Source organism: Amycolatopsis sp. NPDC031561 (genome assembly GCF_055580625.1).
This window is the reverse complement of sequence record NZ_JBVILA010000005.1, coordinates 111,211-165,312: the sequence shown is the minus strand read 5'-3', so window position 1 is coordinate 165,312 and position 54,102 is coordinate 111,211. Positions and strand designations below refer to the sequence as shown.

The window sequence follows — 54,102 nt, the reverse complement described above, 5'->3', positions numbered from 1 at the left end:
GGTCGCGCTGACCCAGCCCGAGTTCCTCCACGTCGGCCAGCCGGGCAAATCTCCGTGGCTCGGCGGGCTCGACATCGACGACTTCGGCGGCAGCCCGATCCGCGCGGTGAAGTCGTTCGGCGCGAGCGCGCTCTCGCCGGTGCACGGCAACCCGCAGGGCGGCAAGGTCGGCGATCCCGACTACCGGCCGTTCACGACGAAGGCGCTGGTCAGCGAGGCGCATCGCGCCGGGATCAAGGTCGTGCCCTGGACGATCGACGATCCGGCCACCATGCACAAGCTCATCGACGACGGTGTCGACGGCATCATCACCGACTATCCGGACCGGCTGCGGCAGGTCGCGGCCGACCGTGGCTTCAAGCTGCCGAGGGCGTATCCGGCTCGCTAGCCGAATCTAGCCCTCTCTAGTTCCAGAGAAATATTCGAAGATACTCCGTTAGCGCGGTTCGGCGCCCCGGCGGACGGGAAGTCTGGGGATAGATTTGCTTTCCTCAGGGTTCGGATCAAGAAAGGCAACGACCGTGATTCTCCGTCGCGTCGCACGTCCGCTCCTCGCCGCGATCTTCATCTCCGGCGGGATCGGCGCACTGAGGGACACCCAGGGGCACGCCAAGGCCGCGGAGCCGTTCCTCACCGAGTCCTTCGACAAGCTGGAGGGTGTGGTGCCGGAATCGGTGCCGCGCGACCCCGCCACCCTCGTCCGGATCGACGCCGCGGTGAAGGTCGGCGCCGGGCTCGCGCTCGCGGCGGGCAAGGCACCGCGGCTGGCTTCGCTGCTGCTGCTCGGCAGCCTCGTCCCGACCACGCTGGCCGCGCACCGGTTCTGGGAGATCAAGGAACCGGCCGAGCGTCAGCAGCAGCAGATCCAGTTCATCAAGAACGCCGGTCTCGCCGGTGGCCTGCTGCTCGCCGCCGCCGACACCGCCGGCAAGCCTTCGCTGGGCTGGCGCGCCAAGCGCGCCGCGTCCAAGACGGAGAAGCGCGCCGAGAAGCTGGCGAAGAAGGCTGAAAAGGCCATCACCAAGTAAGACGACCCGCGTTTAGTCCTCTGGATGCGTTCTTGGCGCATCTAGAGGACTAAACGCGTGGGGTCACGAGGTGAAGGCCTCGATGTCCTCCGCCTCGACGACCGTCCGGACCTCGACCTCGATCTCGTCGAACAGGGCCGCGTAGGTCTCGGCGAAGGCGACGGCCTCGGCCAGGTCCTTGGCGTTGATCAGCGCGAATCCGCCGATGACCTCTTTGGCCTCGGTGAACGGGCCGTCGGTCGCGGTGATCTTGCCGCCGCGCACCTTGCGGACCTTCGCGCCCCGCTCGGACGGGTGCACGCCCTCCGCCGTGATCAGGATGCCCTTCTTGAACGAGTCCTCGATGAAGGCGCCCATCTGCTCGATGAACTCCTTGCTCGGGTTCCACGCCTCCGGGGCGCTCTCGTCCAGCCGGTGCATCATCAGAAACCGCATCGCTGCTCCTCAGTGTCTTGGCGGGGCTTTGTCCGCTCCGCCCTCACCAGCGCGTCGACCGGTCCGACGACGGTTCGACATTTTGGACGAAGAAATTTCTAGCGGCTCGCGACCTTCTTGTACTGGGCCGTCGCCAGCGGCGCGAAGATCGCGATGATGGCGATGCAGCACAGGATCGCGTACAGCGACGCGTTCTCGGCGGGCCAGCCCGTCGGGGGTGCGCCGAAGCGGTTGCCGAACAGGTCACGCGCGGAGTTGATCACCGCGGTGAACGGGTTCCAGTCGGCGATCGCCTTCAGCACGCCCGGCAGCTTGTCCGCCGGGACGAACGCCGTCGAGATGAAGCTCAGCGGGAACATCCACATCAGACCGGCGCTCTGCGCCACCTCGACGCTGCGCGCGACGAGCCCGATCCACGCGCCGACCCAGGACAGCGCCCAGGCGAACATCAGCATCACCAGGTAACCGAGCACCGCGTCGAGGAAGCTGCCGCGGATCCGCCAGCCGACGAGCAGCCCGCACAGCGACATGACGATCAGCGCGACCACGCTGATCACCAGATCCGACGTCGTCCGGCCGAAGATCACCGCGAGGCGGGAGATCGGCAGCGACCGGAACCTGTCGATGATGCCCTTCTGCAGGTCGTTCGCGAACCCGATCACGGTGAACGCCGAGTTGAACGCGACCGTCTGCGCGAAGATGCCGGCGATCAGGAACTCGCGGTACGCGAGCCCGCCCGCTTCCCCGCCGATCGCGTCGCCGAAGACGTACGCGAACAGCAGCACGAACATGATCGGCTGAAGCGTCGCCGCCATCAGCCAGTCCGGGTTGCGCTGGACGTTCTTCAGGTTCCGCCAGGTGATCACTCCACCGTCGGAAAAGGCCTTCGCGACCGCGCTCACTTCTTCTCCCCCTCGTCCGTGGCGTGCCCTGTCAGCGAAAGGAACACGTCGTCGAGCGTCGGCCGGTGCAGCGCGACGTCCTGGACGGCGACGCCCTGCGCGTCCAGCCGCCGCAGCGCCTCGATCAGCGCCTTCGGCCCGCCCTCGACGAGGACGTCGACCTTGCGGGTGTGCTCGTCGATCGACGGCGTGCCCGAGCCGACCTCGGCGAGGACCTGGGTGGTCGCCGCGAGGTCGTCGGCGGACGCGACGACCAGTTCGAGCCGCTCGCCGCCGATCTCCTGCTTGAGCTCGTCGGCCGTGCCGCGCGCGATGACCTTCCCCTTGTCGATCACCACGATCGAGTCGGCCAGCTGATCGGCCTCCTCCAGGTACTGCGTGGTCAGCAGGACCGTGGTGCCGTCGGCGACCAGTTCCTTGATGACCTCCCACGTCTCGATCCGGCCGCGCGGGTCGAGCCCGGTGGTCGGTTCGTCGAGGATCACCACCGTCGGCTCGGCGACCAGCGCCCCCGCGAGGTCGAGCCGTCGCCGCATACCGCCGGAGTACGTCTTGGCGGGGCGGTCCGCGGCGTCCTCCAGCCGGAACCGCGCGAGCAGCTCGCGCGCTCGGGCCTTCGCCGCGGCCTTCTTGCTCCCGTACAACCTGCCGACCATGTACAGGTTCTCGAACCCGGTGAGGTTCTCGTCCACGGCGGCGTACTGCCCGGACAACCCGATCGAGCGCCGGACGGCGTCGGGCTGGGCCAGCACGTCATACCCGGCCACCTCCGCTTCGCCCGAATCCGGGCGAAGCAGCGTGGTCAGGATGCGGACCGTCGTCGTCTTTCCGGCGCCGTTCGGCCCCAGCAGGCCCAGCACCTTGCCCGTCGGGATCGACAGATCGACCCCGTCGAGTGCCCGGGTGGACCCGTAGGTTTTGACCAGCGCTTTCGCCTGTACTGCGAACATGCGGACAAACTAGACCCCGGCACCGACAAAGGCACCGGGGTTTTTCCCGGATCCGCTCAGAGCGGACGGGCTACTTTTCGAGGATCGCGGTGACGCCCTGGCCGCCCGCGGCGCAGATCGAGATGAGTCCGCGGCCGGATCCCTTCTCGTTCAACAGCTTCGCGAGGGTGGCGACGATGCGGCCGCCGGTCGCGGCGAACGGGTGCCCGGCCGCCAGCGACGAGCCGTTGACGTTCAGCTTCGCCCGATCGATGGAGCCGAGCGGCTCGTCGAGGCCCAGCTTCCCCTTGGCGAACGCCGGGTCCTCCCAAGCCTTGAGGGTGGCGAGCACCTGCGACGCGAAGGCCTCGTGGATCTCGTAGAAGTCGAAGTCCTGCAAGGTGAGCCCGGCGCGCGTGAGCATCTGCGGGACGGCGTATGCGGGCGCCATCAGCAGGCCTTCGTCGCCGTGGACGTAGTCGACGGCCGCGGTCTGCGAGAAGGTCAGGTACGCCAGCACGGGAAGCTTCCGTGCCTTGGCCCACTGCTCGGTCGCGAGCAGGACCGTCGACGCGCCGTCGGACAGCGGCGTCGAGTTGCCCGCGGTCATCGTGCCCTCGGGACCGCCGAAAGCGGGCTTCAGCTTCGCGAGCTTCTCGACGCTGGACTCCGGCCGCAGGTTCTGATCGCGGGCCAGCTTGAGGTACGGCGTCACCAGGTCGTCGAAGAAGCCCTTGTCGTACGCGGCGCCGAGACGCTGGTGGCTGGTCGCGGCGAGTTCGTCCTGCGCCTCACGCGTGATCTCCCAGACCTTCGCGGTCAGCGCGGCGTGCTCGCCCATGGACAGGCCGGTGCGCGGCTCGGAGTTGCGCGGGATCTCGGGGACGATGTGGCCGGGACGCAGCTTCGCGGCGAGTTTCAGCCTTTCGGGGAGCGTCTTCGCGGCGTTGAGCTGTACGAGGATCTGGCGCAGGTCGTCGTTGACCGCCAGCGGGGCGTCGGAGGTGGTGTCGACGCCACCCGCGATGGCCGAGTCGATCTGGCCGAGGGCGATCTTGTTGGCGACGTTGACGATCGCCTGCAGACCGGTGCCGCAGGCCATCTGCACGTCGGAGGCCGGAGTGGCGGGGTTCAGCCTGCTGCCGAGGACGCTTTCGCGGGCCAGGTTGAAGTCGCGGGCGTGCTTGAGCACCGCGCCGGCGGCGACCTCGCCGATCACCTCGTCCTGCAGGGAGAAGCGGCTGACCAGGCCGTCGAGGGCGGCCGTGAACATGTCCTGGTTCGACGCCTTCGAGTACGGACCGTTCGAACGGGCGAAGGGGATCCGGTTGCCGCCGATGATCGCTACCTTGCGCACGGGTGCCGTCCTTTTCGTGGCCATTTTTTCCACTCCTCCGTAGGCTCTCTCACACTGTAACCTACTCACGGGTAGGTTAGACTGCGACGTGATGCAAACGGCACGGGAGGCACGTAATGGCTGACAGGTACCAGCAGTTCACGAAATCCCCGGTGGGGAAGTTCGTGGTGCCGAAGCTCGGCCTGCCGAACCCCGCGACGCTTCGCCGGTACAAGCCCGGCCAACCCGCCCTCGAGGGTCCCGCACTTCTCGGCGCCGCGCCGGGCGGTCGCCTCGAAAAGGTGATCGAGGGGCAGCTGCACCGCGCGGGCATCGACGTCATTTCGACGGCGGCCGACAAGCACGCCGCGCTCGTCTTCGACGCGACAGGCGTGAAGGACCCGAAGCAGCTTCGCGAGGTCTACAACTTCTTCCACCCGGTGATCCGCAGCGTCGGTTCGTCGGGCCGCGTCGTCATCCTCGGAACGCCACCGGAGCTGGCCGAGGGGCACGAGCGAATCGCCCAGCGCGCGCTCGAAGGCTTCGTGCGCTCCGTCGGTAAAGAACTGAAGCGCGGCGCGACCGCTCAGCTCGTGTACGTCGCCGAAGGGGCCGAAGAGGCCACTGAATCCACGCTCCGTTTCCTGCTGTCGTCGAAGTCCGCCTTCGTCGACGCCCAGGTCATCCGCGTCGGGACCGAGACCAAGACCGCCTCCGCCCCGGCCGACTGGGCGAAGCCCCTCGACGGCAAGGTCGCGCTGGTCACCGGCGCCTCCCGCGGTATCGGCGCCGCCATCGCCGAGGTGCTGGGCCGCGACGGCGCCCACGTCGTCGCGCTCGACATCCCCGCGCAGGGCGCGGACCTGTCCAAGGTGGCCAACAAGGTCGGCGGCTCCGCGCTGCAGCTGGACATCACCGCCGCCGACGCGCCGGAGAAGCTCGCCGAGTACCTGACCACGCGTCACGGCGGTGTCGACATCGTCGTGCACAACGCGGGCATCACTCGGGACAAGACGCTGGGCAACATGACCGAAGGCGGCTGGGACTCGGTCATCTCGGTCAACCTCGCGTCGCAGCTCGCGGTGAACGAGAAACTGCTGTCCGGCAAGGTGCTCCACGAGAACGGCCGGATCATCGGCGTCTCCTCGATCGCGGGCATCGCGGGTAACGTCGGCCAGACCAACTACGCCACCAGCAAGGCGGGCGTCATCGGCATGGTGAACGTCGGCGCGCCGACGCTCGCCGAATACGGCGGCACGATCAACGCCGTCGCGCCCGGCTTCATCGAGACCAAGATGACCGCCGCCGTCCCGCTGTTCATCCGCGAGGCAGGACGGCGGCTGTCCAGCCTCGGCCAGGGCGGGCTCCCGGTCGACGTCGCCGAGACGATCGCCTGGTACGCGAACCCGGCTTCGGCCGCGGTCAACGGCAACGTGGTCCGCGTCTGCGGCCAGGCATTGCTGGGGGCGTGATCATGGCGGTCAAGGAACTTCGCGAGTCGCCGAGCCTGTCTTCGTTGTACCCCAAGGCGTTGCTCGGGTCGCTGCGCAAGAGCGGCGGGAGCACGCTGCCGTCGACCGAGTTCGTCCGCGAGGGCGTCGTCGTCGATCCCGCGCATCTCGCCGCGTACAACCAGGTGTGCGGATTCCGGCTGGACGACGTACTTCCGGCGACGTATCCGCATATTCTCGCGTTCCCGCTGCAGATGGCGCTGATGACCGAGGACGACTTCCCGTTCCCGTTGCTGGGCATGGTGCACGTCAACAACCGGATCACCCAGCACCGGCCGCTGCGGCTCGACGAGTCGTTCACCCTGCGCGTGCGCGCCGAGGATCTGCGCCCGCACGAGAAGGGCAAGCAGTTCGACGTGGTCAGCGAGCTGCTCGTCGGTGACAGTCCTGTGTGGACGGACGTCAGCACGTACCTGCGCCGCGGTGGCGGCAGTGGCGAGAAGACCTCGCGCGGTCAGCTCTCGCAGCCCTCGCCCACCGCGATCTGGCAGGTGCCCGGCGACATCGGCCGCCGCTACGCCGAGGTCTCCGGCGACCGCAACCCGATCCACCTGCACTCGATCACCGCGAAGGCGTTCGGGTTCCCGGCCGCGATCGCGCACGGCATGTGGACGAAGGCGCACGCGCTCGCGGCGTTCGAAGGCAGGCTGCCGGAGGCGTTCACCGTCGACGTCAAGTTCAAGCAGCCAGTGCTGTTGCCGGCGAAGGCGGCGTTCACCACGTGGAGTGAAGGCAGGGGCTGGGCCTTCGAACTCTGGAACGCGCGCAAGCCGAAGCCGCACTTGGAAGGGTCAGTCGTCGCTCTCTGACGGCTTCCAGATCTCGCCCTCGACGAGGTCGTTGAACCCGAGCCAGACGAGGTTCATCAGCCACGAGGCGAGTACGCCGTCGGAGACATCGGGGTGGTCGAGCGCCCAGTCGGCCAGCGACTCGGCCGCCCCGACCAGCGCGGCGGACAGCCCGGCACCGGAGAACTCGGCCTGCTCGCCGAGGCCCTTGCGGGTGCCGGCGGACACGACCAGCGCGGCGACCAGCTCGATCGCGCGGGTGCGCATGTCGGTGATCTCCGCGGCGAAGGCGCCGCCGACGGTCATCGCCTGGCGGTGCAGCACCGTCCAGGACTCGCGGTAGTCGGCGACGAACCGGTAGAACGCGCGGAGACCGTGCCAAAGCTGCATGTCAGGCGGCAGGTCGGGCTTGATCCCGTCCTGCACCGCCTCCAGCAGACGGGTGGCCTCGCGGCGGATGCACGCGCCGAAAAGGTCTTCCTTGGACCCGAGGTAGGTGTAGATCATCGGCTTGGACACGCCGGCGACCTCGGAGATCTCGTCCATCGACGCGGAGTGATAGCCGTAGCGCGAGAACACCGAGACCGCTGCGTCCAGGATCTGGCGTTCCCGCACCGCTCTCGGCAGCCTTTTGGCGCGTTCGGCGGGACGCGGTACTTCCTCGGACACTCAGGACCTCCCCTTAGTTCGCGTAAGACGCTACCGGGCTACCTCCGGCGGGGGTGATTTCGGCACGCTTGCCCGCCTACCTACTGGCGGGTAGCCTTACGCCTGGGTAGGCGAGCTGGAGGGAAAAATGACCGAGATCGTGGGGCTGACCGGCCGCGCGCTGGTCGACGCGCTGGAACGGATCGAGCCGGATTCGGCCGAGGCGCACTCTCTCGACGTCAACGAGGTCGCGGGCGCCATCGACCCGAAGGACCTCGGGAAGGACGACGTCCGGCGGCTGCTGGCCTCGCTCGGACGGCTCGCCGAGTCCGCGCCCGCGTTCGACCTCCGCAAGGTCGACCCGGCCCGGTTCGCGAACCTCGTCGCCCGCGCCTCGCGCACGCAACTCGAGAGCGTCGTCGCCGAGCGGCCGCTCCGGGAGCGCGTGCTGGCCGAGATCTTCGACCGCATGGGCGCCCACATCCGGCAGGACCGGGCGAAGTCGCTGCACGCCGTCGTCCACTGGCGGCTGTCCGGCGGCGTCGGCGATGGCGGGTACGACCGCTACGAGACTGTGATCTCGCACGGTGAATGCACGGTCAGCCGGGACATGAAGGAGAAGCCGAGGGTGACGATCACGATCGCGCCCGTCGACTTCTTCCGGCTCATCACCCATCAGGCGACCCCCGCTGTGCTATTCGTCACCGGAAAGATCAAAGTAAAAGGTGACCTGGCCTTCGCGGCGGGCCTGATCGGTTTCTTCGACCTTCCGAAACCGTCCTGAACCCGGCCGAGCAGATACACTTCCGTGCCGTGCCCCGAAATTCTCCGAACCGGCGCTGGCGGGACAAGGTGCGCCTTTCCCGTCCGTTGAGGCTGCACAAGACGCGCACCGGCGGCGAGCACGTCGTCAACGCCTTCGCGGAGAAGCTCGAGCTCGCCAAACTGAGCCCCGAGCAGTTCGTGCAGGTGCTGGAAACCCTGCACATGCTGGGGGAAACCGGCGCGGGTATCGAGTTGAGCTCCCTGGAGACCGAGGTGCTCGTCGACATCGTGCAGCGGGCGTCGCGGGAGCAGCTCAAAGCGATCTCCGATCACCCGGAACTGCGTTCGGCCTTCCTCGACGAGATTTTCCGCAGAATGTCGGACCATTTCGCTCCCGAACGCGCACGGCATGTCGACTTCGTCGTCGCATGGCGTTTTACCGACGGTAACGGAGAAGACGGTTTCGATCGCTTTCAAACGGTCATCGAAGACGGCGTCTGCGTTTCGAGCACCGATCTCGCGCGCACTCCGGACACCACCATCACGCTGTCCGTCGACGACTTCATCCGGATGGCCACCGGCAACGCGGCCGTGGCGGCGATGTTCGTGACCGGCAAGGTGAAGGTGAAGGGCGAATACGCGCCTGCGGTCCGGTTCAGCGGGTACTTCGACATCCCGAAGCCGAGCGGAAGCTAGCCACCTGGCTCGTCGAGAGTTCGCTGGGACGTGCGGCGATAACGGACGTTGGGGCTCCGCAGGTTTCGCTCCGTTGCTTCGATCAACCCCTGCCGGAGCAGGACGGTCAACCATCGCGTCATCGTGCGGTCGTGCAGTCCGGTCGCCGCCACCAGATCGGCGCGTGTCGCCTCGTCGTCACCCAGTGCGTCAAGGATTTCTTCGCGCCGGTCGGCGCGGCGTTTCGGAGGTGCCGGACTGTCCGTCGAAGCGGGGGCCACGTCCTCGGCGACGGTGTAGTGCGCGTACCGGCGACCGCCGGCCGGGACCAGGAGCCCCCGGGCGACAAGATCACCGAGCTCTTCGGTCGCCACCCTCGAATCGAGGTTGTTGGCGTTTCGATAAGCCTGATTGTTGAGTGGCTCCCCGTGGAACAGCATCGCGAGGCCGTGGCATTGGCTGTCGGTGAGGCCGTGCTCGTCCAGTGAAGCGATCCAGCGAACCGCGTCATCGCCCATCAACGTGTGGTTCGGGAAGGTCGCCGTGAAGGTGGAAATGTCATCGGCGAACCGAGGCGGGCTGAGCTTGGCGTCGCGCATGGCGGCCAGCATCGCCGGGATCCCGGAGCCGCGGTTTTCACAGATCGGACGATCCGACCCGGGCAACGGGGTGTCTTCGAGGATCTTCAGCAGCGTCGCGTTGCGAGCCGAAGACGTCCCTTCGACGCCGAGGTTCTCTTCGCGGACTGACCCGTAAAGGCCGCCGGGGTTACGGATGAGCAGACGGTCGGGGTACATCTCGACCTGCACCTGTGTCCCGTGGGAAGAGCCCGAGTAGTCGCGGTGCACCAGCGCGTTCACCACTGCTTCCCGTAGCGCGGTCTCGGGGTACTCGTACGTCTCGGCCCGCCCGGCGCCGCGAACGGTGGATCGTCGTTTCATGTTGCGACGGAGAGCGATGAGCGCTTCGTCCACCATCACCGGAATCGGTCCCTCGGCCGCGACGTTGTCGATGAACCGCGTCCCGTTTCGTGGATCAGGCCCGGATTTCGTCGGGTAGTGCACGAAGGTCAGCATGAGTTGCGGGAAGAACTCCTGAGGGTATTCCCCCAGCGCCAGCAGTCCCGCGAGGGAAAGTTCAGTGCCGACGAGAACTTTCGCGCGGCGCAACGCCGCGGTCGTGTCCAAGTTCGCGAAGGCCCTGCTGCGGTGCCGCCGGAGCCGGCTCAGAAAGGTGTCGACCAGGGCGTTGTCGAGATTCGCGACGGTCGTACCTGCGACGGGCTTCTCGTCGTCCCGAGGTTGACCTCGGTTCGCCATCATCAGTTGTACTTCGTACGGGGTCAGCCTGCGATCTCCATCGGCGACCCTGACGAAGCTCATACCGGTGCCGCGGCTGTACGAGGGCTTGCTGCCCGGCGGCAGTTCGGGGATCTCCGCGACCACCAGGGCCGCGCCCTCGAAACGGTGAGTCCCGATGAGCGGGCGTATCGGCGGCTCCAGGTTTTCCGAGCACAACGCCGCCAGATCGGCTTCCATCTTTGCCGGGTCGCGGACCCCGGTCGCCTCGAAACCCTGGGTTTCGTCGAGGCCGAGGATCAGGACGCCCCCGCTGGTATTGGCGAACGCGGAAAGTGTTTCGCGGACGCTCTTCGGCAGCTTGGTTTCAGCCCGTTTGGCCTCGACACAGGCGTGGTCGCCGCCGAGATCGCGAAGAACCGCGATGATCTCGGCGAGTTCGTCGTAGAGCATGCCGCCGTCCTAGCTTAGACATTAGCTTAGACATTAGCTTAGACACTGGAGTCCAGTGGCGAAGCTAGTGTCTAAGCTGGCGACACTCAGCCCTCGACGATGCGCCCCTCGATCACCGGCGGCTGCTTCTTGGCGGCCTCGGCGGGCGACGTGTCCATGACGACCTCGCTGTCCACGACCATCACCGGGCCGCGGGTGCGGTTGGCGAACTTGACCGCCCGGCGGGCCATCCGCTTCTGCCAGACCTTGCGCGCGACACTCCGTGTCGGCGGCAGGATCAGCAGCAGGCCGAAGACGTCGCTGACGAAACCGGGCAGCAGGATCAGCAGACCGCCAAAGCCGATCAGCATCCCGTCGGTGAGTTCCTTCTCCGCGTCGGCCGGTCGGCCGAGCCGCGCGGACTCGGCGAACGCCCGGAAGGCGCGGCCGCCTTCGCGGCGTGCGAGCCAAGACCCGATGAACGCACCGGCGAAGAGCAGCGCGATCGTGCCGAGCACGCCAACGGCCGAGCCCACCGCCCACACGGCGGCGATCTCGGCGACGACATAGAGCAAGAACGCGACAGCCATACTTGGACAACGTACGGCTTGCCCGTTTTGCTCCCAACCCCCGATACGGTGACCGAGGTCGCCGTATCGGGGGTTGGGTCAGCTGACGGCCTCGTCGAGATAAGCGGCGGCCTGCAGGGTGAAGAGGTCCGCATAGCCGGCCTTCGCCGCCATCAGCTCGTCATGCGTGCCGTATTCCGCGACCTTCCCGTGCTCCAGCAACAGAATCCGTTCCGCCTGCCGGACGGTGGAGAACCGGTGCGAGATGTACAGCGTCGTGCGTCCCTCCGAAAGCTCGCGCAGCCGCGAGAAGAGGTCGTGCTCGGCCTGGGCGTCCAGCGCGGAGGTCGGTTCGTCGAGGATCAGGATCGGCGCCTCCCGCAGGAATGCCCTGGCCAGCGCGATCTTCTGCCATTCGCCACCGGAAAGGCTGACGCCCTGATCGAACCAGCGGCCGAGCGGGCTGTCGTACCCGCTGGGCAGGCGCTCGATCCGCTCGTCGGCACCGGCTCGCTTCGCCGACTCCTCGATCCGCTCTCGATCGACGAGGTGCGTCAGATCGCCGAGCCCGATGTTCTCGGACGCCGTGCCCTGGTAGGTCACGTAGTCCTGGAACATCGCGCTGATCCGCTGCCGCAGTTCCACCGGGTCGTATTCGCGGATGTCGATGCCGTCGAGCAGGATTCGCCCGTCGGTCGGGTCGTACAGGCGGCACAGCAGTTTGAACAGCGTCGACTTCCCGGCGCCGTTGCGGCCGACGACGGCGACCGTCTCGCCCGGCCGGATCTCGAAGCTCACGTTGTCGAGCGCGGGTTCGACTACCCCGGGATAGGTGAAGGAAACTTCCTCGAACTCGATGTGTCCATCCACAGTGGACGGAAGGGGGCGCGGTTCCGGCGGCGCGACGATCTCCGGTTTCGTGCCGAGGAAGCGGTACAGCGTGTCGAGATAGAGATTGTTCTCGTACATTCCGGAAAACGCGGTGAACAGACCTTGGACCGACGTCTGCACCGACGCCGCGGCGGCCGTGTACAGCGCGAGATCGCCGAGGGTGAGCTTGCCGCCGACGGCCTCCAGCGCGATGTACAGCGCGATCGCGGATCCGGCGGCGGTACTCAGCAGACCCCACGACGTCGCGCTGACGCTGCGCTTGCGGGTCAGCGTCCGCTGGCGGTCGTAGAAGACCTGGCCCAGCCGCTGGAACCGGTCGACGAAGTACGGGCCGAGGCCGAAGAGCTTGGTCTCCTTGGCATACGTGTCCGTGGTGACCAAAGAGGACAGATAGTCCATCCGCCGTTTCAGCGGCGACATCATCAGTGTCAGCCAGAAGGCGCGGGCGCCGTATTTCGACTGCGAGATGAAGGCGGGGATCGGTGCCACGAGGGCGACGAGCGCCAGCAGCGGACTGACCGAGACGAGAAGCGCGATCATGCTGCCGAAGGTGATCGCCGTCCGGATCAGGCCCAGCGCCGAGTTCATCATCGACAGCGGCCGGGTCGGCGCTTCCTGCGCGGCCTGGCGCAGCATGTCGTAGGACGCTGAACCCTCGAAGTACGACAGATGCAGCTTGCTCGCGTGGTCCATCACCTGGTGGCGGATGGTCAGCGTCATCCGTTCCTGCAGCAGGGATTGGCCGTAGGTGGTCAGCGCCTGCGAGAGCGCGGTCAGCACGAGGACGCCGAACTGGAACAGCGCGACACCGACGATCGCGCTCTTGGTGCCGTGGCCCTGGATCGCCGCGACCACCGAGTCGATCAGCAGTTTCGCGATGTACGCGGTCGCCGTGGGCAGCAGACCGGAAAGCAGCGTCACGAGGGTGATCGTGATGGTCAGCAGCGGGCTCGCCTGCCAGGTCAGCTTCGCGACCTTGGGCAGGCCGCGGACCGTGCCCGAGACGTTGATCCACATGCGGCTGAGCCGCGATTTCAGGTCTTTCGGGACGGCTTCGGGTTCGGGCTCCGGGATGTCGACCGGACCGGTCAGCCCGCTGTCGGGCACCGTCGACGGCGGACGGCGTCGCCTGCCGCCCCGCGCCAGCAGCATCTCGATGCCGCCACCCCCACCGGGCGGGCCGATCACTCGGCCCCCAAGGCGCCGTGGAGGAACACGTCGACGAGTTCCATCGTGGTGGGTTCGTCGCCGGTCTCGCTGAACCGCATCCGGCCGTTGAACAGCAGCGACAGGAAGAGCGCCGCCAGTTGCGTCGCCGGCAGCCTGAGCCGTTTCTGTTCCGGTTCGAACAGCTCGGCCATGGCGTCACACATCGCGCTCATCGATTCCCGCCGCCGGTCCCTGCCGCCATGCTCGCGGTGTGCCGGCCGCTTGCCGGAACCGTGCATCGCGGCCATCAGCGCACCCATCCGCTGGAGGTGCGCGCTGAGCGCGTCGGCCGCCTCGACGAGCCTGTCGTCGAGAGGCTGTTCGAGGTCGATGACCGCGATGGCGTCGAGTACCTGGTCGGGCTTCAGCGCTTCGGCGAAGCAGGTGGCGAAGAGTTCGTCCTTGTCCTTGAAGACGCGGAAGACGGTGCCTTCGCCGATCCCGGCCGCGCGGGCGATCTGGCTGGTGGTGACCCCGGCGCCGTGCTCCACCATCAGTGGAAGCACGGACTGGACGATCATCCGGCGCCGCTCCTCCGGGCTCATTCCCGGCGCTCTCCGTCGGGTGGTGTCGGGGCTTGTCATGCGTCCAGTGTGCGGAGTGAGTGCTCACTCCGTCAAGCGATTAAGAATCACGGTACCTTCGATCCATGGAGCTGATCGTGTTCGCCATCTCCATCCCCGGCCTCTTCATCTTCCTCGCCGTGCTGATGGTGCTGGAGATCGCCGGCGGCAAGAAGCTGCCTTGGCGGCGCAAGAAGTCCGACGTCGAGAACCGCATGGCGACCGCGCTCGGCATGGAGGAACTCTTCGCGTTCTACTACGCGAGCAAGCGCACTGAGATGGAGCAGAAGCGCGTCGAGATCATGATGCGCGACGAAGACGCCGACGGTGCTCCGCCGCGCGGCCGCGTCGACCTCGACGCCGGGGTCGCGCGCATCCAGCTGCCACCCAAAGCCTAGAAGTACATGAAGGCCCCCTTCCTCGCGTCAGGCGCAAGGAAGGGGGCCTTCCTGTACTCGGGTCAGTAGGTGATCGCGACCGCGGGGTCGGCCAGCAGCGCGCCGACGTCGGCCAGGAACTCCGAACCCTGCTGCCCGTCGACCACACGGTGGTCGAAGCTCAGCGAAAGCTGGAGCACCTTGCGCACCTTGATCTCGCCGTCGACCACCCACGGGGTGTCCTTGATCGCGCCGAGGCACAGGATCGCGGACTCGCCGGGGTTGATGATCGGCGTACCGGTGTCGACGCCGAAGACACCGACGTTGGTGATGGTGATCGTGCCGCCGAGCATGGCCGCCGGAGTGGTCTTGCCCTCGCGGGCGACGTCGGTCAGCTCGGTGAGCGCGATCGCGAGTTCCTTGAGGGACATCGAATCCGCGTCACGGACCTTGGGCACGACGAGCCCGCGCGGGGTGGCCGCGGCGATCCCGAGGTGCACGTAGTCCTTGAAGACGATCTCCTGCGCCGCCTCGTCCCACACCGCGTTGACGTCCGGAGTGCGCTTGGCCGCCAGGCAGACGGCCTTCGCCGCGAAGGTCAGCGGGGTGACCTTGACCCCCGCGAACTCGCGCGACTTCTTGAGCTTCTCCCGGAATTCCATCATCGGCGTGACGTCGATGGTGAGGAACTCCGTGACGTGCGGGGCGGTGTACGCGCTCTGCACCATCGCGGCCGCGGTGGCCTTGCGGACACCCTTGATCGGCACCCGGCGTTCCCGGGTCGCGGGGTCGTAACCACTGTCCACAACGGACTGGAGCGAGGCGGCCGGAGCCGAACCGTTGGCGGCGGCGTGCACGTCGTCCCTGGTGATGACGCCGCCGTCGGCGGTGCCGGTGAGCGCGTGCAGATCGACGCCGAGGTCCTTGGCGAGTTTGCGCACCGGCGGCTTCGCCAGCGGTACGTATCCGCCCTTCGGCTTGGCGGGCGCCGCCGGAGCGACGGCCACCGCGGCGACAGGAGCGGCGACAGGAGCGGCGACAGGAGCGGCGACGGGAGCAGGAGCGGCCGGTGCCGCGCCCTTCCGAGCCCGGCGTGAAGTGACGACCGCCTTGGAGCCGTAGCCGACCAGCGGCTTCATCTCCTCCTCGGCAGGCTCCTCTTCCTTCGCGGCAGCGGGTGCCGGGGCGGAAGGGGCGGCCTTGCCGCCGGGGTCGACGTCGATGGTGAGGATCGGCGCGCCGACCTCCACGGTCTGCCCCGGTTCGACGAGCAGTTCGGTGACCACGCCCGCCCATGGGATGGGCAGTTCGACGGCGGCCTTCGCGGTCTCGACCTCGACCACGATCTGGTTCACCGTCACGGTGTCACCCGGCTTGACCTGCCAGGCGATGATGTCGGCTTCGGTCAGCCCTTCCGCCGTGTCGGCGAGGGGAAACTGTTTGTACTCGGGCATTTCAGGAATTTCCCCCTTACCAGGCGAGTGAACGGTCGACGGTGTGCAGCACCCGGTCCAGGTCGGGGAGGTAGTGCTCCTCGAGCTTGGCAGGCGGGTACGGCGTGTCGAATCCGGTCACCCGAAGCACGGGGGCTTCCAGCGAGTAGAAGCATTCTTGCTGCACGCGCGCGGCGATCTCCGAGGTCAGCGACGACTCCGACGGGGCCTCGCTCAGCGCGATCAGCCGTCCGGTCTTGCGCACCGACTCGAACACCGGCTCCAGGTCGAGCGGGGACAGCGTCCGCAGGTCGATGACCTCCAGCGACTTGCCCTCGTCCTCGGCGGCGGCCGCCGCGTCGAGCGCGACCTTCACCGACGGGCCGTACGCGACGACGGTGGCCGTCGTGCCTTCGCGGACGACGCGGGACTTGAACAGCTGGTCCGGCGTGCCGTCGACGTCGATTTCGGCCTTCAGCGCGCCGGAGTGGTACAGCTTCTTCGGCTCGAAGAACAGGATCGGGTCGTCGGCCTTGATGGCCTGCTGGATGCCCCAGTAGGCGTCGACGGCGTTCGAAACCGACACGACCTTGAGGCCGGGGACGTGCGCGAACAGCGATTCCGGCGACTCCGAGTGGTGCTCGACCGCGCCGATGCCACCGCCGAACGGCACCCGGATCACGATGGGCATCTTGATCCTGCCCTGTGTCCGGTAGTGCAGCTTCGCCACCTGGCTCACGATCTGGTCGAAGCCGGGGAAGATGAAGCCCTCGAACTGGATCTCGCACACCGGGCGGAAACCGCGGACGGCCAGGCCGACCGCGGTGCCGATAATGCCGGATTCGGCCAGCGGCGTGTCCAGGACGCGCTGCTCGCCGAAGTCCTTCTGCAGGCCGTCGGTGATGCGGAAGACGCCGCCGAGCTTGCCGACGTCTTCACCCATGATCAGGACCTTGGGGTCCTCTTCCATGGCGCGCCGGAGGCCGAGGTTGATCGCCTTGCCGATGGTGAGTTTCTGGAGGTCGGCCATTTCAGTGCTCACCCGCCCCGACGAAACCGTCCAGGTAGGACAGGAACTCTTCGCGCTGCGCGTCCAGCATCGGCGTGGACTCCGCGTACACGTTGGAGAAGATCCGCTCGGGTGGCGGTTCGGGCATGTTGAAGCAGTACTCGCGCAGCTCGGCCGCGAAGGCGTCCGAATCGGCCTGCACCTGGTCGAAGAACGCCTGGTCGGCGCCGCCACCGCGGGCGAGGTACGCCCGGACGCGCTCGATCGGGTCCTTCAGCTTCCACTCCTCCAGCTCGTCGGAGAGCCGGTAGCGGGTGGGGTCGTCGGTGGTGGTGTGCGCGTCCATCCGGTAGGTGAACGCCTCGATCAGCACCGGGCCGTTGCCGTGACGGCATTCCTCCAGCGCCCAGCGGGAGACCGCGAGGCAGGCGAGGACGTCGTTGCCGTCGACACGGATGCCGGGGAAGCCGTAACCGCGGGCGCGCTGGTAGAGCGGCAGGCGCGACTGGCGTTCGGTGGGCTCCGAGATCGCCCACTGGTTGTTCTGGCAGAAGAACACGAGCGGCGCGTCGTAGACGGCGGCCCAGACGAAGCCTTCGTGCACGTCACCCTGCGAAGTCGCGCCGTCACCGAAGTAACAGATGGTCGCTTCGCTGTCGTCGTCGCCGACCTTGCCTTCGAACTTCTGGCCCATCGCGTACCCGGCGGCGTTGAGCACCTGGTTGCCGATCACGATGGTGTACGGGTGGAAGCCGTGCTCCTTGTAGTCCCAGCCGCTGTGGTCGGTGCAGCGGAAGATGCCGAGCACCTCTTTGAGGTCGACGCCGCGGGCGTACGCGACACCGTGTTCGCGGTAGCTGGGGAACGCCATGTCCCGCTTCTGCAGCGCACGGCCGGAGCCGATCTGCGCGGCCTCCTGGCCGAGTAGCGGGACCCAGATGCCGAGCTGGCCCTGGCGCTGCATCGCGTTGGCCTCGCGGTCCGCGCGGCGGACCAAGACCATGTCGCGGTACAGGCCCTTGAGGGCTTCGGCATCGACGTCGTCGACATACCGGTCGAATTGCGGCGAGGAGACCCGTTCGCCTTCGGGGGTGAGCAGCTGAGTCAGCTCAGCGCCACCTTCGCTCGTTGCTCGCAAACCGGCGATCACCTGTTCGGGGGACGGTTGCGCCGCTACCGCGGCGGGGCCATCTCCAGGTTCCGGGTGCGTCCAGTGTTCGGACGGCATGCGCTGCTCTCCTTGATGTCGGCGCCTCTGGCGGCCACTTGTGGCGGCCACAGTGACTGCGCCGGCGGGGACCAGCACATCGGATCTGAAGCGCTGGGTCACCATCGGCGTTGACGGTTCGTGCGCACATCCTGGCATGCCGGACGCCGTTTTGGTCAGTGGCGGATGCTGATTTGTTGCTGAGAAAGGGTGCCTGAACAGGGCAAATGCTAGGACGCCCGAGTGTGGGGCCGCCGAAAGTAGGGGTTTCACTCGCGGGCCGACCAGCGGACGGTTCGTCCGGACGGGTGCCGTGTCCGGCTTGATCGATGACGATCCGTGCCCGCTGTTGTGACCCATCACACGTGCCGGAGCCCGTGGCAGGATGGCGGACGTGGAGCACAAATCCGTACGCGAAACAGTGGTTTCGAACTGGACGAACGATGTCCTTCCCAGCCTGTCCGGCCTGGTGGCGATCCCCGCCTTGTCGCCGGCGTTCGACGCGGAGTGGGCGAAGACCGGTCATCTGGCCGCCGCCGTCGAGCACGTCCGTTCCTGGATCGCCGCCCGGGAGATCCCCGGCGCGACGCTCGAGGTCGTGGAACTCGAAGGCCGCAGCCCGCTGCTGGTCGTCGACATCCCGGCGACGTCCGACGAGGCCGACAAGGGCACCGTGCTGATGTACGGGCACCTCGACAAGCAGCCCCCGGTCGGCGGCTGGTCCGAGGGGCTGGACCCGTGGACGCCGGTGATCCGCGACGGGCGGCTTTACGGCCGCGGCGCCGTCGACGACGGCTACTCCGGCTACGCGGCGACGACGGCGATCGAAGCCGTGCGCGCCGCCGGTGGCGAGCACTCCCGTGCGGTCGTACTGCTCGAGACCGGTGAGGAGTCCGGCAGCCCGGACCTGCCCGCCTACGTCGAGCACCTGAAGGAGAAGCTCGGCGCGGTCTCGCTGGTCGTCTGCCTCGACGCGGGCGGTACCGACTACAACCGACTGTGGCTGACCACCAGCCTGCGCGGGATGCTGCACGTCAACGTCACCGTGAAGGTGCTCGAATCGGCACAGCACTCCGGTATGGCCAGCGGCATCGTGGCGAGCTCGTTCCGCGTGCTGCGCGCGCTGATCGACCGGATCGAGAATGTCGAGACCGGCGAGATCAAGCTCGCCGAGCTGAGCGTCGACATCCCGGAGAACCGTGTCGACGAGGCACGCGGCGTCGTCGAGATCGCGCCCGGCGCGGCGAAGACGCTGTTCCCGGTGGTCGGCCGCCCGGTGTCGGACGACGACCTCGAACTGCTGCTCAACAACTCGTGGCGGCCGACGCTGTCGGTGATCGGCGCGGAGGGCTTCCCCCTCCCGGCCGACGCGGGCAACGTGCTGCGTGACAGCACCACCCTCACGCTGAGCTTCCGGCTGCCGCCGACCGCCAACGCGCAGGTCGCGATGGAGGCGGTCCGCCGCGTGCTCACCACCGACGTGCCTTACGACGCTTCGGTCGAGCTGAGCGATTTCCAGGCTGAGAACGGCTGGAACGCGCCGGCCACCGCGCCGTGGCTCGACGACGTCCTGCACCACGTGAGCGGCGAGGTCTTCGGGGCGCCGCACAAGAGCTACGGCATGGGCGGGTCGATCCCGTTCATGGGGCTGCTCGGCGAGAAGTACCCGGAGGCGCAGTTCGTGGTCACCGGGGCCTGCGGGCCGGACTCGAACATCCACGTGCCGGACGAGTGGCTGAACATCGACTTCGCGCAGCGGGTCACCGAAGCGGTCGCGCACATCCTGGACGCGCACTCACGGAGCTAGACACTGCAATGAAAGTCCCCTTCATTGCAAAATTCGCAATAAAGGGGACTTTCATTGCACTCTCTGGAGGATCATGTTCGAGGGATTCACGCTCGAAAACGTCGACGTCGGCGAAGCGACCCTGAGGGTCCGTCACGGCGGCTCAGGCCCGCCTCTCGTTCTCCTGCACGGACATCCCCGCACCCACACCACCTGGTACGACGTCGCGCCCCGGCTCACGGACGCGTTCACCGTCGTCTGCCCGGATCTCCCCGGCTACGGTCAGTCCTCGAAACCCGAGTCCACCGAGGACCACTCCGCCCACTCGAAGCGCGCCATGGCTCGGCACATCGTCGCGCTCATGCGGCACCTCGGCCACGAACGGTTCGCCGTCGCGGGGCACGATCGCGGCAGTTATGTCGCGCACCGGCTGGCGATGGATCATCCCGAGGCCGTCACCAGGCTGGTCGTCCTCGACGGCGTGCCGATCGGCGAGGCGCTCGCTCGCGCCGACGCGAACTTCGCCCGGAAATGGTGGCACTGGTTTTTCTTCGGCCAGCTCGCGAAACCGGCTGAGCGTGTGATCAACGCGGATCCGGAAGCCTGGTACGGCGGCGATCCCGAAGCGATGGGCGCGGAGAACCACGCCGATTTCCTGCGCGCGATCCACGATCCCGAGACCGTCCACGCGATGCTCGAGGATTATCGCGCGGGCCTCGGGCCCGACCGCGAAGCCGACGACGCCGACAAAGCGGCCGGGCGGAAACTGGCCTGTCCCCTGCTCATGCTGTGGTCCAGCCGCGACGACATGGCCGACCTCTACGGCGACCCGATCGCGGTGTGGCGCGAATGGGCCGAGGACGTCCGCGGCTTCGCGATCGAGTCCGGCCACCACCTGGCCGAGGACAACCCGGCCGACCTCGCGGCGGCGCTGCGGGAGTTCCTGGGCTAGGCGAACTTGTTCAGCGCCGCGGTGAGTTACCTCGGCCGGCGCCTGCTGGAGTCCTCACTGCTCCCGGCCGGTGTCGTCGCGGCGGCCCTCGGCGGTGCGTACTTGCTTTGGCTGTTGCTGCGCCGCCGGGCTTGACGGCTCATGTCAGCCGGGTCAGCTGCACCGAGACGTCCAAAGTGGACTGGCCGCCGCCGGTGAAGATGCCCTTGAGCGGCGCGACGTCGGCGTAGTCCCGCCCGTACGCGACCCAGACGTGCCTGGTCCCGACCGGGATCGCGTTCGTCGGGTCGTAGGCCCACCAGCCGCCGGTCCAGACGTCGACCCAGGCGTGGCTTTCGCCCTCGACGGTCTCGCCGAGCTTCGCCTCCGGTTTCGTGTGGAGGTACCCGGAGACGTATCGCGCGGGGACGCCGATCGCGCGCAGCATCACCAGCGTCACGTGTGCGAAGTCCTGGCAAACCCCTTCTCGCGCACGCCAGGCGTCGGTCGCCGTGCTGTGCACGCCGGTCGTCCCCGGCTGGTACTTGAGCTGCTCGTTGACCCATTCGCAGATCGCGAGCACGGACTCCGCCGGGTCGAGCCCCTTCCGCAGTTCGCGCGCGACCTTCGTCAGGTCCGGATCGCGTGGCGTGTACGCCGTCGGGGTCAGGTATTCGGTGCGGTGGTCGACCACGGTGTCGCTGCGCAGGTCCTTCCACGACGCCGAACGGATCGGCTCGCCTTCGTCGGCGGTCTCGACCACCGACGTCGCGAGCACGGTGAACTCGGTGTGCGGCGCGTGAAGGTCGAACGAGGTCACGACGGTGCCCCAGTAATCCGTGTACCGGTAAGCACGGGTCGCGGGCGTCGTCTCGACACGGTTCACGACGGTGGTCTGCCGCCGGTCGGATCGCGGAGTCAGCCGCGCCTCGTTGTACGACTGCGTGGCCGGTGTCGCGTACCGGTATCCCGTCCGGTGGGCCACCCGAAGCTGCCAGGTCACAGCGAAACCTCCGCACCGCTCCAGGCCACCCAAGGCGACGAATGGAAGTACTGCACCGAAACCGCGTCGCCGATGTCCTTGATCGAAGTCTGCAGCGCGCCGAGCCGTTTCGGCAGGTCGTCCAGCAGATCGGACTGTCGCAGGAACTCGAGCTCGCTGCGCGCGCGGCCGAGTTGTCGCAGCGCCTCGGACTTCTCGTTGGCACGCGAGTTGACGCCGGGGTCCAGCCGCTCCAGGCATTCCTCGGCCTGGCGCAGCGCGTGGAACACCGACCGCGGGAACAGCGTGTCCCGCATCAGGAACTGCACGACCCTGGCGGCGTCGAGCGCGCCGCGATAGGTCCGCAGGTAGGTGTCCTGCGCGCCGGCCGAGCGGAGCACGGTGATCCAGCCGGGTGAGGACGCGCTGTCCTGGACCCGCGAAAGCAGCAGCCGCACCACCATGTCCGCGCGTTCGATCGAACGGCCGAGCACCATGAACAGCCAGCCGTCGTCACGGCTCATCGTCGAATCCGCGAGCCCGGCGAACATCGCCGCGCGTTCCTCCACGAAGGAAAGGAAAGCGTGCGGCCCGGCGCGGCGCGCGTACCGCTGTCTGTCCGGCACCGCGTTCCACGTCGCGTTCAGGCATTCCCACAGTTCGGTCGAGACGACCTCTCGGGCACCGCGCGTGTTCTCTCGGGCGGAGTTGATCGAGCCGACGATCGACGCCGGATTGTCCTTGGCGTAGGCGACCAGTTCGGTCAGCTTCCACACGTCGAGCGAGTCCATGCCCTCCGGCGAGATGCCGAGGACGGCGAGCAGCTGACGGCTCGCGTGGTCCGGGTCGACGCTCGCGTCTTCGAGCAGCTGGTGCACGGAGACGTTGAGGATTCGGGAGGTGTCATCGGCGCGTTCGACGTACCGGCCGATCCAGTAGAGCGATTCCGCGTTTCGGGCTAGCACGACTACCTCCCTATGCCTGTTGCTGCTGCTGTTGCTGGGTGGTGGTCAGCTCGGGGCCCTGTTCGGCGACCAGGCCGTCCACTTGGGACAGTGCGCCGAGCGCGGGCTGATCCAGCTCCCGCTCCGCCGTGGAGGACCGCGGCGCCAAAACCCAGGTGTCCTTGGAACCACCGCCCTGCGACGAGTTGACCACCAGGCTGCCTTCGGGAAGCGCGACCCTGGTCAGCCCACCGGGCAGGACGAAGATCTCCTTGCCGTCGTTGACCGCGAACGGGCGGAGGTCGACGTGCCTCGGCGCCAGTCGTTCGTCCACTTTGGACGGGACGGTGGACAGCTGGACCACCGGCTGGGCGATCCAGCCGCGTTTGTGCGCCCGGACCTTCCGCTTCAGCGCGGCCAGCTCGGCAGGCGTCGCCTCGGGACCGAACACGATGCCGTACCCGCCGGAGCCTTCGACCGGTTTGACCACCAGCTCTTCCATATGCTGCATGACGTAGTCGAACTCGTCCGGCAGCCAGCACCGGAAGGTGTCCACATTGGGCAGCAGCGGCTTCTCGTTGAGGTAGTACCTCACCATCTCGGGCACGTAGGTGTAGACGAGCTTGTCGTCCCCGACACCGTTGCCGACCGCGTTCGCGACCACCACGTTGCCCGCGCGGGCCGCGTTGAGGATCCCGGCGACGCCGAGCACCGAATCCGGCCGGTAGTGCACCGGGTCGAGGAATTCGTCGTCGATCCGCCGGTAGATGACGTCGACCTGCTGTTCACCCTCGGTGGTGCGCAGGTAGACGACGTTGTCGCGGCAGAACATGTCGCGGCCCTCGACCAGCTCGACCCCCATCAGCCGGGCCAGCAGCGAATGCTCGAAGTAGGCGGAGTTGTGCACGCCGGGCGTGAGCACGACGACCATCGGATCGGCGACGTTCGCCGCGGCCGCCGCCCGCAGCGCGCGCAGCAGATGCGAGGTGTAGTCGCCGACGGGGCGGACCCGGTGCTGCGCGAACAGGTCCGGGAACACGCGCGCCATCGTGCGGCGGTTCTCCATCACGTACGACACCCCGGAGGGGTTGCGGAGGTTGTCCTCCAGAACACGGAACGTGCCCTCCTCGTCACGCACCAGGTCCACACCGGACACGTGGATGCGGACGCCGTTGGGCGGGTTGATCCCGAACGCTTCGCGCTGGAAATGCTCACACGAGGTGATCAGCCGTCGCGGCAGAACACCTTCGCGCAGGATCTGCCGGTCGCCGTAGATGTCGGCGAGGAAGGCTTCGAGCGCGCGGACCCGTTGCGCCACACCGCGTTCGAGTTTGCTCCATTCGGCGGAGGTGATCACCCTCGGTACCAGGTCGAGCGGGAACGGCCGTTCCTGGCCGGACAGCGAGAACGTGATGCCCTGGTCCACCATGGCCCGGTCGATCGCCGCTGAGCGGGACGAAAGATCCGTGGAGGTCAGCGCGGAAATCGATTCGTACAGCGCCCGGTACGGCTGGCGGACCGTGCCGTCCGCGGTGAACATCTCGTCGTACGCGTCCGCGTGCGGCCGTATCGGCGAGAGATAGCCGTCGAACTGCGCTCCAGGCTTCGCCGCCCGCCTCGCCGACGTCGTCGCACGAGGGCGGCGGCCTGCCGGTGGAAGGCGCGGCGCCGAGTTGTTGTTCATGGAGGCCATCGTGACCCATGGACCCCGTCCGGCGCGAGATGTCCGGGTTGGCTTGTTGGAATGATCAGCCTGATGCTAGCCTCGGCGGGCGTATTCAAACCTGACTGGGGAAGGTTGGATTCTGTTCGGCGTTTCGCCATGTATAAAACTCGATAACTTGCGCATTACCTGCTGGATAAGCAGGCTCTGAATTCTGGATGCAATTTTCAAGGGGAATTGTGAAGAATCTTGTGAAGGCGTTCGTCGTGGCCGGTGCCGCAGTGGCGGCGTTGGCTGTTCCGGGTGTCGCTGTGGCTGCTCAGGACGGTGCCGCGACGCAGTCGGCCAGTGTCGGCGTAGCGGATGTCAAGAGTCGTTGGTGCGGCCATAACTACAATAGCTGTGTCCGTGAGCGGAGCGACTTCGCCCGATATTACAACGTTGGGCCGCTCCAGTACTTTCCTGTCGACCCCAATTGTGCGGGTATCTGCTACAACGGTTACAAGTTCGATTATTGGAACAAGTAGTAAGGCGGCGGTGGGGCGCTTCGGCGCCCCACCGTGTTTCACGTGCCGGGCCGGTTGAGCCCCTGTCGTAACCCATCGGGACCGAGGTCGGCTCGATCCCGTCCTCGGGACGAGTGACGGCCGAAACGGCGCTGTAACGTCGTAGTGCTGTGATTGCCGCCGGATGAGTGGCAATATGCGTGCTCTCGACACATGGGAACTACAAGGAGTGACGACGTGGCCCGATTCAAAGCGCTCGCCCTGATCCCGGCGCTCGCCCTAACCGCGGGCGCGCTGTCCGCGTGCGGCGAGGAAGGCGGAACCGCGGCCGGCGGCGTCCAGCTCGTCGCTTCCGGCAAGATCACCACCTGCACGCACCTGCCCTACCAGCCGTTCCAGGTCAAGCAGGGCGACAAGATCGTGGGCTTCGACGTCGACCTGGTCGACCTGGTCGGCAAGAAGCTGGGTGTCGAGCAGAGCATCGTCGACATCGCGTTCGAGAACATCGAGTCCGGCGAAGCGATGAACAGCGGACAGTGTGACGTCGCCGCCGCGGGCATGACGATCACCGACAAGCGCAAGGAGAAGTTCGACTTCTCCGACGCGTACTTCGAGGCGACCCAGGCGCTGCTGGTCAAGACCGGTTCGCCGATCAAGGACCTGTCCAACGTCACGGGCAAGAAGATCGGCGTCCAGTCGGCCACCACCGGCGCCGACTACGCCAAGGCCGAGGCCAAGGGCGCCGAGATCGTCACCTTCGACGACCTCGCGCTGCTGGAGCAGGCCGTGAAGAACGGCACCGTCGACGCGGGCGTCAACGACAACGGCGTGCTCTACGACTTCGCGAAGACGAACCCGGACACGACGGTCGTCACCGAGTTCAAGACGAACGAGTTCTACGGCATCGGTGTGAAGAAGGGCAGCACCGCCCTGCTCGGCCAGATCAACGAGGTCCTCAAGGCATCCGCGGCGGACGGCTCGTACGCGCAGATCTACCAGAAGTGGTTCGGCAAGGCGCCGACCTGGCAGCCGGGCGGCCCGACCGCCAGCTGATAATCCGTCCCGGTGGCCGGTGCCCAGTGCACCGGCCACAGGTTTGTCGCCACCTGTTTTGAGGAGAGAAATGGCTTTGAGCCGCCGCCAGCGACGTTCGGCGTTCCGGACCGGGCAATACGTCCTGCTGCTGGTGATCGTCATCGTGCTCGCACTGCTGGCCGACTGGAGCAGAATCGGCAAGGCGTTCTTCGATCTCGACGTCGCCGCCAAGCAGTTCCCGGACGTGATCACGGTCGCGCTGAAGAACACCGTCGTCTTCACCGCGCTCGGTTTCGTGCTCGGTCTGGGGCTGGGCCTCCTGCTCGCCCTGATGAGACTTTCCTCGGTCGGCCCGTACCGCTGGTTCGCGCGCGGGTACATCGAGTTCTTCCGCGGCCTGCCCGCGCTGCTGATCTTCCTCGCCGTCGGTATCGGTGTGCCCACGGCGTTCAACACGCAGGTACCGCGCAACGTCGCGATCATGCTGGCGCTGGGCATCGTGTCCTCGGCCTACATGGCGGAGACCATCCGTGCCGGGATCCAGGCGGTTCCGCGCGGACAGGTCGAAGCCGCGCGTTCGCTCGGCATGTCGCCCGCGCGCACGATGATCACCGTCGTGATCCCGCAGGCGTTCCGGATCATCCTGCCGCCGCTGGCCAACGAGCTGATCATGCTGACGAAGGACTCTTCGCTGGCGTTCCTGCTCGGCACCACGCCCGCGCAGCAGGAATTGGCGCAGTTCAGCCGTCAAGCGCTGCTGGAGGCCAAAGGCCTGACGCCGATCGTCGTCGCCGGTCTGTGTTATCTGGTCATCACCATCCCGCTGTCGATCCTGCAGCAGCGGCTAGAGAAGAAATACGGAGCCGGAGTGCCCGGCGGAGGAACGGTATGAGCACCCAGACGATCGTCGAAGTTTCGGGACTGCACAAGGCGTTCGGCGAACTCGAGGTACTCAAGGGCATCGACCTGCGGGTCGAGCGGGGCCAGGTCGTCTGCATCATCGGCCCGTCCGGGTCGGGCAAGTCGACGTTGTTGCGCTGCGTCAACCTCCTCGAGGAACCGCAGCAGGGCAAGATCGTGGTCAACGGCAGCGAGATCACCGATCCGGACGTCGACATCGACGGCGCCCGCACGAAGATCGGCATGGTCTTCCAGTCGTTCAACCTGTTCTCGCACCTGAGCGTGCTCGAAAACCTCACTGTCGCGCAGCGCAAGGTTTTGAAGCGGGGCAAGGAAGAGTCGGAGCGCATCGCGCGGGACAACCTCGCGAAGGTCGGACTGGCGGAGAAGGAATCTTCGCTGCCGACGCAGCTTTCCGGCGGGCAGCAGCAGCGTGTCGCGATCGCCAGGGCGCTGTCGATGGACCCTGACGTCATGCTGTTCGACGAACCGACGTCGGCGCTGGACCCCGAACTGGTCGGCGACGTCCTCGCGGTCATGCGGCAGCTCGCGCAGGAGGGCATGACGATGCTCGTCGTCACGCACGAGATGCAGTTCGCCCGCGAGGTGGCCGACATCGTGCTGTTCATGGACGGCGGCGTCGTCGTCGAACAGGGCGCGCCGGACCAGGTCATCGGCGACCCGCAGGAGGAACGCACGAAGACGTTCCTCTCGCGGGTCTTGAACCCCAACCACCAGGACTAACGGCCCCGGAGCTGCGACTCCAGCTGGACCACCTTCGCGGCGATTTCGTGCGGCCCGGCACCCATGAGGCTCACCCAGCCCTTGGTGTCCGGGCCGAACACGACGCGGCCCTGCTCGGTGTCCATCCAGCCCGGTGGTTTCTCCACGCGTTTCCGGTTGCCGCCACCGTCACGGATGGCGACGTACAGCCTTCCGAAGAAGGTGTGCGGCGACCGGATCCACTGGAGGATCTTCTTGGCGTCGCGAATGCTCGGACCGCCGCCGGTCAGCATTTCGCCCTTCATCAGGACTTGCAGATCGGCTTCCGAACAGTTCAGTGACGGCGTGCGTGCCGCAGGAGCGTCGGGAAGCAGTCCGGTGAAGTCCTGCGCGAGGCTGTCCGGCCGGGTCGGCTTCAGGTAGACGACCTTGTCGACCAGGACGACGGTGAGTGCTTCCCGGCCACTGCCCGCGGCGCGAACGGTCCGCTCACGCCCCTCGGACTTCACCCACGAGTAGTACTCGACCGCCGGCCGCTGCAGGAAACGCAGCGTGTCGAGGAACTCGGCGTCGATCCGGCCGCGCGTGAGCAGTCCTTGTCTGTCCAATTCGGACTGTGCGGTCGCGGCCAGCGCACGGCGTTCCTCGGGCAGGTACCACTGCGCACCGCGGACGAGCGTCGGGTGGATGTCGCCGAGATTGTTCTGGTCCAGCAGGGTTTCGTAGGTCTGGAGCGTCAGCTCGACGGGTTTCCGGAGCACGTTATGCGCCGATCACCGGGGGAACCGGCTTGTCCCCGTCGTAACCGCCGAAGAGGGAGTCTCCGTCCTCTTCCTGCAGCGTGATCTTGCGCTGGTGCTCCTCGTCTTCGCCGCCCTTGCCACCTTTACCCGCTCCACCCATGCCGCCACCCATCCCGGGCGCGCCGGGACGTCCCGCAGCCGGGCCTCCCGCCGGCGTTCCGGCCGGTCCGCGCATCGCGCCTTCGCCGGGCATGCCCGCGCCGACCCCGCGCCCGGGCCCCATGCTCCCCGGCCCGCCCGTCGACCCGCCCGGCCCGAACCCGCCACCGGGCCCGAATCCGCCGCTGAACCCGCCCGAACCCGGGCCGAATCCACCGCCGCCTCCAGGGCCTCCGCTGCCGGGCCCGAGGTTCGGCGGGCGGTGCTCGCCTGGACGCATCTGCGGCCCGCGACCTGTCCTGGACAGGTCGGTCTGGTCGTTCGGCCGCAGAGACGGCATCGGCGTCGGCCGCGGTTGCGGCATCTGTGGCATTCGCGGTGGCTGCGGGACCTGCGGCGGCCTCGGTGCCTGATACCCCTCGGCCCCCGGAGGCGCGCTGTACGAACTCGGACCGCCGGTGTATCCGCCGCCGGGGCCACCGTGCCTTCCCGAGTCCCCGCCACTGAAGCCGCTGACCTTGGTCTGCCCGGGATCCACCGGGTCCGGCGTGATCGGCCCGGCGGAGACGTTCGGATCGTGCGCGGCCGGATAGGCCGGCGCGAGCGTCAGCTGGCGCGGCTGGGTGCTCTGGTAGTACGGCTCGTAGACCTCGACGTTGTGCTTGGTGTCCGCGTCGAACTTCGCGGCCGCGATCTCGTCGTCACTCGCGCCGATGGACACGATGTCCTCAGGGCCGCTGTCCCCGGCGCGCTCCTTCTCCACCGGGCGGACGTTGCCGCGCGTGTAGTGGAAGGAGGCGTTCTGGTCGAACATCGACTGACGAGCGCGGTCCATGTTCTCGCCCGCGATCTTGGAGGTCGCGATGAGCGGGGCCAGTCCTGCTGCTCCGCTGTCGGCGGCCTTGCCCTTCCAGAAGGAACTCAGCGCCGTCTGGCTGGTTTCCATCGCCGTGCTCATGTTGTGATGGATGTCCATCAGCTTGTGCGAGGCGACCTGTGCCTTGTCCAGGGTCTCTGTCGTTCCCGGGAAGGCGTTGAGCTTGGTGAAGATCTCCCAGCCGCTGTAGGTCATCGCCTACGCCCCCTTGAGATTCTTGATCGCCGCCTCCGCGACCTTGACCGCCATTCCGCACGGGTCCGAGAAGGAAGGGTGGCCACTGCTCAGGCGCGGAATGACGTTGTAGACGAGGTCATTGCGAACACCGATGGCGAGAGTGCAGTTTCCCTTGCCTTCGCCGCCGTTGGCGTAGATGACCGCTGGGTACCCGTTGACCGGATCGACCGGTTTGAAGGTGGTGAGGCCGCCAGTCGCGTGCTGGGCATACAGGGCGCTAAGACCGTCTTTGTTCCCGGTGACGAGGCCGGCGCTGACGGTGTTCGGCGATTCTTGGAAGACCCAGGCGCAGGCGTTACCCATGGTCAACTGTTCCAGTTCGGAGCGCTTGACCTTGCCGCCGATGGACTCGATCTCCGGGTTGGAGATCGCGCTGCACGGGTCTGCCTCGGCTGCCGCGGTGTTGGCGATCGGGTCAGTCACCGTCGGAGCTCCATCAGTGGGGAGTCCCGTAGAGGAGGGTGCGCTCGTCGGTGTGGGGGTGCCGGTTTTCTGATCGCTGCAGCCACCGAGCAAGGCAACCGAGGCCAGCGCTGCGATGGTCATGAAAGCAGCCGTAGGTCGCATCAGTCGACTTTTCCAATCTGGCGGAGCGCGTCGATCGCCGCCTGGTCCTGTTCTTGATAAGCGGTCCGGATCTGCTTCAAGGTTCCGAGATAGGACGTGGTGTAGTCCCGGGCACCCTCGAGAAATGCTTGGTAGGCGGCGCCGGATGCGTTGGCGGCAGTCGTGTAGCCGTGGCTGCCGACCTCATCGCCGGCCGGTTTGATCTGTGTCAGCCAGCTGGCTTCGTCCTGTGCTCGGCGGAAGTCGGTGTCGACACAGTCTTCGAGGGACTTGATCACGGCGTCCATGGCGACCGGATCGAACTCCCAACCACCGTTCGCCGAGGCCGACGCGAAGTCGGCCTTCGCCTGACCACTACCCAGTTCACCGTAGTTTGGGGGCGGCGCCTGCGGCCCCGGCCCGTTGTTCTGGTCGTTGGCCCGCTGAGGGCCGCTTCCCGGTCCTGTCATGTCGTGCCTCCCCGCACGGGCCGCGTTGGGGCGCGACCTACCCGTAGTTCCCCACTGACTCCAACCGGTGACGATAGCAGCAGGTAAACCGCCGATCAGCCCCTTCGGGAAAGATCACCGCCGAAAGATGTCGGCCCGGTCTACTTTGTCCTGAACAGCCCTTTCGCGCGATTCGGAACCCCGGCGGCCGTTCTGCCGTCCCAATCCCATGACAGGTTCCGGTCTACTGCCCGGGGCCCCTTGCGAATCCCTTGTGTGATCGGCTTCGCTGGTGACCGGGGAACGACGGGGGAGGGAAGCGAGACGATGCCGGGCTTTCGGCGTAACAACGGGCCGCGCGATCCGGGGGAAGGCGAGCCGAACGGCGACGCGGCCCTGCCGCCGCTCGATCCGTTCGACCCGAATCCCGACAAGCGCTACGAGGTCCCGGCGTCCGAGCTGATGAAGCCGGGTTCGACCGGTCTGCTCCGGTGGCGCCGTCAGGCGACCAACGCGCCGATCGTGCAGGTCGAAGACGCCTACATCACCGGGACGCTCGATTTGCGCGCGGCCGACATCAAGTACCTGTTCCGGTTCGAGCGGTGCCGGTTCGAGCATCCGCCGGACGTCCGCGAGGCGCATCTGCTCGGGCTCGTGTTCCGCAAGTGCTGGCTGCCCGGGCTCAAGGCGCGCAACCTCCGCACCCGCAACGACGTCCGGCTGATCCGCAGTGTCGTGCACGTCGACGGCGAGCACGAGATCGAGGAGACCACGGTCCAGCGTGGCGACGATCGCGAGCGCGGGATGCCGAACGCGGCGGTCAACCTCACGGACGCCGTCATCGAGGGCTCTGTCGTGCTGACGCGCACGGTGATCTCCCATCCGCGCGGCAAGGCGATCCAGGCCGACCGGGTCAACATCGTCGGCGCTCTGCTCGCGTATCGGTTGGTGGCCAACGGAGAAGTCCGCATCCCGGGGATGCGGGCCGGCGGTAACGTCAACTTCTCCGGCGCGACGCTGAACAACCGGGACGGTTTCGCGCTCAACGGGAACGGGATCCACATCGGCGGCAGCCTGTTGTGCGAGGTGGACAACTACGGGCCCGCCTCGCAGCGGAAACGCTTCTCCGCCAGTGGGATCATGTTCCTGCCGAGTGCCACTGTGGACAGTGACATCATCATGCGGGAGGCCAAGCTCTCGGTGAACCAGGCCGGTCCGATCGTGGTGGCCGCCTGGAAGTCGAACGACCCGTACATCGATCCGAGGCCCGCGCTGGTCGCGGATCGCTTGACGGTCAACGGAAACCTCGAACTGAGCGACGGTCTGCAGGCGACCGGGACGCTGCGGATGGTCAACGCGCGGATCGGTGGTTCGCTCCGGCTCGCCGGCGCCGAGATCCAGGTCGTGCGCGGGCGCAGCATTCCCTACTACGACCGTGCGATCCACCTCGACGGGACGACGATCGGCGGCGACATCGAGGCGACGAGCCTGCGTGTCCCGTCGGGGCAGTTGCGCATGGCCGACATCACCGTCGGCGGCAACGTACTCGCCTGGAACTCGATGTTCCTGCACCCTCGACGCGACGTCTTCTCCGCGCGCCGCGCGAAGATCGCGGGGAACTTCCAGCTCACCGACGCGACCGTGCAGGGAACCCTGCGGTTGCAGGGCGCCGAGGTCGGCGGCAGCGTGAACCTCTTCGGTACCAGCCTGACCGAGCCCGGAGCGCGGACCAACACCAGCTACTCACTGGACGTCCGTACCGCGCGGATCGGCCGTGACCTCGTCCTCACCGAGAACAAGGAGCGCCCGTTCGTCGCGCAGGGCGGGGTCAACCTCGACGGCGCCCAGGTCGCGCGGCGCGTCGACTTCCGGGGCGCGCGGCTCGGATCCCTGCCGCAGCACGGGATCGCGCTCGACGGCAGTGACGTCTCGGCCGACGAGTTCCTGCTCACGCCCGCCGAGCCGCCGGACGGCCGGATCGTTCTTCGGCGCGCGCATTGCGGGACCCTGGGCGACAACGAGGCGTTCTGGGCGTCGACGGCGGGGATCGAGCTGGAGGATTTCCGGTACGACGCGCTGCAGGAGGACATCGCCCTCGACGACGACAGGGCGATCGATCATCGGATCGTGTTGCTGCGCAAGGCGATGGACGGCTATCGCCCGGGACCCTACGACCAGCTGGCGGCGACGCTGCGCGCGTCCGGTAACGAAGAGCACGCCTCCACGGTGCTGCTGAAGAAACAGCAGTTCCGGTATGTGGCGCTCGCGAAGGGCTTCAAGTTCTTCGGTCCCGGCGTGCACGTGTGGAGCTGGCTGCAACGGTCGATGGTCGGTTACGGCTTCCGCCCGGTGCGCGCGCTCGGCTGGCTGCTGACACTGCTCGTGCTGGGCAGCCTGTACTTCGGGCTCGGCGTCGACGACTGCATCACCAATCCCAAGCTCACGGTGAGCGGGCCGCGGTGCCTGGTCAACCAGGACGACACCGGGCTGCAGTGGAATCCGGTGCTCTACACGATCGACCTGCTGGTCCCGATCGTCGACTTCGGGAACAAGTCGCGCTGGTACATGCACGGCATGGACAACTGGGTCGCCGCCGGGTTCACCGCCTCGGGCTGGGTGCTGGCGACGACGGTCGCGGCCGGTATCAGCCGCATGCTCCGGCGGGACAACTGAGGGTATTTCACATACCCTCAGTACGGAGGTATGTCATGACCCAGCCCAGCGCCACCGGCAAGATCGCCATCACCGCTCCGCCCGAGAAGGTGTACGCCCTGGTCAGCGACCCGGGCGCGCTCGCGGGCATGGCCGAGGAGTACGAGGGACATCGCTGGGTCGGCGGCGCGGAGACCGTCGCCGTCGGCGCGAAGTTCCGCGGCCACAACCGTCGTGGGGTCCGCCGCTGGAGCACCCTCTCGACGATCACCGACGCCGAAAAGGGCAAGCGGTTCGCCTTCGAGGTGACCACTTTCGCCGGGCTTCCCGTGGCGCGCTGGCAGTACGACATCGAGGCTTCGGGCGACGGCTGCGTGGCCGTGGAGAGCACGTGGGACCGGCGGCCGGGCTGGCTCCGCGGGCCGACGTCGCTGTTCACCGGGGTCTGGAAGCGGGACGACGCCAACCGCGCGAACATCGCCGCGACGCTGGCCCGGCTGAAGATCGCCGCCGAATCCTGACCCTCACCGCCGCAACGAGCTGACCAGGTCGAGCATCTCGGCGTGATGCAGCGCGGCCGGGTCGCGCGCGACGGACCGGACATGGCCGTCGATCTCCAGGATCACCAAGCCGTGCATCCGGCCCCACACGCGCAGTGCGAGCGCGGCCGCGGCCGGAGACACGTCCGGGAGGTCTCCCTGGATCTTCGCGGCGTACTCGGGGCGCAGGTCCGACCAGGCGCCCTCCCCCGGCCGGTCGTCTCGCCACAAGTCGGCCACCAGCGAGGTCAGCCGGTGGCACACGCGATGGTCCGTCCGGTCCACCGGGCCCGCCTCGGGCGGCCGGTAACCGGGAATGGGGCGCCCGTAGAACAGCCGGAAGTCCTCGGGGTGCGCCAGCGCCCATTCCCGCAGCCCCTGGCCCCAGGCCACCAGCCTGCCGCCGGGGTCGGTCTCGGGCACGGCGTCGGTGGCGGCTTCCAGCGCCTCGGCCAGCGACGAGCCGATCCCGCTGATCAGCGCCGTGATCAAGTCGTCCTTGGTGGGGAAGTAGCTGTAGATGGCGCGAGCGGTCATGCCCATCTCGCGGGCGATGCCGCGCAGCGTGATCGCTCCCGGCCCCGCGTCGGCCATCTGCCGCCGCGCGATCTCCGTGATCTCGCGGCTGGTTTCCGCGCGCTGCCGATCCCGGCGGCGCGGGGGCACGTCATCGCTCTCGCTCACCCGGCGAGGATACAGTGTGTCATTACTACACACTGTGTCCGGAGGTCGAACATGCCCGCATACGTCTTGGTGGATGTCGGAACGGTCGACGAGGAGGCGGGCTGGGCTTACGCCCCGGTGGCCCAGCGGTCGATCCTCGATCACGGCGGCCGCTACCTGGTCGCCGGTCCCACGCCGGAACCGGTGGAAGGCACTTGGGACTCGCAGCGCCTCATGGTCATCGAGTTCCCCGACATGGATCGGGCCCGCGAGTGGTACGACTCCCCCGAGTACCGGCGCGCCCGGCGGATCAGGGAGGGCAAGGCCCAGTTGCGGATGCTGTTCCTCGAGGGCTCGCCGCCCGAGGGCTTCACTCCACGCGGCGTCTAGTCGACGAACTGCGACCAGAATTCGACCTGCTGCGGCCCGCCCTTCGGCGGCGGACCCAGCGGTTGGTCGCAGAAGTCGTGTCGCAGGTATCCCCGCAGGTCATAGCCGTAGTAGACGATGTCGGTCTGATACACCGACAGCACCGGATACCCCGTGCTCCCGGCGATCCCGGGCAGATAGCGATGGCCGCAGACCGGAACCAACTGCGGCACACGCGCCAAGTGTGAACGGGCTTGAGCGAGTGCTTCGGACAGGTCGATCGGCCGCATGCCCCAGTCCGGTGACCAGAAGCCGTTGTGCTCGATGTCGTAGAGCACCCCGTCGACCGGCCAATCCAGCCGTTTCCGCAGCTGTTCGGGGTTGCCGCAGCGCCAGTCCGGCCAGCGGTCGCCGATCGGCACCCCGGCGGTGAGGAAGGTCCGGTGGTCGGCGGCGAACCGGAAACCGAAGCGTGCTTCGACGTCGTCGAGCTCGGCCTCGCTCAACCCGGGACGCACGGGTTCGGCCAAGCTCGCCTGGAGGTCATGTGCCTCCTTCAGGGTGAAGGCGGGCTCAACAGTGGACATGTGTTCGAGCCTAAGTCGCCCGGCGCGGGGGCGCCTTCTCTTTTAATGCCACTCGAACACGGCGGCGAAAACGGGATGAAGAGGACGCGGTCGCGCGCTAGCGTCGGTGATCGTGAGCTTGGAAGACGACCCGGCGGACGGCTGGTTCCCCGAGAGTGTGGCCACGGACTACGACGACCCGGGCGGCGCGAACGCGCCCGAAGCGGTGGCGGCCATAGTGGACGTCCTCGAAGATCTCGCCGACGGACCGGTGCTCGAATTCGCCGTCGGGACCGGGCGGATCGCGGCGCCGCTGGCCACGCGCGGAGTGCCGGTGAGCGGCATCGAGCTGAGCCGGGCGATGGCGGCGCGGATCGCGGCCAAACCGGGCGGCGACGCGGTCGAGGTCACGATCGGCGACATGACGAAGACGCGGGTGGCCGGCGAATTCTCGATGGTCTACCTGGTCTTCAACACGATTTCCAACGTGACCACCCAGGACGGCCAGGTCGACGTCTTCCGCAACGCGGCCGCGCATCTGCGGCCGGGCGGGTCGTTCGTCGTCGAGGTGGGCCTGCCGGACCTGCGCCGCCTGCCACCGGGGCAGGACACCGTCCCGTTCGCGATGACGCCCGGAAGTTACGTCGGGTTCGACCAGTACGACGTGGTGAAACAGGAGTTCACGTCGAACCACGTCACCGTGTCACCGGACGGGACCGGGCGATTCCGCCGCATCCCCTTCCGGTACGCCTGGCCCGCCGAGATGGACCTGATGGCGCGCATCGCCGGGATGCGTCTCAAGCACCGCTGGGCGGGCTGGGACCGCTCGGAACTCACCGCCGACAGCACCGGGCACGTGTCGATCTGGGAGAAAACCCCGGCCCCTCATCACCCACATGAGGCTCCTCCCCTGGGGTGAGCTCGCCCTCTCAACGCCTGGACCTCGGAACAGAGCGGCTCCGGGTGTAGTTCACTCATGTCGTGACTTCTCCACGAACGCAGTCCCGCGTGCGGGCGCCCGAGCTCGCCGGCGACGTCTGGCTCAACACCGGTGGTGCGCGGATCACGCTCGCCGGGTTGCGCGGCCGCGTCGTCCTGCTGGACTTCTGGACCAGCGGGTGCGTCAACTGCCTGCACGTGCTGGACGAGCTGCGCCCGCTGGAGGCCGAGTTCGCCGACGTCCTGGTGACCATCGGCGTGCATTCGCCCAAGTTCCTGCACGAGGGCGAGGCGGCCGCGATCGAGGCGGCGGTGCGGCGCTACGAGGTGCACCATCCGGTGCTCAACGATCCGCAGATGACCACCTGGTCGCAGTACGCGGTCAAGGCCTGGCCGACGCTGGTCGTCGTGGACCCCGAGGGCTACGTCGTGCACGTCGCCGCCGGTGAAGGACACGCCGAAGCGCTGCGCCGGGTGATCGGCGACCTCGTCGCGACCCACGAGGCCAAGGGCACGCTGCGCCGCGGCGGCAGCCCGTACGTCCCGGCCGAGGAGCAGCACACCGAACTGCGCTTCCCGAGCAAGGCCGTCACCACCGCCGAAGGCCGGATCCTGGTCGCCGACACCGGCAACCACTCCATCGTCGAATTCGCCTCCGACGGCGAGACGGTCATCCGCCGCTTCGGCAGCGGAGCCCGCGGCGCACAGGACGGCCCCTTCGACCTGGCGACCTTCACCGAGCCGTCCGGGATCACGCTGCTGCCGTACGAGGTCGCGGAGCGCGCGGGCTACCACGCCGTCGTCGCCGACACGGCCGGTCACCGGCTGCGCGGAATCGACCTGATCACCGGCGAGGTCAGCACGGTCGCCGGCACCGGCCGCCAATGGCGCGACGGCGTCGACACCGGCAAGGCGCTCGACATCGACCTCACCAGCCCGTGGGACGTCGCCTGGTGGGGACCCGCGGGCGGAGTCGTGGTCGCCATGGCGGGCAACCACACGCTGAGCGTGTTCGAGCCGGTTTCGGGCAGCATCCGTCGCTTCGCCGGTACGACCGTCGAGGGCCTGCGAGACGGCGACGTCCACGAAGCGTTCTTCGCGCAGACGTCCGGTCTCACGCCCGACGGGCAGAGGCTGTGGCTCGCGGACGCCGAGACGTCGGCGCTGCGCTGGATCCAGCCCGAGGGCGAGACGTTCACCGTGCACACCGCGGTCGGCGTCGACCTGTTCTCCTTCGGCCACGTCGACGGGCCCGCGGACAAGGCGCTCCTGCAGCATCCGCTCGGCCTCGCCGTGCTGCCCGGCGACACCATCGCGATCGCCGACACCTACAACGGCGCCATCCGCCGCTACGACCCGCTCACCCGCCGGGTGACCACGCTCGCGACCGGTCTCGCGGAGCCACAGGGCCTGCTGGTGCACGACGGCGAACTGCTGGTCGTCGAATCGGCGGGCGGCCGGATCGGGCCGGTGCCGCTCGGCGAGCAGGCCGTGTCCGGGGACGCGCACGCGGTCCGCCGTCCGCCGACCGTGCTGGCACCGGGTGAGCTGGAGTTCTCCGTCGTCTTCACCCCGCCTCCCGGCGAGAAGCTCGACGACCGCTACGGCCCCTCGACGCGGCTGGAGATCAGCGCGTCTCCGCCGGAACTGCTCGCCGACGGCGCGGGGGTGGGCACGGACCTGTTCCGCAAGCTCCGCTTCGCCGAGGGAGTCACCGAAGGCGTCTTGCAGGTCGTCGCGCAGGCCGCGAGCTGTGATGACGGTGGCGAGCACCCCGCCTGCCGCATCACCCGGCAGGACTGGGGAGTGCCCGTCCGGTTCGAAAAGGGTGGAGAAAGCGTGCTGAGCCTGGTCATGGCGGGGGATCCGGGAAAGTAGAGTCGTACTCGTGTCAGACGGGCCGAAACTCGAGATTCAAATGCTGCAGGACAGGGTGCTCGTGAAGCTGTCCCCCGAGGACGGCGAGCGCCGGAGCTCCGGCGGGATCGTCATCCCCGCCACCGCGCAGGTCGCGCGGCGGCTCTCGTGGGGTGATGTACTGGGCGTGGGCAACAGTGTGCGGAACGTCAAGACCGGCGACCGCGTGCTGTTCAACCCGGACGATCAGCACGAGGTCGAGATCCAGGGCGAGGGGCACCTGGTGATGCGGGAGCGGGACATCCACGCCGTGGCGACCGAACGGTCCGAACACGGCACGGGGCTTTACCTGTAGCTCCGGTCGCGGGAGGGGTGGTGAGAGTTGGCGCGCGATGATCACGACGAACCGGGCACCAACCTGTTCACCGACGAGCTCCTTCCCGCCGCCCAGAAGACCGACGAAGACCTCGTAGACGAGCTTTTCGAGGGCGACAGGGTGGTGCACCCGCCGCCGACGCCCGCCTCGAAGTTCCGCAGGGGCCTCGGCAAGGCCTTCATGGCCGCCGGGCTGCTCATGGGCCTGTTCGTGCTCGCGTACGCGGTGGACCTGATCGTCAGCGCCGGGGACGTCCCGCGCGGGGTCACCGTCGCGGGGATCGACGTCGGCGGCCTCACGCACAAGGACGCCGAGTCGAAGCTTCGCCGCGAGCTGGAGCCGAAGCTGATCGAGCCGGTGCGGATCCGCGCGGGAGACGTCCGCACGGTGCTGTACCCCACGTCTTCCGGCCTCGGCCTCGACTGGCCTCAGACGCTGGGCCGCGCCGGTCATCAGCCGTTGAGCCCGTACACGCGGGTGATGTCGTTCTTCACCAGCCGCGAGGTCGGCGTCGTCACCTGGACCGACGCGCCGAAGCTCGAAAAAGCCGTCGCGGACCTCGCCGCCGCGAAGCTGAACCGTCCGCCGGTCGAGGGGAACATCGGTTTCCAGCCCGTCGCGGGCAGTGACGGCGGTGTCCTCCCGGTCGCGGTCGAACCGCGGTCCGGGCAGACGCTCGCCGACCCCAAGGCCGCGGTCACCGCGGTCACCGACGGCTGGCTGAGCGACGGCGGTGTCGAGCTGAAGGTGACCGTCGCGCCGGTGAAGGCGAATTCGCCGGGGGTGCACGCGGCGCTGACCAAGATCGTCGCCCCGGCGGTGGCGAAACCACTGGTCATCCGCGGCGAGGGCAAGGACGCGACGCTGAAACCGGACACGATCGCGGGGTCTTTCCAGTTCGCCGCCCGCGACGACGGCAACCTCGAAGTCCGCATCGACCAAGGCAAACTGCGGGCGGCGGCGCTGCCACAGCTCAAGGAGACCGAGACAGACGGGGCGGACGCGCAGATCGTCTTCGTCGGCGACAGGCCGGCAGTCCAGCCTTCGAAGGACGCGCGGAAGGTCAACTGGGACCTCACGTTCACCGCGCTGACCTCGGTGCTCGCGAAGAGCGACGAGCGGGAGCTGAAAGCGGTCTACGACGCCAGCAGCCCGGCCGTCAGCACCGACGCGGCGAACGTCTTGGGCATCAACGAGGTCATCGGCGAGTTCACCACGTCGGGGCTGAGCGGGCCGTCGATGACGAACACGCAGACGCTGGCCACCCGCGTCTCCGGCACCATCGTGAAGCCGAACGAGACGTTCAGCCTCGGCGCGCGGTCCGGGCCGAGGACGGCGGCCGCGGGCTACGTCCCCGCTCCGGCGAACGAGGACGGCACCGGTCCGGTCGTGGTCGGCGGCGGTGTCTCGCAGCTGGCGACGACGCTCTACAACGCCGCGTACCTGGCGGGGCTCGCCGACGGCGGGCATCTGGAGCACGACAACTACCTGGACCGCTATCCGATCGCGCGCGACGTGAAGGCGATCAACAACGACGGTTCACCGGTCGAGATGCAGATCGTCAACGACGCCCCGACCGGGATCGCGATCCAGGTGATCCCCGCCAACGGTTCGGTGACCGTGCGGATCTGGGGCACGAAACGCTTTTCGGTCCAGAGCGTCGGCGGCGAACGGCACTCCTACGTCCCCCAGCCGGTGCAGGTCGGCTCGGGCCCAGGTTGCGTGCCGGATCCCGGCGCCGCCGGTTTCAGCACCTCGGACACCCGGGTGCTCGTCGACGTCGTCACCGGCACGGAGGTCCGCCGGGAGACCCGCAACGCGACCTACTCGCCGCGGCCCACGATCCTCTGCGCCTGAGTCTCACCGCAGCACCATGCAGCCGCGGGCCTCGAAGTCCGCGAGCCACGACGGTTCCCGGAATTCCTTGTTCCACCGCAGATCCAGTTTGTCCAATTTGGACAGCCGGGCGATCGAATCCGGCAGTGTGGTGAGCCGGTTCTCTCGCAGGTCCAGCTGGCGCAATTCGCTCAGCTCGCCGAGGGAGTCCGGCAACGACGTCAGCCGGTTCTTCCGTAAATGCAGTTCACGCAACGAGGAAAGCGTCCCCAGCGACTCCGGCAACGCGGTCAATCCGTTGCCGTACAGGCGAAGTTCGCGCAGTGAGGTCAGCCCGGACAGATCGTCCGGCAGCGTCGCGATCCGATTGTCCGTGCACCCCAGGTATTTCAGCCGCCCGAGCGAGCACAGCGCGACGGGGAACTCGGTCAACCGGTTGTCGCTCACGTAAAGGTATTCCGTCAGCCCGGAAAGCTCGCCGAGCTCGTCCGGCAGGGCGGTGAGTTCGTTGTGCCCCAGATCCAGCGTGTGCAGCTGCCGCAGGGCGCCGATCGACGGCGAGACGGAGGTCAGCCGGTTGGTGGCCAGATTCAGCACCCGGAGCCCGGAAAGCGACCAGAGCTCGTCGGGAACCGACGTCAGCCGGTTGTCGTACAGGTCCAGATACTCGAGCGATGCCGGGAGGGGGACGCCGGACAGGGAGGTCAGCCCCTGGCCACTGAGTTCGAGTCGAGTGGTCACAGGGGCCGACCGTAGCCCTGGTCAGGTCATGGCGCGGTGCCCGCCGCCCTTGACCTTCGCGTAGATGGCGGCCGCGGCGATGACGCCGACGACGGCCGCGCCGACCTGGAAGGCGTGCCGGATCCAGTCGATGCCCGCGGTGTCGCGGACGCCGAACACGCCTGCCAGCCAGTTGCCGATGAAAGCGGCGATGATGCCGACCACGATCGTCAGCCACATCGGGATCTTCTGATCGCCGGACGCGAGCATCCGGCCGATGACACCGAGGATCAGGCCCACCACGATCGTGGTGATGATGCCCCAAAGGCCACCCAACATGGTTCCTCCTTCGCTGGAGAATCGAGTTGGGCCCACCGTGACACCAAAACGGCCTTGTCGCGCCTCAAGACCCCTTACCGGGTGACACCCCGGCGTCCGTAGAGATTCGCCGCCAGGGTGACTCCGATGCCGGCGACCACGATCTGGGTGATGAGTTCGAGCCAGTCGAAACCGTTGGTGTCCGCGTAGCCGAGCCCGCGGGCGATCCAGGTGCCGATGAAGGCGGCGACGATGCCCACCACGATCGTCAGCCAAATCGGGATCGACTGCTTGCCGGGGGCGAAGAACCTACCGAGCACCCCGAGGATCAAACCGACCACGATCGCCGTGATGATGCCGGTGACTGTCATTGACGTCTCCTTTGCCGAGGTCTCCGCCGAGGGGCGGACTCAGCACGGAAATTCCCCCGGGAAACCCCCGCGAAACCAGAAAGGCCCCCTCCCACACTGGGAGAGGGCCTTTCTCACGAAATCGTTTAGAAAGCGGCCTCGGAGATGTCCATGAGGCTGTTGTCCGCGGCCTCGACGATCGCCCGGCGCGACGTCAGCTCCGGCAGCACGCTCTTCGCGAAGAACGACGCCACGGCGATCTTGCCCTCGTAGAACGGGGTGTCCTTCGCCGACGCGCCCGCGTCGAGCTTGCCGATGGCGACCTCGGCGTGCCTGATGAGCCGCCAGCCGATGAGCAGGTCGCCGACCGACATCAGCAGGCGGACCGTGTGCTGGCCGACCTTGTTGATGTTCTGCGGGTCTTCCTGCGACGTGGTCAGGTAGCCGATCAGCGAGCCGAGCATGCCCTGGGTGTCCTCGAGCGCCTGCTTGAGCAGACCGCGCTCGTTCTTGAGCCGCCCGTTGCCGATCTCCGACTCGATGGTCTTCGTGATCTCCCCCGCGAGGTAGGCCAGCGAAGCGCCCTTGTCGCGGACGATCTTGCGGAAGAAGAAGTCCAGCGACTGGATGGCCGTGGTGCCTTCGTACAGCGAGTCGATCTTCGCGTCGCGGATGTACTGCTCGATCGGGTAGTCCTGCAGGAAGCCCGACCCGCCGAGGGTCTGCAGCGACTGCACGAGCTGCTCGGTCGCGCGCTCCGAGCCGACGCCCTTGACGATCGGCAGCAGCAGGTCGTTGACGCCGTGCGCGATCTTCTGGGAGGCCTCGTCGCCCTCGCCGGTCCACACCTGGTCCTGGAACGTCGCGGTGTAGAGGTACACCGAACGCAGGCCCTCGGCGTACGCCTTCTGCAGCATCAGCGAGCGGCGGACGTCCGGGTGGTGGGTGATCGTGACGCGCGGCGCCGTCTTGTTCAGCATGTTCGGCAGGTCGGCGCCCTGGACGCGCTCCTTGGCGTACTCGAGCGCGTTGAGGTAACCGGTCGACAGCGTCGCGATGGCCTTGGTGCCGACCATCATGCGGGCGTACTCGATGACCTGGAACATCTGCGCGATGCCGTCGTGCACCTCGCCGAGCAGCCAGCCCTTGGCGGGGGTGCCGTGCTGGCCGAAAGTCAGCTCACAGGTGGTGGAGGCCTTGATGCCCATCTTGTGCTCGACGTTGGTGACGTAGGCGCCGTTGCGCTCGCCCAGCTCACCGGTCTCGCCGTCGAAGTGGAACTTCGGCACGAGGAACAGCGACAGGCCCTTGGTGCCGGCCTTGGTCTCGATGCCGGGGCCCTCGGGACGGGCCAGCACCAGGTGCATGATGTTCTCGACCATGTCGTTCTCGGCCGAGGTGATGAACCGCTTCACGCCGTCGATGTGCCAGGAGCCGTCCTCCTGCTTGACGGCCTTGGCGCGGCCCGCGCCGACGTCGGAACCGGCGTCGGGCTCGGTGAGCACCATCGTCGCGCCCCAGCCGCGATCGATCATGATCTGCGCCCAGTGCTTCTGCTCTTCGGTGCCGTTCTTGTCGACGATCCCGGCGAAGCTCGGGCCCGCCATGTACATGAACAGCGGCGCGTTGGCGCCGAGGATCAGCTCGGCCGCGGCCCACTGCACGGTCGGGGGCAGGCCGAAGCCGCCCAGCTCGTTCGGCAGGCCCAGCCGCCACCATTCGCCGTCCATCAGCGCCTGGTAGCTCTTCTTGAACGACTCGGGGATCTTCACCGAGAAGGTCTTCGGGTCGTACACCGGCGGGTTGCGGTCCGCGTCGGCGTACGAGTCGGCGAGGGGACCGGAAGCGAGCTTGTTCAGCTCGGTCAGCACGCCGCGCGCGGTCTCCTCGTCGGATTCCGCGAGGACGCCTTTGCCGAGGCGGTCCTGTACGCCGAGGACCTCGAAGAGGTTGAACTCCAGGTCTCGGACGTTGCTCTTGTAGTGGCCCATTTCGTCACTCCAATGTGTTCGGCTCCCCGGCCGGGCACACGTCCCCTACTCGCCGGTAACTTCAGGATATTACCTGTGGGTAACCGGCGGCAAGTGAATGGCCACTGTTGTGATGTGTAAATCAGCAATACAGGGGGTCTCAGCGGGGTGACGGCGCGATCGAAGGAGCGGGCGTGGCGTCCGCCGGGCTGTGCGCGTCATCCGGATGCGTGACCAGGATGCCGGACCGGAACGCGATGGTGACCGCGTGTGTCCGGTCGCGGGCGGAAAGCTTGCGCAGGATGCTCTTGACGTGCGTCCGCACGGTTTCCACGGACAGGAACAGGATCTTCGCGATCCCGGAGTTCTCCAGCCCTTCGGCGACCAGCTGAAGGACCTGGTATTCGCGGCGGGACAGCGGCATCAGGCCGCGCGCGGTCGCGGGTTTGGGCGCGTCACCCGGTTTCGGGAGCACGGGCTGGCGCTTCGGCCGCGCTGTCAGCGCGGCCAGCGTCGGGTCGATGTAGCGGCGGTCACTGTGCGCGCGCCGGATCGCCTCGGTCAGATGCCGCCCGTCGGTCGCCCGCGGCACGATCGCGTGCACCCCGGCCGCGATGGCCGCGGCGAGGTACTGCTGCGTGCGGTTGGTGTCCCTGACCAGCGTGATGATGACCAGCGCCGGATCGCCGTTGCTGAGCAGCCGGGACAGGTGGCAGTTCGGGTCGAGCGCCGAATCCAGCACGATGACGTCCGGTTTGAGCTGCTCGCACAGCTGGAGCGCGGCGTGATGACTGGCCGCGTGCCCGAGCCACTGCAGCCCCGGCGTGCGGTGGACCAGCGAACTCAGGCCCTCGCAGAAGATCGGGATCGGATCGACGGCGGCCACGCCGAGGCCCCGTCCGCCTGGTGGCAGTCCGCCAGGCCTCCCGGCCTGCGTTCGGTTCGGCTCGATGCTTCGCGTCACGGACCCCTCCGTTTTCCTGCCCGTCATCCCCGGACGAGAGGACATGAAGTCCATTCGGTGCCCACGGCCCCCCGGCGTGGTCACCCTCGTCAACCGGTCCCCCCTGCGGGACCGGACGGAAATAACACCTCGTAACTATTACGAGTCAGTAGGTCTGCGGACGTGACGCGGTATCCCCCTCATAGATGTATCGCATCGTCGCAGCAAACTCTGCGTACCTGCTGGTTGTGGAACTCTGTCTCGAATGAGCGCGCCGACGGGAGAACTTGGCGCGTTCACTACTCAGAGTGGACTTCGGCGCGGAAGCGGCCGAACTCGTCCCCGAGCGCCGCGGGTGTCCAGTGCGCGTTCAGCCCGCTCGGATTCGGCAGAACCCAGACCTTGGTACCGCCGACCCCGACGATTTCACTGTCCTGCGGGCCGACTTTCGCCTTCGGCAGGCCGAAGGCGGTCCGGAAGGCCGTGATCCCGACCACGGCGAGCCAGCGTGGCCGGTATTCGGCGACCCTCGCGGTGAGGAGCCGTCCGCCTTCGAGGAATTCGTCCTTCGTCAGTTCGTCGGCCCGCGCCGTCGTCCGCGCGACGACGTTCGTGATGCCGAGGCCGAGTTCGAGCAGCTCGTCCTGCTCGCTCGGGTCGAACAGGCGCGGAGTGAAACCGCCGCGATGCAGTGCGGGCCAGAACCGGTTCCCGGGCCTGGCGAAGTGCAGGCCGAGCGCGCCGGAGTAGAGGCCTGGGTTGATCCCGCAGAACAGCACGTCCAGGTCGGGCGCGATGACGTCGTCGAGGGTCTTGCCGTACGCGGCGGCCAGTTCGTCCTTGGTCGGGTTTGTCCTCACGAAGCCAGTTTCCCCGCGTTTAGTCCTCTAGACGCGGTGGTTCGCACTACCAACGACCGCATCTAGAGGACTGAACGCGGCGTGGGCGTGACCCGCGACACCCACTTTCGTCGCAAGGGGTGGCCAACTCAGCACGACATGCGTACTGTTTGTGATCTCGCACACAAGGTCGTCTTCGAGGAGGAGTTTTGCAGCTTTCGCTCGTCCTCGGCCTGGTCGCGTTGATCTTCGTGGTGGCCACCGTGCTGGTGGTCGCGGAAGACCGGCGGGCCGCGCGGCGCGCGGCCCAGCGACGGCAGACGAGACTAGCGAACCTGGGCGAGGTCGATCCGCTCGCGCCGCAACGGCTGCATCTCGACCGCTGAGGGAACTGGCTTCCGCACGAGGCTGAGCAGCAGGGCTCCGGCGATCCAGCCGAGCATCGCGCCACCCGTGTTGTTGAGCAGGTCGTCGACGTCGAAGATCCGGTAGACGTGGGGCGCGGTGCCGAAGTTCGCGGTCAGCTGCGTGATCTCGATCAGCAGCGAAGCGGCGAGACCGATCAGCGTCGTGCCGATCAGGCCGCGCTTCCACAGCGTCCTGGCGAAGAACCCGAGCGGGACGAACAGCAGCACGTTCATGGTGGCCTGCTGGAAGGTCTGGGTGGTGAACCAGTCGGCCATCGGCAGCCCGTGCTTGAGCAGTTCGGTGTGGATGTCGGTGATCCACTGGAACGGATGCAGCTGCACGGTCTGGCTCAGTCGTTTGACGCCGGGCCCGGGCAGCGGCAGGAAGGTCACCGCCAGGGTCATCGTGGCGTAGAGCAGCACGGCGGCCATGGTCAGGACGGGACGAAGGCGCACCCGGCCGCGCGAACGCAGGACGATCAGCTGCGGGATCAGCACCGTCGCCCAGAGCGCGAAGAAGCCGATCAAGCCGTACTGCAGGGCGGTGACCTGTGCGTTCGTCATGACAGTGACGTTATGGATCTCGGAGGCCCCGACACTTCGGTCGAAGGGCCGCGGCGGCCGGGGCCGGATCGGCCAAGTGGCCGACCTTGATCTTGGCCGATCGGCGATATTCGCTCCCCAGGGCGACGGTGGACGTGGGATTCTGCCCGGATGTTGCTCGTTCGACGGCTGACCTCCGAAGACCTCGACGTCTTCCGTGAGATCCGCCTGCGTGCCCTGACGGACACCCCTGAGAACTACGGCTCGATCGCCGCCGCCGAACGGGCTCAGCCCGACGAAGAATGGCTCGCGAGGCTGGCCGGAGACGCCTGGTTCGCCGCTTTCGACGGCGGAAGTCCGGTCGGCCTGGTCGCCGGGCGGGCGCGCGAAGACGGCTGGATCCTCTACTCGATGTGGGTCGCGCCCGACGCCCGCGGCCAAGGGCTGGGCTCGAAACTGATGGGTGAGGTGCGGTCGGCCGCCGAGGACGACGGCGCCCGGGAGGTGTGGCTGCACGTCGCGGAGGACAACGACCGGGCGCGGCGGCTGTATCTGAAACTCGGCTTCATCGCGACAGGGGAACTGGAGCCGATGCCGAACGACGTCACCCGGCGGCGTGAGCGTCTTTATTTGCCTGTTACCGCCGGTAGCAGGTAAATAGCTTAACCTCGCGGGATGGACAACGTCGTCTTCGACCGCGCGGGCAAGGGCGAGCCGCTGGTGCTGATCCACGGGGTCGGCCACCGGCGCCAGGCCTGGTCGCCCGTGCTCCCGCTGCTCACCCCGCACCGCGACGTCATCACCGTCGACCTGCCCGGCTTCGGCGAATCGGCACCGCATTCCGGCGGTTACGGCGTCGAAGCCGCGGTCGAGATGTTCGGAAAGTTCTTCCGCGAACTGGGTCTCGGCAAGCCGCACGTCGCGGGCAACTCGCTCGGCGGGCTGCTCTCGCTCGCGCTCGGGGAAGCGGGTCTCGTCCGCAGCGTGACGGCGTTGTCCCCGGCCGGGCTGTGGACGCCGCGGCAGCAGCGATACGCGCTGAGCATGCTGCGCACCCACCGCCTGCTCGCCGAGCGGATCCCCGAGCACACCGCGCGGCGTCTCGCCGCGACACCGGCGGGCCGGTCGGTGCTGACCGGGATGATCGTCGGCCGTCCGGACCGGCTCACCACGCAGGTCGTCATGGAGGACATCCGCGCGCTCGCGGGCTGCCCCGGCTTCCGGCCGACGCTGGAGCAGGCCCGCGGCGGCTTCCGGTTCGCGGGCGTCGTCGAGGACGTCCCGGTGACCATCGCGTGGGCGCGGCACGACCGCATCCTCGCCCGCCCGAAGGCCGCCGAGCTGCGCCGGATCGCGCCGAAGGCGGAACTGCTGGTCCTTCCGGGCTGCGGGCACGTGCCGATGAACGACGAGCCCGAGCTGGTGGCGCGGGTGCTTCTGAACGGTTCACGCGACATGTGACGTTTGCTTATCGTCCTGCTTTTTCCTCTGGTGAAGGTCAGGTTCGCCAGGCAAACTCCTCCGCCGTGCGCCCCATAACGAAGCTTTCCACCAGGCTGGCCGTCATCACCAGTGCCGCGCTGACCGCGCTGGCCACCGTCGCCGCGCCCGCGTCCGCCGCGCCGGCCACCACCGACGTCCGGATCGTCACGTTCAACGATCTGCACGGCAACCTCGAACCGCCGTCCGGCTCCAGCGGCCGCGTCACGCTGCCCGGTGGCGCGATGGTCAACGCTGGTGGCGCCGCCTACCTCGCGACGCACCTGAAGCGGCTTCGCGGCGAAGCGCGCAACTCCGTCGTGCTTTCGGCAGGTGACAGCATCGGCGCGTCGCCGGTGATCTCGGCGCTGTTCCACGACGAGCCGACCGTCGAACTGCTGAACCTGCTCGGTGTCGAGGCGTCCGTGGTGGGGAACCATGAATTCGACGAGGGCCTCAAGGAGCTCCGCCGGATCCAGAACGGCGGCTGCCACCCGACCGACGGCTGCCAGTTCCGGAAGTCCTTCAAGGGCGCGAACTTCCCGTTCCTCGGGTCCAACGTGTACTACGAGAACGGCTTCCCGGCGTTGCTGCCGTTCAGCATCGAGTTCTCCGGCGGCGTCCCGATCGGTGTCATCGGCGCGACGCTGAAGGACCTGCCGCAGGTCGTCACCCCGGAGGCGATCAAGGGTCTCAAGTTCGGCGAAGAGGTCCAGGCGATCGACCGCACCGCCAAGCTGCTCGACCTCTTCGGCGTCAAGGCGCAGGTCGTGCTGCTGCACCAGGGCGACAACTCCGAGACCGCCGGACCCGACGAATGCAAGGTCAAGCCGGGTGCCGCGACCACGATCGCGCGGCAGGTTTCGTCCAAAGTGGACGCGATCTTCACCGGGCACAGCCACCAGCAGTACAACTGCGTGATCGACGACCCCGCAGGCAACCCGCGCCCGGTGATCCAGGGTGCGTCGTTCGGGCGTCTCCTGTCCGTCGTGGACCTGAAGATCGACCGCCGGACCCGCGACGTCGTGCGCGGCGAGACCAAGGCGCACAACGAGATCGTCACCCGCGACGTCACGCCGGACGCCGACGTGCAGAAGCTGATCGACGAGGCCAAGGCCAAGGCCGCGCCGATCGCGAACAAGGCCGTCGGCACCATCACCGCGGACCTGGTCGCCAAGGGCGCGGCCTCCGGTGAGTCCCCGCTGGGCGACGTCATCGCCGACGCCCAGCTCGAGGCCACGCGGTCGAACGGCGCGCAGATCGCCATGACGAACCCGGGCGGTATCCGCACGGACTTCACCTACGCGTCCTCGCCCGCCGGCGAAGGCGACGGTGTGGTGACCTACGGCGAGGCGTTCGCCGTGCAGCCGTTCGCGAACATCATGCAGACGATCACGCTCACCGGGGCGAACCTGAAGAACGTGCTCGAACAGCAGTGGCAGGCGAACGGGATCGTGCGGACCCTGCAGATCTCGAAGTCGCTGAAGTACTCGTTCTCGGCGTCGGCGGCCCAGGGTTCTCGCATCTCGAACCTGACGCTCGACGGCACGCCGATCGACCCGGCGGCGTCGTACCGCGTTTCGGTGAACAACTTCCTCGCCGCCGGCGGGGACGGCTTCACCGAGTTCACGCAGGGGACCAATCTGTCCGGTGGTCCGGTGGACCTGGACGCGCTGATCGCGTACTTCGCGGCGCACCCTGGCATCGCGCCGCCCGCCGCGGACCGGATCATCGCCCTGCCGTAACCCTCAGGTGTGTCATGAAAGGGGCTTTCAGGACGAAAAATGTCCTGAAAGCCCCTTTCATGACGTCTTCGGGGGTGGATTTGTCAGTGACCCAGGGCACAATGTCCGCCATGACGACCTGGGAAGAAGTCGTGGACCTGGCCGGCAGGCTGCCGGAGGTCGAGGAGTCGACGTCGTATCGCACGCCGTCGCTCAAGGTCGCGGGCAAGAACTTCGCCCGGCTGCGCACCGAGGCCGAGGGCGGGCTGATGCTGCTGTGCGAGCACGCGGAGAAGGAGGCCCTGCTGGCCTCCGGAGACCCCGCGTACTTCACCACGCCTCATTACGACGGCTACGGCGCGATCCTCGTCGACCTCGAGAAGGTCGAGACGGCGCAGTTGCGTGAGCTCATCGAGGAGGCCTGGCGGATGAAGGCACCCGCCAGGCTCACGAAAGGTCTGGGCGACTAGCGGAGTTCCCCTTCGAGCAGGCTCATCAGGTACTCGTCGTGCCACTGGCCGTTCTGGCCGCGGAACGATTGCCGATGCCTGCCGTCCACCTGGAACCCGAGCTTCTTGTAGATGTGGATCGCGGCCTCGTTGTCGACGACGACCCACAGCGCGATCATGTGCAGCCGCATCATCTCGAAGCCGTAGCGGCAGAGCGTGCGCATGGCGTCGGTGCCGTAGCCGCCGCCCCAGTGATCCTTCTCGCCGAGGTAGATGTCGAGTTCGGCGCGGCCCTGTTCCGGGGTGGCGTCCCGCAGGGAGGCGGTGCCGATCAGCGTGCCGACGGCGAGGCTCTCGATCGCGAAGTCCGCCTGCGCGTAGCTGTTGGGCTTCCGCTTGGCGAAGCGCTCGCGGATCTGGGCGAGCGATTCAGGATGGTCCGCCATCATCCAGCGCATGACCTCCGGGTCGTTGTTCCAGCGCCACAGCGTGTCCGCGTCCTCGGGCTCCAGCGGCCGCAGACGGATCAGTTCACCGGTCAGCATCGTCCATCCCCATCGGTATCGGACTTTCCAGACTATTGGGCGACACCCTCGAGCAGCCACCGCTTTACGGGGACTTCTATGAGCACTCGGGCGCCGAACGGCTCGATTTCCCTCCCCGCCGCCCAACCGTCGTACTTCGCCGCGAGTGCCATGAGAACGTCTTCGCGGAGATCCCCTCGATGGACGCGTGCCAGGCCTTCGGCGACCGCGGGGGCGTCGCCGTCCTCGAGGGCGAGGCTGACGCGCTGGTCGTTGCCGACGTTGCGCACTTTCACGTTCCGCTCGCCGCTGCCGATCCAGAAGACGTCGTCGAGATACACGAACCACACCGGCGTGACGTGCGGCGAACCGTCCCGGCGGAGCGTGCACAACCAGACATTGCGCTCCCGCGCGAGGCGTTCGATAAGCGATTGATCACGTTTCACCTGGTCAGCCTGCCCGAAAGCTAGGGTGCCGGGCGTATGAAGGTCCACCAGTACTGCTACTTCGCCTTGAAGAGCGAAACCGTGTCCGCCGGGGAGATCACCGCGCGGCTCGGCATGGCGCCCGACGAGGCCCTGGTACTGGGTTCGCGGTCCGCCGAACATCGGTTGCCGCGGATGCACACGTGGAAGGTGACGCATCGCGGTTCGGGACCGGTCGACGACCAGATAGAGAGCGTGATCGGCAGGCTCGCGCCGGTCCGCCCGGGGATCAGGAAGCTGGTGGACGAGGGTGTGAGCGCGGTGCTGCAGGTGGTGCGCTACTTCCATCACCGGGACGGTGACGAGGAATTCGGCTGGCACCTCTCGCCGGCCGTGCTCGCGTTCCTCACCGAAGCCGCCGCCGCACTGGACGTCGACGAGTACGACCTCAGCGAATGAGCTTCCGCTGAGCCGGTGCGCGGCGGGAACTCCGGAGATGGTGGGATGGTGCCCCACAGCCGGACAACCCCGTTGGGAGCCCAGCATGTCGAGCGAGAACTGGCCGCTGCGTCAGGATCCGGAGTCGCCGGTCATCATCTCCCGGTCGCTGGTGGAGGACCCGTCGAATCTCGCGTTCGTCGTGCTCGACGACGACGGTGACTGGTTCATCAGCGACGGCAACGAGTTCTCCGAGGACATGGAACTCAACCGCGACGCTTTCGGCGCGCTGCCTCTGAAGGACGCTGTCGACCTCATCCCCGAAATCGCCGCCCTCGCCGTCCTCCCCACCGGCATGGCCGCCGACTGGGACCCGGAACGGCGCGCTTGGCTGCTGAGCTCGGTCGCCGACTCGGATGACGACGACGAAGACCTCCTCGTACGCGCCGCCCGCCTCGCCGCGTGGACGCATCCGGGCTCGCCGCTGGAAGAAGTCCAGGTGAGCACCGAACTCGCCGAGATCTCCACCGACCCCGCCGCCCCGGTCCGCGCCGTGCGCCAGGTCGTGCGCGAGGCCGACGGCAGCTGGCTGCTCGTCGGTTTCCAGGTGCCGGAGGACGAGGATTTCGAGGTCGAAGCCCTGGAGATGGAGCACGCCGTCACGCTCTACCCGGACGTCGCCCTGGTCCTGAGCGCCGCACCCGGCCAGGTCTACGACCGTCCGAGCGCCGACGCGCCGTGGGAACTCGTCGAGGGCTAGGCGAAGTCGCAGTACATGACGTGCAGCCCGATGCGCCCCAGCGTCGGGTGCTCGAACGCGCCCGGCACCGTTCCGACGATCTCGAACCCGAGCCGCTCGTAGATCCGGATCCCGGCCACGTTCGACTCGGCGACCGCGTTGAACTGCATCCCCGCGAAACCCTGTTCCCTGGCCCAATCCAGGGCGTCCGCGCACAGCGCACCGCCGATACCCTTGCCGCGAACGTCCTTGTCGACCATGAAACTGGCCGTCGACACATGTGATCCGGGTCCGCCGCGGTTCGGGCTCATCTTTGCCGTGCCGAGCACCCTGCCGCCCTCGACCGCGACCACCGTCCGGCCCGGCGGCGTCTCGACCCAGGTCTTGCGAGCGTCTTCCTCGGTGAGGTCCGGGTCGTAGGTGTACGTGTCCGCCGCGCGCACTACTTCGCGCACGATCGGCCACACCTGACCCCAGTCGTCGTCGGTGAACCCCCGGATCTCCATGTCCCGCACGCTACCCGTAACAACCACTCCGCCTCACCCGACTTTCTTGCGACCCGAGGAGTTCGGATGGCCGAGTACGAGATCGTCTGCACCGTCCAGACCGGCTGCGCCACCGGTGGCCACATCCTGGCCGTCGGCCGCGGCGACGATGTGCTGCGGGTCGACGACGTCTACACGTCGATGGACAACGGCGATCGGTACTTCACCGACGCCGACGGCCGCAAAGCCTATGTGCGGAAATGGGCATGCACCTGCGGTGTCGGCACGCTGAAGTCCGCGGCCGACGCGACCTTGCGGAACAACCTGGACAGTTTGCCGCTCTGCGGCTAAAAACCGTTCCGGCGGTTCCGAAACCACCGCCAGGCGAAGCCTGAGCCCAAGAGCAGCCCGGCACCCGTCAAACCCGCGCCGATCCAGATCTCTGTCGTGCCGGACTTCCGCTCGACCCGCGCTCCGGGCGGCAATTCAGCCGTGATCCCCTCGACCCTGCCCTGGATCGCACGCTGATCGAAGACGCTCAGATCGCCGTCCTCCAGCAACGTGGTCAGCCAGCGGCGCACCTCATCGTTCTGCTCTTGAGAGAAACCGGGGAATTCGATCGAGGACGTCCGGAACCCTCCAGGACCGATGCATCTCAGCGGCTCGCCTGAGGAGGCGTCGAGGTACTGCCCGATCGTCTCGCATTCGTCGCCCGCCTTGGCGAAAACGACGGTGTACGGCCCCGGGCCGCTGCCCGCGTTGAGGCCGACGAGGAGGAAGATCACGCCGACCATCAGGAGCGGAAGTATCAGCGACCCCGCCAGGAGGGGCAGCAAGGCCGCCGCGGTGCTGTCGCTCGATTTTCTCCGCACGGTGCAGAAGGTAGTGGGGACAGTGGGGAGGGGTCCCCAACCGAGTGGTTCGCGAATGACCGGTGGCGTGGACGATTGCGGCCAGGGCCGCCCGGTCACGAATTCAGCGGCGGGTCCGGTGGTTCTGGCCGAGTTAGATAAGGCGTTTCCGGAACCCTGCACGGACTAGGCGACCGTAAGCTTCTTCGACGTTGACCGGAACTTCCTGCTGGACCGCGAAGCCGCGTTCGGCGTAGACGGTGATCCGTTGGGTGTCACCGACGAGCATGTTGACGACCCGGTCCACGTCGCCGATGCTCTCGATGTAGTCATCCAGCGGCAATGGCCGGGAAGCGCAGATAACGTCGACCTCGGGCCAGAGCTTCTTGCAAGTCGCATAAGCGCGCCGCTGTTGATATGGCCGGGAAACAAGAACAACCGACCCGACCGCGATGCCGCGTGACTCCAGTAGTCGCCGCGTGAGCGTGATGTTGTCCCCGGTGTTCCGCGCTTCGGGCTCGATCAGGATCGCGTCGTCCGGCACGCCCAACTCAAGCGTGTGTTCGCGGTAGTGCACCGCTTCGCCGCGCGGGAACCGCTCAACGGTGGTCGGCG

General features: G+C 67.6%; 60 protein-coding genes (2 of these 60 cut by a window edge). 27 read left to right on the top strand and 33 right to left on the bottom strand.

Annotation, left to right across the window (positions count from 1 at the left end; all coding sequences use genetic code 11):
- On the top strand, positions 1-388 hold the final stretch of the coding sequence (locus ACZ5IK_RS14820; protein ID WP_465488156.1) for a glycerophosphodiester phosphodiesterase family protein. Its footprint begins 644 nt before the window's first position; 388 of the gene's 1,032 nt are visible here — the last part of the coding sequence; its start codon lies beyond the left edge, outside the window; the stop codon is at positions 386-388.
- A 133-nt stretch (positions 389-521) separates the two neighbouring features.
- Positions 522-1,028: a DoxX family membrane protein gene (locus tag ACZ5IK_RS14815; protein WP_465488155.1), complete on the top strand. Its 507-nt coding sequence runs from the start codon at positions 522-524 to the stop codon at positions 1,026-1,028.
- A 63-nt stretch (positions 1,029-1,091) separates the two neighbouring features.
- Here ACZ5IK_RS14815 and ACZ5IK_RS14810 read toward each other — a convergent pair whose 3' ends face one another.
- From ACZ5IK_RS14810 to ACZ5IK_RS14795, 4 genes are all read right to left on the bottom strand, one after another.
- The gene (locus ACZ5IK_RS14810) at positions 1,092-1,463 is read right to left on the bottom strand and encodes a YciI family protein (RefSeq protein ID WP_465488154.1); all 372 of its coding nucleotides are present in this window, start codon (positions 1,461-1,463) and stop codon (positions 1,092-1,094) included.
- 98 nt (positions 1,464-1,561) lie between these two features.
- Complete coding sequence (locus ACZ5IK_RS14805; RefSeq protein WP_184897485.1) at positions 1,562-2,365, bottom strand: ABC transporter permease; 804 nt, start codon at positions 2,363-2,365, stop codon at positions 1,562-1,564.
- Complete coding sequence (locus ACZ5IK_RS14800; RefSeq protein ID WP_465488153.1) at positions 2,362-3,315, bottom strand: ATP-binding cassette domain-containing protein; 954 nt, start codon at positions 3,313-3,315, stop codon at positions 2,362-2,364. The genes ACZ5IK_RS14805 and ACZ5IK_RS14800 overlap by 4 nt, the downstream gene beginning before the upstream one ends.
- A gap of 70 nt (positions 3,316-3,385) precedes the next feature.
- Positions 3,386-4,675 (bottom strand): acetyl-CoA C-acetyltransferase, encoded by a 1,290-nt coding sequence (locus tag ACZ5IK_RS14795; RefSeq protein ID WP_101611455.1) that lies wholly within the window; start codon positions 4,673-4,675, stop codon positions 3,386-3,388.
- Between the two features lie 92 nt (positions 4,676-4,767).
- On the opposite strand from ACZ5IK_RS14795, the gene ACZ5IK_RS14790 reads away from it, so the two are divergent.
- Both ACZ5IK_RS14790 and ACZ5IK_RS14785 read left to right on the top strand, forming a co-directional pair.
- Positions 4,768-6,102 (top strand): 3-oxoacyl-ACP reductase, encoded by a 1,335-nt coding sequence (locus tag ACZ5IK_RS14790; protein WP_465488152.1) that lies wholly within the window; start codon positions 4,768-4,770, stop codon positions 6,100-6,102.
- Between the two features lie 2 nt (positions 6,103-6,104).
- Positions 6,105-6,950: a MaoC family dehydratase gene (locus ACZ5IK_RS14785; protein WP_465488151.1), complete on the top strand. Its 846-nt coding sequence runs from the start codon at positions 6,105-6,107 to the stop codon at positions 6,948-6,950.
- Here the strand turns inward: ACZ5IK_RS14785 and ACZ5IK_RS14780 are convergent.
- Entirely contained in the window at positions 6,933-7,598 is a 666-nt protein-coding gene (locus ACZ5IK_RS14780; protein WP_007032385.1) for a TetR/AcrR family transcriptional regulator, read from the bottom strand. The genes ACZ5IK_RS14785 and ACZ5IK_RS14780 overlap by 18 nt on opposite strands.
- Positions 7,599-7,725: 127 nt before the next feature.
- On the opposite strand from ACZ5IK_RS14780, the gene ACZ5IK_RS14775 reads away from it, so the two are divergent.
- On the top strand, positions 7,726-8,361 hold the full coding sequence (locus tag ACZ5IK_RS14775) for an SCP2 sterol-binding domain-containing protein (RefSeq protein WP_101611453.1): 636 nt from the start codon (positions 7,726-7,728) through the stop codon (positions 8,359-8,361).
- Positions 8,362-8,447: 86 nt separating this feature from the next.
- Entirely contained in the window at positions 8,448-9,038 is a 591-nt protein-coding gene (locus ACZ5IK_RS14770) for an SCP2 sterol-binding domain-containing protein (protein ID WP_465488326.1), read from the top strand.
- On the opposite strand, the gene ACZ5IK_RS14765 is transcribed toward ACZ5IK_RS14770, so the two are convergent.
- From ACZ5IK_RS14765 to ACZ5IK_RS14750, 4 genes are all read right to left on the bottom strand, one after another.
- Complete coding sequence (locus ACZ5IK_RS14765; protein WP_465488150.1) at positions 9,035-10,768, bottom strand: ATP-binding protein; 1,734 nt, start codon at positions 10,766-10,768, stop codon at positions 9,035-9,037. The two genes, ACZ5IK_RS14770 and ACZ5IK_RS14765, sit on opposite strands and share 4 nt — an antisense overlap.
- An 86-nt stretch (positions 10,769-10,854) precedes the next feature.
- Positions 10,855-11,337, bottom strand: a complete 483-nt coding sequence (locus tag ACZ5IK_RS14760) for an FxsA family protein (protein ID WP_465488149.1) — start codon at positions 11,335-11,337, stop codon at positions 10,855-10,857.
- A 78-nt stretch (positions 11,338-11,415) separates the two neighbouring features.
- Positions 11,416-13,365, bottom strand: coding sequence for an ABC transporter ATP-binding protein (locus ACZ5IK_RS14755; RefSeq protein ID WP_465488325.1), 1,950 nt, complete (start codon positions 13,363-13,365; stop codon positions 11,416-11,418).
- Positions 13,366-13,391: 26 nt separating this feature from the next.
- Positions 13,392-13,961, bottom strand: a complete 570-nt coding sequence (locus ACZ5IK_RS14750; RefSeq protein ID WP_101611451.1) for a TetR/AcrR family transcriptional regulator — start codon at positions 13,959-13,961, stop codon at positions 13,392-13,394.
- Positions 13,962-14,065: 104 nt separating this feature from the next.
- Here ACZ5IK_RS14750 and ACZ5IK_RS14745 point away from each other — a divergent pair, with 104 nt between their 5' ends.
- The gene (locus ACZ5IK_RS14745; RefSeq protein ID WP_410601447.1) at positions 14,066-14,377 is read left to right on the top strand and encodes a DUF6191 domain-containing protein; all 312 of its coding nucleotides are present in this window, start codon (positions 14,066-14,068) and stop codon (positions 14,375-14,377) included.
- Positions 14,378-14,439: 62 nt separating this feature from the next.
- On the opposite strand, the gene ACZ5IK_RS14740 is transcribed toward ACZ5IK_RS14745, so the two are convergent.
- Genes ACZ5IK_RS14740 through pdhA form a run of 3 tightly spaced genes read right to left on the bottom strand, consistent with a single transcriptional unit; the run spans position 14,440 to position 18,026 of the window.
- A complete protein-coding gene (locus ACZ5IK_RS14740) occupies positions 14,440-15,810 on the bottom strand; it encodes a dihydrolipoamide acetyltransferase family protein (RefSeq protein WP_465488148.1) in 1,371 nt (456 codons plus the stop codon).
- A gap of 16 nt (positions 15,811-15,826) precedes the next feature.
- Positions 15,827-16,819, bottom strand: a complete 993-nt coding sequence (locus tag ACZ5IK_RS14735) for an alpha-ketoacid dehydrogenase subunit beta (protein WP_465488324.1) — start codon at positions 16,817-16,819, stop codon at positions 15,827-15,829.
- 1 nt (position 16,820) lies between these two features.
- Positions 16,821-18,026, bottom strand: a complete 1,206-nt coding sequence (gene pdhA / locus ACZ5IK_RS14730; RefSeq protein WP_465488147.1) for a pyruvate dehydrogenase (acetyl-transferring) E1 component subunit alpha — start codon at positions 18,024-18,026, stop codon at positions 16,821-16,823.
- Positions 18,027-18,399: 373 nt separating this feature from the next.
- On the opposite strand from pdhA, the gene ACZ5IK_RS14725 reads away from it, so the two are divergent.
- Entirely contained in the window at positions 18,400-19,812 is a 1,413-nt protein-coding gene (locus ACZ5IK_RS14725; protein ID WP_465488146.1) for a M20/M25/M40 family metallo-hydrolase, read from the top strand.
- Positions 19,813-19,885: 73 nt separating this feature from the next.
- Positions 19,886-20,743: an alpha/beta fold hydrolase gene (locus ACZ5IK_RS14720; RefSeq protein ID WP_465488145.1), complete on the top strand. Its 858-nt coding sequence runs from the start codon at positions 19,886-19,888 to the stop codon at positions 20,741-20,743.
- Between the two features lie 139 nt (positions 20,744-20,882).
- Here ACZ5IK_RS14720 and ACZ5IK_RS14715 read toward each other — a convergent pair whose 3' ends face one another.
- The 3 genes from ACZ5IK_RS14715 to ACZ5IK_RS14705 are packed head-to-tail and all read right to left on the bottom strand — an operon-like array spanning position 20,883 to position 24,341.
- Entirely contained in the window at positions 20,883-21,725 is an 843-nt protein-coding gene (locus tag ACZ5IK_RS14715; protein WP_465488144.1) for a transglutaminase family protein, read from the bottom strand.
- Complete coding sequence (locus tag ACZ5IK_RS14710; protein WP_101611442.1) at positions 21,722-22,669, bottom strand: alpha-E domain-containing protein; 948 nt, start codon at positions 22,667-22,669, stop codon at positions 21,722-21,724. Before ACZ5IK_RS14710 ends, ACZ5IK_RS14715 begins: the two co-directional genes overlap by 4 nt.
- Positions 22,670-22,679: 10 nt before the next feature.
- Positions 22,680-24,341 carry a circularly permuted type 2 ATP-grasp protein gene (locus ACZ5IK_RS14705; RefSeq protein WP_465488143.1) on the bottom strand — a complete coding sequence of 554 codons (1,662 nt, stop codon included), beginning with the start codon at positions 24,339-24,341 and terminating at the stop codon, positions 22,680-22,682.
- 713 nt (positions 24,342-25,054) lie between these two features.
- Between ACZ5IK_RS14705 and ACZ5IK_RS14700 the strand changes: the two genes are divergently transcribed.
- The 3 genes from ACZ5IK_RS14700 (at position 25,055) to ACZ5IK_RS14690 (ending at position 27,496) form a co-directional block, all read left to right on the top strand.
- On the top strand, positions 25,055-25,870 hold the full coding sequence (locus ACZ5IK_RS14700) for a transporter substrate-binding domain-containing protein (RefSeq protein WP_465488142.1): 816 nt from the start codon (positions 25,055-25,057) through the stop codon (positions 25,868-25,870).
- Positions 25,871-25,940: 70 nt separating this feature from the next.
- Positions 25,941-26,744, top strand: coding sequence for an amino acid ABC transporter permease (locus ACZ5IK_RS14695; RefSeq protein ID WP_465488141.1), 804 nt, complete (start codon positions 25,941-25,943; stop codon positions 26,742-26,744).
- The gene (locus ACZ5IK_RS14690; RefSeq protein WP_101611439.1) at positions 26,741-27,496 is read left to right on the top strand and encodes an amino acid ABC transporter ATP-binding protein; all 756 of its coding nucleotides are present in this window, start codon (positions 26,741-26,743) and stop codon (positions 27,494-27,496) included. The genes ACZ5IK_RS14695 and ACZ5IK_RS14690 overlap by 4 nt, the downstream gene beginning before the upstream one ends.
- On the opposite strand, the gene ACZ5IK_RS14685 is transcribed toward ACZ5IK_RS14690, so the two are convergent.
- Genes ACZ5IK_RS14685 through ACZ5IK_RS14670 form a run of 4 tightly spaced genes read right to left on the bottom strand, consistent with a single transcriptional unit; the run spans position 27,493 to position 30,507 of the window.
- Positions 27,493-28,236, bottom strand: a complete 744-nt coding sequence (locus tag ACZ5IK_RS14685; RefSeq protein ID WP_465488140.1) for an ESX secretion-associated protein EspG — start codon at positions 28,234-28,236, stop codon at positions 27,493-27,495. The genes ACZ5IK_RS14690 and ACZ5IK_RS14685 overlap by 4 nt on opposite strands.
- Position 28,237: 1 nt before the next feature.
- Positions 28,238-29,449 (bottom strand): hypothetical protein, encoded by a 1,212-nt coding sequence (locus tag ACZ5IK_RS14680; RefSeq protein ID WP_465488139.1) that lies wholly within the window; start codon positions 29,447-29,449, stop codon positions 28,238-28,240.
- Positions 29,450-29,452: 3 nt separating this feature from the next.
- Positions 29,453-30,037, bottom strand: a complete 585-nt coding sequence (locus ACZ5IK_RS14675; protein ID WP_465488138.1) for a DUF3558 domain-containing protein — start codon at positions 30,035-30,037, stop codon at positions 29,453-29,455.
- Between the two features lie 20 nt (positions 30,038-30,057).
- Positions 30,058-30,507, bottom strand: a complete 450-nt coding sequence (locus ACZ5IK_RS14670; protein ID WP_465488137.1) for a hypothetical protein — start codon at positions 30,505-30,507, stop codon at positions 30,058-30,060.
- A gap of 306 nt (positions 30,508-30,813) precedes the next feature.
- Between ACZ5IK_RS14670 and ACZ5IK_RS14665 the strand changes: the two genes are divergently transcribed.
- Both ACZ5IK_RS14665 and ACZ5IK_RS14660 read left to right on the top strand, forming a co-directional pair.
- The gene (locus ACZ5IK_RS14665) at positions 30,814-33,159 is read left to right on the top strand and encodes an oxidoreductase (RefSeq protein ID WP_465488136.1); all 2,346 of its coding nucleotides are present in this window, start codon (positions 30,814-30,816) and stop codon (positions 33,157-33,159) included.
- A gap of 35 nt (positions 33,160-33,194) precedes the next feature.
- Positions 33,195-33,659 (top strand): SRPBCC family protein, encoded by a 465-nt coding sequence (locus ACZ5IK_RS14660; RefSeq protein WP_465488135.1) that lies wholly within the window; start codon positions 33,195-33,197, stop codon positions 33,657-33,659.
- A gap of 3 nt (positions 33,660-33,662) precedes the next feature.
- Here ACZ5IK_RS14660 and ACZ5IK_RS14655 read toward each other — a convergent pair whose 3' ends face one another.
- Complete coding sequence (locus tag ACZ5IK_RS14655; protein ID WP_465488134.1) at positions 33,663-34,361, bottom strand: TetR/AcrR family transcriptional regulator; 699 nt, start codon at positions 34,359-34,361, stop codon at positions 33,663-33,665.
- A 51-nt stretch (positions 34,362-34,412) separates the two neighbouring features.
- Between ACZ5IK_RS14655 and ACZ5IK_RS14650 the strand changes: the two genes are divergently transcribed.
- Positions 34,413-34,730 carry a DUF1330 domain-containing protein gene (locus ACZ5IK_RS14650; RefSeq protein ID WP_465488133.1) on the top strand — a complete coding sequence of 106 codons (318 nt, stop codon included), beginning with the start codon at positions 34,413-34,415 and terminating at the stop codon, positions 34,728-34,730.
- On the opposite strand, the gene ACZ5IK_RS14645 is transcribed toward ACZ5IK_RS14650, so the two are convergent.
- Positions 34,727-35,296 (bottom strand): hypothetical protein, encoded by a 570-nt coding sequence (locus ACZ5IK_RS14645; RefSeq protein ID WP_465488132.1) that lies wholly within the window; start codon positions 35,294-35,296, stop codon positions 34,727-34,729. The two genes, ACZ5IK_RS14650 and ACZ5IK_RS14645, sit on opposite strands and share 4 nt — an antisense overlap.
- Before the next feature lie 112 nt (positions 35,297-35,408).
- Here ACZ5IK_RS14645 and ACZ5IK_RS14640 point away from each other — a divergent pair, with 112 nt between their 5' ends.
- The 4 genes from ACZ5IK_RS14640 (at position 35,409) to ACZ5IK_RS14625 (ending at position 40,304) form a co-directional block, all read left to right on the top strand.
- Entirely contained in the window at positions 35,409-36,194 is a 786-nt protein-coding gene (locus ACZ5IK_RS14640; protein WP_465488131.1) for a class I SAM-dependent DNA methyltransferase, read from the top strand.
- Between the two features lie 89 nt (positions 36,195-36,283).
- On the top strand, positions 36,284-38,092 hold the full coding sequence (locus tag ACZ5IK_RS14635) for an NHL domain-containing thioredoxin family protein (protein ID WP_465488323.1): 1,809 nt from the start codon (positions 36,284-36,286) through the stop codon (positions 38,090-38,092).
- A 40-nt stretch (positions 38,093-38,132) separates the two neighbouring features.
- Positions 38,133-38,426: a GroES family chaperonin gene (locus ACZ5IK_RS14630; RefSeq protein ID WP_101611429.1), complete on the top strand. Its 294-nt coding sequence runs from the start codon at positions 38,133-38,135 to the stop codon at positions 38,424-38,426.
- 27 nt (positions 38,427-38,453) lie between these two features.
- Complete coding sequence (locus ACZ5IK_RS14625) at positions 38,454-40,304, top strand: VanW family protein (RefSeq protein WP_465488130.1); 1,851 nt, start codon at positions 38,454-38,456, stop codon at positions 40,302-40,304.
- A 3-nt stretch (positions 40,305-40,307) separates the two neighbouring features.
- Here the strand turns inward: ACZ5IK_RS14625 and ACZ5IK_RS14620 are convergent, their stop codons facing one another.
- The 6 genes from ACZ5IK_RS14620 to mug all read right to left on the bottom strand — a co-directional run bounded on the left by ACZ5IK_RS14620 (position 40,308) and on the right by mug (position 45,444).
- On the bottom strand, positions 40,308-41,024 hold the full coding sequence (locus ACZ5IK_RS14620) for a leucine-rich repeat domain-containing protein (protein WP_465488129.1): 717 nt from the start codon (positions 41,022-41,024) through the stop codon (positions 40,308-40,310).
- A 21-nt stretch (positions 41,025-41,045) separates the two neighbouring features.
- Positions 41,046-41,342 carry a GlsB/YeaQ/YmgE family stress response membrane protein gene (locus tag ACZ5IK_RS14615; RefSeq protein WP_101611426.1) on the bottom strand — a complete coding sequence of 99 codons (297 nt, stop codon included), beginning with the start codon at positions 41,340-41,342 and terminating at the stop codon, positions 41,046-41,048.
- Between the two features lie 74 nt (positions 41,343-41,416).
- A complete protein-coding gene (locus ACZ5IK_RS14610; RefSeq protein ID WP_465488128.1) occupies positions 41,417-41,692 on the bottom strand; it encodes a GlsB/YeaQ/YmgE family stress response membrane protein in 276 nt (91 codons plus the stop codon).
- 125 nt (positions 41,693-41,817) lie between these two features.
- Positions 41,818-43,662: an acyl-CoA dehydrogenase gene (locus ACZ5IK_RS14605; protein ID WP_465488127.1), complete on the bottom strand. Its 1,845-nt coding sequence runs from the start codon at positions 43,660-43,662 to the stop codon at positions 41,818-41,820.
- A gap of 139 nt (positions 43,663-43,801) precedes the next feature.
- On the bottom strand, positions 43,802-44,605 hold the full coding sequence (locus tag ACZ5IK_RS14600) for a response regulator transcription factor (protein ID WP_465488126.1): 804 nt from the start codon (positions 44,603-44,605) through the stop codon (positions 43,802-43,804).
- A 278-nt stretch (positions 44,606-44,883) separates the two neighbouring features.
- Complete coding sequence (gene mug, locus ACZ5IK_RS14595) at positions 44,884-45,444, bottom strand: G/U mismatch-specific DNA glycosylase (protein WP_465488125.1); 561 nt, start codon at positions 45,442-45,444, stop codon at positions 44,884-44,886.
- Positions 45,445-45,632: 188 nt separating this feature from the next.
- On the opposite strand from mug, the gene ACZ5IK_RS14590 reads away from it, so the two are divergent.
- On the top strand, positions 45,633-45,809 hold the full coding sequence (locus ACZ5IK_RS14590; protein ID WP_465488124.1) for a hypothetical protein: 177 nt from the start codon (positions 45,633-45,635) through the stop codon (positions 45,807-45,809).
- Here ACZ5IK_RS14590 and ACZ5IK_RS14585 read toward each other — a convergent pair.
- A complete protein-coding gene (locus ACZ5IK_RS14585; RefSeq protein ID WP_465488123.1) occupies positions 45,750-46,394 on the bottom strand; it encodes a VanZ family protein in 645 nt (214 codons plus the stop codon). The genes ACZ5IK_RS14590 and ACZ5IK_RS14585 overlap by 60 nt on opposite strands.
- 150 nt (positions 46,395-46,544) lie before the next feature.
- Here ACZ5IK_RS14585 and ACZ5IK_RS14580 point away from each other — a divergent pair, with 150 nt between their 5' ends.
- The 4 genes from ACZ5IK_RS14580 to ACZ5IK_RS14565 all read left to right on the top strand — a co-directional run bounded on the left by ACZ5IK_RS14580 (position 46,545) and on the right by ACZ5IK_RS14565 (position 50,046).
- Positions 46,545-47,030, top strand: a complete 486-nt coding sequence (locus ACZ5IK_RS14580; RefSeq protein WP_465488122.1) for a GNAT family N-acetyltransferase — start codon at positions 46,545-46,547, stop codon at positions 47,028-47,030.
- 18 nt (positions 47,031-47,048) lie between these two features.
- Positions 47,049-47,834, top strand: coding sequence for an alpha/beta fold hydrolase (locus ACZ5IK_RS14575; RefSeq protein ID WP_465488121.1), 786 nt, complete (start codon positions 47,049-47,051; stop codon positions 47,832-47,834).
- Between the two features lie 74 nt (positions 47,835-47,908).
- Entirely contained in the window at positions 47,909-49,597 is a 1,689-nt protein-coding gene (locus tag ACZ5IK_RS14570) for a bifunctional metallophosphatase/5'-nucleotidase (protein WP_465488322.1), read from the top strand.
- A 110-nt stretch (positions 49,598-49,707) separates the two neighbouring features.
- On the top strand, positions 49,708-50,046 hold the full coding sequence (locus tag ACZ5IK_RS14565) for an MmcQ/YjbR family DNA-binding protein (protein ID WP_465488120.1): 339 nt from the start codon (positions 49,708-49,710) through the stop codon (positions 50,044-50,046).
- Here the strand turns inward: ACZ5IK_RS14565 and ACZ5IK_RS14560 are convergent.
- Together ACZ5IK_RS14560 and ACZ5IK_RS14555 are read right to left on the bottom strand one after the other, a co-directional pair.
- Positions 50,043-50,570, bottom strand: a complete 528-nt coding sequence (locus ACZ5IK_RS14560) for a GNAT family N-acetyltransferase (RefSeq protein ID WP_465488119.1) — start codon at positions 50,568-50,570, stop codon at positions 50,043-50,045. The genes ACZ5IK_RS14565 and ACZ5IK_RS14560 overlap by 4 nt on opposite strands.
- A 32-nt stretch (positions 50,571-50,602) precedes the next feature.
- Positions 50,603-50,995: a pyridoxamine 5'-phosphate oxidase family protein gene (locus ACZ5IK_RS14555; protein WP_465488118.1), complete on the bottom strand. Its 393-nt coding sequence runs from the start codon at positions 50,993-50,995 to the stop codon at positions 50,603-50,605.
- Positions 50,996-51,031: 36 nt separating this feature from the next.
- Between ACZ5IK_RS14555 and ACZ5IK_RS14550 the strand changes: the two genes are divergently transcribed.
- Complete coding sequence (locus ACZ5IK_RS14550; RefSeq protein ID WP_101611414.1) at positions 51,032-51,433, top strand: DUF4279 domain-containing protein; 402 nt, start codon at positions 51,032-51,034, stop codon at positions 51,431-51,433.
- A gap of 85 nt (positions 51,434-51,518) precedes the next feature.
- On the top strand, positions 51,519-52,172 hold the full coding sequence (locus tag ACZ5IK_RS14545) for a hypothetical protein (RefSeq protein WP_465488117.1): 654 nt from the start codon (positions 51,519-51,521) through the stop codon (positions 52,170-52,172).
- Here the strand turns inward: ACZ5IK_RS14545 and ACZ5IK_RS14540 are convergent.
- Positions 52,169-52,657: a GNAT family N-acetyltransferase gene (locus ACZ5IK_RS14540; RefSeq protein ID WP_465488116.1), complete on the bottom strand. Its 489-nt coding sequence runs from the start codon at positions 52,655-52,657 to the stop codon at positions 52,169-52,171. The two genes, ACZ5IK_RS14545 and ACZ5IK_RS14540, sit on opposite strands and share 4 nt — an antisense overlap.
- Positions 52,658-52,723: 66 nt before the next feature.
- Between ACZ5IK_RS14540 and ACZ5IK_RS14535 the strand changes: the two genes are divergently transcribed.
- On the top strand, positions 52,724-52,987 hold the full coding sequence (locus ACZ5IK_RS14535) for a hypothetical protein (RefSeq protein ID WP_465488115.1): 264 nt from the start codon (positions 52,724-52,726) through the stop codon (positions 52,985-52,987).
- On the opposite strand, the gene ACZ5IK_RS14530 is transcribed toward ACZ5IK_RS14535, so the two are convergent.
- Entirely contained in the window at positions 52,984-53,508 is a 525-nt protein-coding gene (locus ACZ5IK_RS14530; RefSeq protein WP_465488114.1) for a hypothetical protein, read from the bottom strand. The genes ACZ5IK_RS14535 and ACZ5IK_RS14530 overlap by 4 nt on opposite strands.
- Before the next feature lie 133 nt (positions 53,509-53,641).
- On the bottom strand, positions 53,642-54,102 hold the 3' portion of the coding sequence (locus tag ACZ5IK_RS14525) for a YdcF family protein (protein ID WP_465488113.1). It continues 193 nt past the right edge of the window; 461 of the gene's 654 nt are visible here — the last part of the coding sequence; its start codon lies off the right edge, out of view — the gene reads right to left on this strand; it ends in the stop codon at positions 53,642-53,644.

Excerpts from the sequence above, each read along its gene's own strand:
- ACZ5IK_RS14810 (WP_465488154.1), bottom strand. The coding sequence starts at position 1,463 with ATGCGGTTTCTGATGATGCACCGGCTGGACGAGAGCGCCCCGGAGGCG.
- ACZ5IK_RS14800 (WP_465488153.1), bottom strand. The coding sequence starts at position 3,315 with ATGTTCGCAGTACAGGCGAAAGCGCTGGTCAAAACCTACGGGTCCACC.
- ACZ5IK_RS14795 (WP_101611455.1), bottom strand. The coding sequence starts at position 4,675 with ATGGCCACGAAAAGGACGGCACCCGTGCGCAAGGTAGCGATCATCGGC.
- ACZ5IK_RS14790 (WP_465488152.1), top strand. The coding sequence starts at position 4,768 with ATGGCTGACAGGTACCAGCAGTTCACGAAATCCCCGGTGGGGAAGTTC.
- ACZ5IK_RS14785 (WP_465488151.1), top strand. The coding sequence starts at position 6,105 with ATGGCGGTCAAGGAACTTCGCGAGTCGCCGAGCCTGTCTTCGTTGTAC.
- ACZ5IK_RS14775 (WP_101611453.1), top strand. The coding sequence starts at position 7,726 with ATGACCGAGATCGTGGGGCTGACCGGCCGCGCGCTGGTCGACGCGCTG.
- ACZ5IK_RS14765 (WP_465488150.1), bottom strand. The coding sequence starts at position 10,768 with ATGCTCTACGACGAACTCGCCGAGATCATCGCGGTTCTTCGCGATCTC.
- ACZ5IK_RS14760 (WP_465488149.1), bottom strand. The coding sequence starts at position 11,337 with ATGGCTGTCGCGTTCTTGCTCTATGTCGTCGCCGAGATCGCCGCCGTG.
- ACZ5IK_RS14750 (WP_101611451.1), bottom strand. The coding sequence starts at position 13,961 with ATGAGCCCGGAGGAGCGGCGCCGGATGATCGTCCAGTCCGTGCTTCCA.
- ACZ5IK_RS14745 (WP_410601447.1), top strand. The coding sequence starts at position 14,066 with ATGGAGCTGATCGTGTTCGCCATCTCCATCCCCGGCCTCTTCATCTTC.
- ACZ5IK_RS14740 (WP_465488148.1), bottom strand. The coding sequence starts at position 15,810 with ATGCCCGAGTACAAACAGTTTCCCCTCGCCGACACGGCGGAAGGGCTG.
- ACZ5IK_RS14735 (WP_465488324.1), bottom strand. The coding sequence starts at position 16,819 with ATGGCCGACCTCCAGAAACTCACCATCGGCAAGGCGATCAACCTCGGC.
- pdhA (WP_465488147.1), bottom strand. The coding sequence starts at position 18,026 with ATGCCGTCCGAACACTGGACGCACCCGGAACCTGGAGATGGCCCCGCC.
- ACZ5IK_RS14720 (WP_465488145.1), top strand. The coding sequence starts at position 19,886 with ATGTTCGAGGGATTCACGCTCGAAAACGTCGACGTCGGCGAAGCGACC.
- ACZ5IK_RS14705 (WP_465488143.1), bottom strand. The coding sequence starts at position 24,341 with ATGGCCTCCATGAACAACAACTCGGCGCCGCGCCTTCCACCGGCAGGC.
- ACZ5IK_RS14695 (WP_465488141.1), top strand. The coding sequence starts at position 25,941 with ATGGCTTTGAGCCGCCGCCAGCGACGTTCGGCGTTCCGGACCGGGCAA.
- ACZ5IK_RS14690 (WP_101611439.1), top strand. The coding sequence starts at position 26,741 with ATGAGCACCCAGACGATCGTCGAAGTTTCGGGACTGCACAAGGCGTTC.
- ACZ5IK_RS14680 (WP_465488139.1), bottom strand. The coding sequence starts at position 29,449 with ATGACCTACAGCGGCTGGGAGATCTTCACCAAGCTCAACGCCTTCCCG.
- ACZ5IK_RS14675 (WP_465488138.1), bottom strand. The coding sequence starts at position 30,037 with ATGACCATCGCAGCGCTGGCCTCGGTTGCCTTGCTCGGTGGCTGCAGC.
- ACZ5IK_RS14670 (WP_465488137.1), bottom strand. The coding sequence starts at position 30,507 with ATGACAGGACCGGGAAGCGGCCCTCAGCGGGCCAACGACCAGAACAAC.
- ACZ5IK_RS14665 (WP_465488136.1), top strand. The coding sequence starts at position 30,814 with ATGCCGGGCTTTCGGCGTAACAACGGGCCGCGCGATCCGGGGGAAGGC.
- ACZ5IK_RS14660 (WP_465488135.1), top strand. The coding sequence starts at position 33,195 with ATGACCCAGCCCAGCGCCACCGGCAAGATCGCCATCACCGCTCCGCCC.
- ACZ5IK_RS14650 (WP_465488133.1), top strand. The coding sequence starts at position 34,413 with ATGCCCGCATACGTCTTGGTGGATGTCGGAACGGTCGACGAGGAGGCG.
- ACZ5IK_RS14645 (WP_465488132.1), bottom strand. The coding sequence starts at position 35,296 with ATGTCCACTGTTGAGCCCGCCTTCACCCTGAAGGAGGCACATGACCTC.
- ACZ5IK_RS14630 (WP_101611429.1), top strand. The coding sequence starts at position 38,133 with ATGCTGCAGGACAGGGTGCTCGTGAAGCTGTCCCCCGAGGACGGCGAG.
- ACZ5IK_RS14615 (WP_101611426.1), bottom strand. The coding sequence starts at position 41,342 with ATGTTGGGTGGCCTTTGGGGCATCATCACCACGATCGTGGTGGGCCTG.
- ACZ5IK_RS14610 (WP_465488128.1), bottom strand. The coding sequence starts at position 41,692 with ATGACAGTCACCGGCATCATCACGGCGATCGTGGTCGGTTTGATCCTC.
- ACZ5IK_RS14605 (WP_465488127.1), bottom strand. The coding sequence starts at position 43,662 with ATGGGCCACTACAAGAGCAACGTCCGAGACCTGGAGTTCAACCTCTTC.
- ACZ5IK_RS14585 (WP_465488123.1), bottom strand. The coding sequence starts at position 46,394 with ATGACGAACGCACAGGTCACCGCCCTGCAGTACGGCTTGATCGGCTTC.
- ACZ5IK_RS14580 (WP_465488122.1), top strand. The coding sequence starts at position 46,545 with ATGTTGCTCGTTCGACGGCTGACCTCCGAAGACCTCGACGTCTTCCGT.
- ACZ5IK_RS14575 (WP_465488121.1), top strand. The coding sequence starts at position 47,049 with ATGGACAACGTCGTCTTCGACCGCGCGGGCAAGGGCGAGCCGCTGGTG.
- ACZ5IK_RS14565 (WP_465488120.1), top strand. The coding sequence starts at position 49,708 with ATGACGACCTGGGAAGAAGTCGTGGACCTGGCCGGCAGGCTGCCGGAG.
- ACZ5IK_RS14560 (WP_465488119.1), bottom strand. The coding sequence starts at position 50,570 with ATGCTGACCGGTGAACTGATCCGTCTGCGGCCGCTGGAGCCCGAGGAC.
- ACZ5IK_RS14550 (WP_101611414.1), top strand. The coding sequence starts at position 51,032 with ATGAAGGTCCACCAGTACTGCTACTTCGCCTTGAAGAGCGAAACCGTG.
- ACZ5IK_RS14545 (WP_465488117.1), top strand. The coding sequence starts at position 51,519 with ATGTCGAGCGAGAACTGGCCGCTGCGTCAGGATCCGGAGTCGCCGGTC.
- ACZ5IK_RS14540 (WP_465488116.1), bottom strand. The coding sequence starts at position 52,657 with ATGGAGATCCGGGGGTTCACCGACGACGACTGGGGTCAGGTGTGGCCG.
- ACZ5IK_RS14535 (WP_465488115.1), top strand. The coding sequence starts at position 52,724 with ATGGCCGAGTACGAGATCGTCTGCACCGTCCAGACCGGCTGCGCCACC.